General features: G+C 56.5%; 58 protein-coding genes and 2 pseudogenes (2 of these 60 cut by a window edge). 17 read left to right on the top strand and 43 right to left on the bottom strand.

Annotated elements, in window-relative coordinates:
• From U5J94_RS11620 to U5J94_RS11605, 4 genes are all read left to right on the top strand, one after another.
• Positions 1 to 385: the 3' portion of a peroxiredoxin gene (locus tag U5J94_RS11620; protein ID WP_322565794.1), read on the top strand. The gene continues 86 nt to the left of window position 1, outside the view; 385 of the gene's 471 nt are visible here — the last part of the coding sequence; its start codon lies beyond the left edge, outside the window; the stop codon is at positions 383 to 385.
• A gap of 122 nt (positions 386 to 507) precedes the next feature.
• Positions 508 to 978, top strand: coding sequence for a hypothetical protein (locus U5J94_RS11615; RefSeq protein WP_322565793.1), 471 nt, complete (start codon positions 508 to 510; stop codon positions 976 to 978).
• Positions 979 to 1,103: 125 nt separating this feature from the next.
• Positions 1,104 to 2,999 (top strand): copper resistance system multicopper oxidase, encoded by a 1,896-nt coding sequence (locus U5J94_RS11610; protein WP_322565792.1) that lies wholly within the window; start codon positions 1,104 to 1,106, stop codon positions 2,997 to 2,999.
• A 113-nt stretch (positions 3,000 to 3,112) separates the two neighbouring features.
• Positions 3,113 to 3,805, top strand: coding sequence for a copper resistance protein B (locus U5J94_RS11605; RefSeq protein ID WP_322565791.1), 693 nt, complete (start codon positions 3,113 to 3,115; stop codon positions 3,803 to 3,805).
• A gap of 121 nt (positions 3,806 to 3,926) precedes the next feature.
• Here the strand turns inward: U5J94_RS11605 and U5J94_RS11600 are convergent, their stop codons facing one another.
• A complete protein-coding gene (locus U5J94_RS11600; protein ID WP_322565790.1) occupies positions 3,927 to 5,210 on the bottom strand; it encodes a HipA domain-containing protein in 1,284 nt (427 codons plus the stop codon).
• The gene (locus U5J94_RS11595; protein ID WP_322565789.1) at positions 5,200 to 5,538 is read right to left on the bottom strand and encodes a helix-turn-helix transcriptional regulator; all 339 of its coding nucleotides are present in this window, start codon (positions 5,536 to 5,538) and stop codon (positions 5,200 to 5,202) included. The genes U5J94_RS11600 and U5J94_RS11595 overlap by 11 nt, the downstream gene beginning before the upstream one ends.
• Before the next feature lie 103 nt (positions 5,539 to 5,641).
• Between U5J94_RS11595 and msrB the strand changes: the two are divergent.
• Positions 5,642 to 5,959: pseudogene (gene msrB / locus U5J94_RS11590) on the top strand (peptide-methionine (R)-S-oxide reductase MsrB); the annotation flags it as partial.
• Positions 5,960 to 6,084: 125 nt separating this feature from the next.
• Here the strand turns inward: msrB and U5J94_RS11585 are convergent.
• The 8 genes from U5J94_RS11585 to U5J94_RS11555 all read right to left on the bottom strand — a co-directional run bounded on the left by U5J94_RS11585 (position 6,085) and on the right by U5J94_RS11555 (position 13,963).
• Complete coding sequence (locus tag U5J94_RS11585; RefSeq protein ID WP_322565788.1) at positions 6,085 to 6,288, bottom strand: hypothetical protein; 204 nt, start codon at positions 6,286 to 6,288, stop codon at positions 6,085 to 6,087.
• 73 nt (positions 6,289 to 6,361) lie between these two features.
• The gene (locus U5J94_RS11580; protein ID WP_322565787.1) at positions 6,362 to 6,730 is read right to left on the bottom strand and encodes a type II toxin-antitoxin system VapC family toxin; all 369 of its coding nucleotides are present in this window, start codon (positions 6,728 to 6,730) and stop codon (positions 6,362 to 6,364) included.
• Entirely contained in the window at positions 6,727 to 6,924 is a 198-nt protein-coding gene (locus U5J94_RS11575; RefSeq protein ID WP_322565786.1) for a type II toxin-antitoxin system VapB family antitoxin, read from the bottom strand. Before U5J94_RS11575 ends, U5J94_RS11580 begins: the two co-directional genes overlap by 4 nt.
• Before the next feature lie 338 nt (positions 6,925 to 7,262).
• On the bottom strand, positions 7,263 to 8,492 hold the full coding sequence (locus tag U5J94_RS11570) for an IS256 family transposase (RefSeq protein ID WP_322564286.1): 1,230 nt from the start codon (positions 8,490 to 8,492) through the stop codon (positions 7,263 to 7,265).
• Positions 8,493 to 8,633: 141 nt separating this feature from the next.
• Entirely contained in the window at positions 8,634 to 8,894 is a 261-nt protein-coding gene (locus tag U5J94_RS15345; protein ID WP_416224110.1) for a DUF3800 domain-containing protein, read from the bottom strand.
• A gap of 105 nt (positions 8,895 to 8,999) precedes the next feature.
• Complete coding sequence (locus U5J94_RS11565; RefSeq protein WP_322565785.1) at positions 9,000 to 11,351, bottom strand: DUF748 domain-containing protein; 2,352 nt, start codon at positions 11,349 to 11,351, stop codon at positions 9,000 to 9,002.
• A gap of 667 nt (positions 11,352 to 12,018) precedes the next feature.
• Positions 12,019 to 12,741, bottom strand: coding sequence for a zeta toxin family protein (locus U5J94_RS11560; RefSeq protein WP_416224170.1), 723 nt, complete (start codon positions 12,739 to 12,741; stop codon positions 12,019 to 12,021).
• Positions 12,742 to 12,889: 148 nt separating this feature from the next.
• A complete protein-coding gene (locus U5J94_RS11555; RefSeq protein WP_322565784.1) occupies positions 12,890 to 13,963 on the bottom strand; it encodes a Fic family protein in 1,074 nt (357 codons plus the stop codon).
• A gap of 469 nt (positions 13,964 to 14,432) precedes the next feature.
• Here U5J94_RS11555 and U5J94_RS11550 point away from each other — a divergent pair, with 469 nt between their 5' ends.
• Positions 14,433 to 14,720, top strand: a complete 288-nt coding sequence (locus U5J94_RS11550) for a carboxymuconolactone decarboxylase family protein (protein WP_322565783.1) — start codon at positions 14,433 to 14,435, stop codon at positions 14,718 to 14,720.
• A 66-nt stretch (positions 14,721 to 14,786) separates the two neighbouring features.
• Positions 14,787 to 15,350 (top strand): RNA polymerase sigma factor, encoded by a 564-nt coding sequence (locus tag U5J94_RS11545; protein ID WP_322565782.1) that lies wholly within the window; start codon positions 14,787 to 14,789, stop codon positions 15,348 to 15,350.
• Between the two features lie 168 nt (positions 15,351 to 15,518).
• Here U5J94_RS11545 and U5J94_RS11540 read toward each other — a convergent pair whose 3' ends face one another.
• The 16 genes and pseudogenes from U5J94_RS11540 to U5J94_RS11470 all read right to left on the bottom strand — a co-directional run bounded on the left by U5J94_RS11540 (position 15,519) and on the right by U5J94_RS11470 (position 35,886).
• Positions 15,519 to 16,028: a hypothetical protein gene (locus tag U5J94_RS11540; RefSeq protein WP_322565781.1), complete on the bottom strand. Its 510-nt coding sequence runs from the start codon at positions 16,026 to 16,028 to the stop codon at positions 15,519 to 15,521.
• Between the two features lie 7 nt (positions 16,029 to 16,035).
• Positions 16,036 to 16,167: pseudogene (locus U5J94_RS15340) on the bottom strand (type I restriction enzyme endonuclease domain-containing protein); the annotation flags it as partial.
• Positions 16,168 to 16,280: 113 nt separating this feature from the next.
• Positions 16,281 to 17,540: a hypothetical protein gene (locus tag U5J94_RS11535; protein WP_322565780.1), complete on the bottom strand. Its 1,260-nt coding sequence runs from the start codon at positions 17,538 to 17,540 to the stop codon at positions 16,281 to 16,283.
• 194 nt (positions 17,541 to 17,734) lie between these two features.
• Positions 17,735 to 20,236, bottom strand: coding sequence for a S8 family peptidase (locus U5J94_RS11530; RefSeq protein ID WP_322565779.1), 2,502 nt, complete (start codon positions 20,234 to 20,236; stop codon positions 17,735 to 17,737).
• Positions 20,237 to 20,245: 9 nt separating this feature from the next.
• Complete coding sequence (locus U5J94_RS11525; RefSeq protein ID WP_322565778.1) at positions 20,246 to 21,229, bottom strand: ATP-binding protein; 984 nt, start codon at positions 21,227 to 21,229, stop codon at positions 20,246 to 20,248.
• A 128-nt stretch (positions 21,230 to 21,357) separates the two neighbouring features.
• Positions 21,358 to 22,254, bottom strand: a complete 897-nt coding sequence (locus U5J94_RS11520) for a hypothetical protein (protein WP_322565777.1) — start codon at positions 22,252 to 22,254, stop codon at positions 21,358 to 21,360.
• On the bottom strand, positions 22,251 to 23,993 hold the full coding sequence (locus tag U5J94_RS11515; protein ID WP_322565776.1) for a restriction endonuclease subunit S: 1,743 nt from the start codon (positions 23,991 to 23,993) through the stop codon (positions 22,251 to 22,253). Before U5J94_RS11515 ends, U5J94_RS11520 begins: the two co-directional genes overlap by 4 nt.
• A gap of 2 nt (positions 23,994 to 23,995) precedes the next feature.
• Complete coding sequence (locus tag U5J94_RS11510) at positions 23,996 to 25,465, bottom strand: class I SAM-dependent DNA methyltransferase (protein ID WP_322565775.1); 1,470 nt, start codon at positions 25,463 to 25,465, stop codon at positions 23,996 to 23,998.
• A 17-nt stretch (positions 25,466 to 25,482) separates the two neighbouring features.
• The gene (gene hsdR / locus U5J94_RS11505) at positions 25,483 to 27,864 is read right to left on the bottom strand and encodes an EcoAI/FtnUII family type I restriction enzme subunit R (protein ID WP_322565774.1); all 2,382 of its coding nucleotides are present in this window, start codon (positions 27,862 to 27,864) and stop codon (positions 25,483 to 25,485) included.
• Positions 27,865 to 28,305: 441 nt separating this feature from the next.
• Positions 28,306 to 28,671, bottom strand: coding sequence for a hypothetical protein (locus U5J94_RS11500; RefSeq protein ID WP_322565773.1), 366 nt, complete (start codon positions 28,669 to 28,671; stop codon positions 28,306 to 28,308).
• 10 nt (positions 28,672 to 28,681) lie between these two features.
• Positions 28,682 to 29,041: a hypothetical protein gene (locus U5J94_RS11495; RefSeq protein ID WP_322565772.1), complete on the bottom strand. Its 360-nt coding sequence runs from the start codon at positions 29,039 to 29,041 to the stop codon at positions 28,682 to 28,684.
• Between the two features lie 277 nt (positions 29,042 to 29,318).
• Complete coding sequence (locus U5J94_RS11490; RefSeq protein ID WP_322565771.1) at positions 29,319 to 29,657, bottom strand: P-II family nitrogen regulator; 339 nt, start codon at positions 29,655 to 29,657, stop codon at positions 29,319 to 29,321.
• Positions 29,658 to 29,672: 15 nt separating this feature from the next.
• Positions 29,673 to 32,777 carry a CusA/CzcA family heavy metal efflux RND transporter gene (locus tag U5J94_RS11485; protein WP_322565770.1) on the bottom strand — a complete coding sequence of 1,035 codons (3,105 nt, stop codon included), beginning with the start codon at positions 32,775 to 32,777 and terminating at the stop codon, positions 29,673 to 29,675.
• A gap of 12 nt (positions 32,778 to 32,789) precedes the next feature.
• A complete protein-coding gene (locus U5J94_RS11480) occupies positions 32,790 to 34,034 on the bottom strand; it encodes an efflux RND transporter periplasmic adaptor subunit (RefSeq protein ID WP_322565769.1) in 1,245 nt (414 codons plus the stop codon).
• Positions 34,034 to 35,332 carry a TolC family protein gene (locus U5J94_RS11475; protein ID WP_322565768.1) on the bottom strand — a complete coding sequence of 433 codons (1,299 nt, stop codon included), beginning with the start codon at positions 35,330 to 35,332 and terminating at the stop codon, positions 34,034 to 34,036. The genes U5J94_RS11480 and U5J94_RS11475 overlap by 1 nt, the downstream gene beginning before the upstream one ends.
• Positions 35,333 to 35,568: 236 nt before the next feature.
• Positions 35,569 to 35,886: a hypothetical protein gene (locus U5J94_RS11470; RefSeq protein WP_322565767.1), complete on the bottom strand. Its 318-nt coding sequence runs from the start codon at positions 35,884 to 35,886 to the stop codon at positions 35,569 to 35,571.
• A 247-nt stretch (positions 35,887 to 36,133) separates the two neighbouring features.
• On the opposite strand from U5J94_RS11470, the gene U5J94_RS11465 reads away from it, so the two are divergent.
• Positions 36,134 to 36,475, top strand: coding sequence for a YnfA family protein (locus U5J94_RS11465; protein ID WP_322565766.1), 342 nt, complete (start codon positions 36,134 to 36,136; stop codon positions 36,473 to 36,475).
• A gap of 464 nt (positions 36,476 to 36,939) precedes the next feature.
• On the opposite strand, the gene U5J94_RS11460 is transcribed toward U5J94_RS11465, so the two are convergent.
• From U5J94_RS11460 to U5J94_RS11445, 4 genes are all read right to left on the bottom strand, one after another.
• Positions 36,940 to 37,272, bottom strand: a complete 333-nt coding sequence (locus U5J94_RS11460) for a helix-turn-helix domain-containing protein (RefSeq protein WP_322565765.1) — start codon at positions 37,270 to 37,272, stop codon at positions 36,940 to 36,942.
• A gap of 115 nt (positions 37,273 to 37,387) precedes the next feature.
• Positions 37,388 to 37,693, bottom strand: coding sequence for a type II toxin-antitoxin system RelE/ParE family toxin (locus U5J94_RS11455; RefSeq protein ID WP_322566491.1), 306 nt, complete (start codon positions 37,691 to 37,693; stop codon positions 37,388 to 37,390).
• Positions 37,693 to 37,962: a type II toxin-antitoxin system Phd/YefM family antitoxin gene (locus U5J94_RS11450; protein WP_322565764.1), complete on the bottom strand. Its 270-nt coding sequence runs from the start codon at positions 37,960 to 37,962 to the stop codon at positions 37,693 to 37,695. The genes U5J94_RS11455 and U5J94_RS11450 overlap by 1 nt, the downstream gene beginning before the upstream one ends.
• 295 nt (positions 37,963 to 38,257) lie before the next feature.
• Positions 38,258 to 39,436 carry a ketose-bisphosphate aldolase gene (locus tag U5J94_RS11445; RefSeq protein ID WP_322565763.1) on the bottom strand — a complete coding sequence of 393 codons (1,179 nt, stop codon included), beginning with the start codon at positions 39,434 to 39,436 and terminating at the stop codon, positions 38,258 to 38,260.
• A gap of 200 nt (positions 39,437 to 39,636) precedes the next feature.
• On the opposite strand from U5J94_RS11445, the gene U5J94_RS11440 reads away from it, so the two are divergent.
• On the top strand, positions 39,637 to 40,251 hold the full coding sequence (locus tag U5J94_RS11440; protein WP_322565762.1) for a hypothetical protein: 615 nt from the start codon (positions 39,637 to 39,639) through the stop codon (positions 40,249 to 40,251).
• Positions 40,252 to 40,396: 145 nt separating this feature from the next.
• On the opposite strand, the gene U5J94_RS11435 is transcribed toward U5J94_RS11440, so the two are convergent.
• From U5J94_RS11435 to U5J94_RS11415, 5 genes are all read right to left on the bottom strand, one after another.
• A complete protein-coding gene (locus U5J94_RS11435; protein ID WP_322565761.1) occupies positions 40,397 to 42,445 on the bottom strand; it encodes a heavy metal translocating P-type ATPase in 2,049 nt (682 codons plus the stop codon).
• Entirely contained in the window at positions 42,445 to 42,684 is a 240-nt protein-coding gene (locus U5J94_RS11430) for an SHOCT domain-containing protein (RefSeq protein WP_322565760.1), read from the bottom strand. Before U5J94_RS11430 ends, U5J94_RS11435 begins: the two co-directional genes overlap by 1 nt.
• 45 nt (positions 42,685 to 42,729) lie before the next feature.
• Entirely contained in the window at positions 42,730 to 43,719 is a 990-nt protein-coding gene (locus U5J94_RS11425) for a YncE family protein (RefSeq protein WP_322565759.1), read from the bottom strand.
• A gap of 194 nt (positions 43,720 to 43,913) precedes the next feature.
• Positions 43,914 to 44,144 carry a thioredoxin family protein gene (locus U5J94_RS11420; RefSeq protein ID WP_322565758.1) on the bottom strand — a complete coding sequence of 77 codons (231 nt, stop codon included), beginning with the start codon at positions 44,142 to 44,144 and terminating at the stop codon, positions 43,914 to 43,916.
• Between the two features lie 50 nt (positions 44,145 to 44,194).
• Positions 44,195 to 44,665, bottom strand: coding sequence for a hypothetical protein (locus U5J94_RS11415; protein ID WP_322565757.1), 471 nt, complete (start codon positions 44,663 to 44,665; stop codon positions 44,195 to 44,197).
• A gap of 328 nt (positions 44,666 to 44,993) precedes the next feature.
• Here U5J94_RS11415 and U5J94_RS11410 point away from each other — a divergent pair, with 328 nt between their 5' ends.
• The 7 genes from U5J94_RS11410 (at position 44,994) to U5J94_RS11380 (ending at position 48,839) form a co-directional block, all read left to right on the top strand.
• Positions 44,994 to 45,677 carry a heavy metal response regulator transcription factor gene (locus U5J94_RS11410; protein ID WP_322565756.1) on the top strand — a complete coding sequence of 228 codons (684 nt, stop codon included), beginning with the start codon at positions 44,994 to 44,996 and terminating at the stop codon, positions 45,675 to 45,677.
• A gap of 8 nt (positions 45,678 to 45,685) precedes the next feature.
• Entirely contained in the window at positions 45,686 to 47,098 is a 1,413-nt protein-coding gene (locus U5J94_RS11405; RefSeq protein WP_322565755.1) for a heavy metal sensor histidine kinase, read from the top strand.
• A 47-nt stretch (positions 47,099 to 47,145) separates the two neighbouring features.
• Positions 47,146 to 47,568 (top strand): heavy metal-responsive transcriptional regulator, encoded by a 423-nt coding sequence (locus U5J94_RS11400; protein ID WP_322565754.1) that lies wholly within the window; start codon positions 47,146 to 47,148, stop codon positions 47,566 to 47,568.
• Positions 47,565 to 47,930: a hypothetical protein gene (locus U5J94_RS11395; RefSeq protein WP_322565753.1), complete on the top strand. Its 366-nt coding sequence runs from the start codon at positions 47,565 to 47,567 to the stop codon at positions 47,928 to 47,930. Before U5J94_RS11400 ends, U5J94_RS11395 begins: the two co-directional genes overlap by 4 nt.
• Positions 47,927 to 48,196 carry a thioredoxin family protein gene (locus U5J94_RS11390; protein ID WP_322565752.1) on the top strand — a complete coding sequence of 90 codons (270 nt, stop codon included), beginning with the start codon at positions 47,927 to 47,929 and terminating at the stop codon, positions 48,194 to 48,196. Before U5J94_RS11395 ends, U5J94_RS11390 begins: the two co-directional genes overlap by 4 nt.
• An 86-nt stretch (positions 48,197 to 48,282) precedes the next feature.
• Entirely contained in the window at positions 48,283 to 48,510 is a 228-nt protein-coding gene (locus tag U5J94_RS11385; protein ID WP_322565751.1) for a DUF433 domain-containing protein, read from the top strand.
• A complete protein-coding gene (locus tag U5J94_RS11380; RefSeq protein WP_322565750.1) occupies positions 48,507 to 48,839 on the top strand; it encodes a DUF5615 family PIN-like protein in 333 nt (110 codons plus the stop codon). Before U5J94_RS11385 ends, U5J94_RS11380 begins: the two co-directional genes overlap by 4 nt.
• 136 nt (positions 48,840 to 48,975) lie before the next feature.
• Here U5J94_RS11380 and U5J94_RS11375 read toward each other — a convergent pair whose 3' ends face one another.
• From U5J94_RS11375 to U5J94_RS11345, 7 genes are all read right to left on the bottom strand, one after another.
• Positions 48,976 to 49,197 (bottom strand): hypothetical protein, encoded by a 222-nt coding sequence (locus U5J94_RS11375; RefSeq protein ID WP_322565749.1) that lies wholly within the window; start codon positions 49,195 to 49,197, stop codon positions 48,976 to 48,978.
• Positions 49,181 to 49,828 (bottom strand): TIGR04282 family arsenosugar biosynthesis glycosyltransferase, encoded by a 648-nt coding sequence (locus U5J94_RS11370; protein WP_322565748.1) that lies wholly within the window; start codon positions 49,826 to 49,828, stop codon positions 49,181 to 49,183. Before U5J94_RS11370 ends, U5J94_RS11375 begins: the two co-directional genes overlap by 17 nt.
• Positions 49,825 to 50,502, bottom strand: coding sequence for a TIGR04283 family arsenosugar biosynthesis glycosyltransferase (locus U5J94_RS11365; RefSeq protein WP_322565747.1), 678 nt, complete (start codon positions 50,500 to 50,502; stop codon positions 49,825 to 49,827). Before U5J94_RS11365 ends, U5J94_RS11370 begins: the two co-directional genes overlap by 4 nt.
• 306 nt (positions 50,503 to 50,808) lie before the next feature.
• A complete protein-coding gene (arsS, locus tag U5J94_RS11360) occupies positions 50,809 to 51,768 on the bottom strand; it encodes an arsenosugar biosynthesis radical SAM (seleno)protein ArsS (RefSeq protein ID WP_322565746.1) in 960 nt (319 codons plus the stop codon).
• Between the two features lie 15 nt (positions 51,769 to 51,783).
• Positions 51,784 to 52,446, bottom strand: a complete 663-nt coding sequence (locus U5J94_RS11355; RefSeq protein ID WP_322565745.1) for a class I SAM-dependent methyltransferase — start codon at positions 52,444 to 52,446, stop codon at positions 51,784 to 51,786.
• 84 nt (positions 52,447 to 52,530) lie between these two features.
• A complete protein-coding gene (locus U5J94_RS11350) occupies positions 52,531 to 53,940 on the bottom strand; it encodes a dihydrolipoyl dehydrogenase family protein (RefSeq protein ID WP_322565744.1) in 1,410 nt (469 codons plus the stop codon).
• On the bottom strand, positions 53,940 to 54,260 hold the full coding sequence (locus tag U5J94_RS11345) for a DsrE family protein (protein WP_322565743.1): 321 nt from the start codon (positions 54,258 to 54,260) through the stop codon (positions 53,940 to 53,942). Before U5J94_RS11345 ends, U5J94_RS11350 begins: the two co-directional genes overlap by 1 nt.
• A 186-nt stretch (positions 54,261 to 54,446) precedes the next feature.
• Here U5J94_RS11345 and U5J94_RS11340 point away from each other — a divergent pair, with 186 nt between their 5' ends.
• Positions 54,447 to 55,220 carry a sulfite exporter TauE/SafE family protein gene (locus U5J94_RS11340; protein ID WP_322565742.1) on the top strand — a complete coding sequence of 258 codons (774 nt, stop codon included), beginning with the start codon at positions 54,447 to 54,449 and terminating at the stop codon, positions 55,218 to 55,220.
• A gap of 50 nt (positions 55,221 to 55,270) precedes the next feature.
• Here the strand turns inward: U5J94_RS11340 and U5J94_RS11335 are convergent, their stop codons facing one another.
• Positions 55,271 to 55,846 carry the 3' portion of a hypothetical protein gene (locus U5J94_RS11335; protein ID WP_322565741.1) on the bottom strand. Its footprint extends 144 nt past the window's final position, so 576 of the gene's 720 nt are visible here — the last part of the coding sequence; its start codon lies off the right edge, out of view; it ends in the stop codon at positions 55,271 to 55,273.

Below are 55,846 nucleotides of genomic sequence, written 5' to 3'. Positions count from 1 at the left end.
CAAAAACGTGATCCTGTATTTTTATCCCAGGGACGACACACCGGGCTGTACCGTGGAAGCCAACCAGTTCAGCCAGCTGGCAGACGAATTCGCACAACACGACACAGTCGTGCTCGGCGTCAGCCGGGACGACAGTGACAGCCACCAGGCCTTTATCAGCAAATTCGACCTGCGCGTCGATCTGCTGGCTGACACCGACGGCGAGCTGTGCGACAAATACGGCGTCTGGCAGGAAAAGGAAAAAAACGGCGTAAAGAAAATGGGCATCGTGCGTTCCACCTTTGTCATCGACAAAACCGGCAAGCTGGTTCATGTCGAGTACGGCGTCGATCCCGAAGGGCATGCGCAGGCGATGCTGGAGAAGGTCAGGGCGTTGGCGTCTTGATCCCGTGGTGCTGCGGTCCTATGATTATTGTCGGCAGATGAAATAAATGCTAGAGTCATCACGCGGCTGTGGAACCAAGTTCTAACCTCGCAGTCCAAACAGAGTGTGACACCCGGTTTTTTATGCTGATGATTTCCAATCCATTGAAAATGCTGTTTCTTTTCCTCGCCATCGGGATACTCCCGGGACAGGTGACAGCGGCCGATATCAGCACAGGGCCCGCTACGGGCATTGCTCCGACAATGCCCGACATCTCGCCCGGCGCCGTCCAACCGGCAGCAACCCAGCTCATTGCAGCGACACAGCTGGATACAACACAGCTCAACACGACACAACTGAATACAAGACATCAAGGCGTTTCGTCATCGACGGAATCCGCCTGTTGCCAAACCGGGGAAACCGTTAGCGGTTGCGAGCATTGTGCTGACGGAAGCTGCGAAACCGGCAGTTGTAATACCTGTTTTCATTGTATCACGGCGCTGCCGTCGAACTACGCCGGTCAGCACGATGCCTACCCCGCTTATCAGCAACAGCCTGACAAAGCTTTTTCAACGATCTATCAAGTCACCGAACTACGTCCCCCTCGAACCTGAATAGCCCGTCTACAGTGTCCGCCTGTGCGGACATGCAGTATCGTCATTTTTTATTATGATTTTGCCACACTGATGCTGCCTTGCTCAGTTGTGCTATACCTTTATAGAAAAGGGGAGACGTTCAAATGAACAAATATCTCGATCCGAAAGGGTCACATTCGCCCGGACGCCGGCAATTTTTGCAAGGCGCGGCGGCGATGGCCGTTCTCGCCGGGCTGGGCCGACTGGCTCCGGCCTATGCCTGGGAACTGAGCGGTAACCTCGTTGCGGAGAAAACCGTTTCGGGCAACACCGATATCTTTGATCTGACTATCGACCATACGCCGATGAAAATCGGAGCTTATGAGGCCAACCCCATTACCATCAACGGCTCCGTCCCGGGTCCGCTGATCCGGATGCAAGAGGGTCGTGAGGTGATGTTGCGCGTCACGAACAATCTCTCAGAGAGCACCTCGATTCACTGGCATGGCATTTTATTGCCGGAAAACATGGATGGCGTCCCCGGTGTCAGTTTCCCTGGTATCAAGCCCGGTGAAACCTTCGTTTATCGTTATTCCGTCAAACAGAGTGGGACCTATTGGTATCACAGCCATACCGGCCTGCAGGAACAACTTGGCCATTACGGTCCGCTCATTGTCGATCCGGCGGAGCCCGAGCCCTTCGAGTATGATCGTGATTATGTTGTCATGCTCTCGGATTGGACTTTTGACGATCCGCATCATGTCCTGGCCAATCTGAAAAAAGCCGAAGGATATTATAACTACCAGAAACGCACGACCGGCGATTTCTTTGAGGATGTCTCCACCATGGGCTGGGGTCCGGCCATGGACAAATGGCAAATGTGGGGCCAGATGCGAATGAGTTCGCGTGACATCCTGGATGTGACCGGCAGCGTGTATACCTATCTCATTAATGGTTTACCATCAGGTTCAAACTGGACCGGCCTGTTCCGGCGCGGGGAGAAGATCCGCCTGCGGTTCATCAACGGCTCCGCCATGTCGTTCTTCGATGTGCGCATTCCCGGATTGAAAATGACCGTGGTCGCAGCCGACGGGCAGAACGTGGAACCCGTGCCGATCGACGAGTTCCGTATCGGCGTGGCCGAGACCTACGATGTCATCGTCGAACCCGATGGAGATCGGGCCTATACCATCTTTGCCGAGGCCATGGATCGTTCCGGCTATGTCAGCGCAACGCTTGCGCCGCGTGAAGGTATGACCGCGCCGGTACCGGAACCCCGGCCACAACCGGTGGAACGTGGCATGAAATCCATGGGGATGGACCACGGCTCCATGGGCCATGGTGATATGAATATGGATATGTCATCCCAAAACACCATGGACCAGGACAGCATGCAGATGGATATGTCAGCCGACAATAACAGCATGAGCGGTGGCATGGATCACAGCAAAATGAACATGTCGGCGGAGCAGGGCAGTGGCATGCAACACGACATGAATAACATGGGTTCCGGCTCGGACTGGGTGTTGAAGGATCGCAAGATCAGCCACGGCCCGGACAATCACGGCGTCGGAGCGGCCATGGTGTCACCCAATCCGATGAACCGCATGGACGATCCCGGTATCGGCCTGGAAAATGTGGGCCATAAAGTCCTGGTCTACAACGATCTGCGCGGTTTGCATCCCTGGCCCGATCAACGCGAGCCACAACGGGAAATCGAACTGCATTTGACCGGCAACATGGAACGCTACATGTGGTCGTTCGACGGCGAGAAGTTCTCCGAGGTCGACGGCCCCATTCGCTTCCATCATGGCGAACGGCTGCGGCTGATCCTGGTTAATGACACCATGATGGATCACCCGATCCATTTGCACGGGATGTGGATGGAGCTGGAGAACAAGCACGGCAAGTACCGGCCGCGCAAACACACGCTCAGCGTCAAGCCCGGAGAAATGCTCTCGGCCCAAATTACGGCCGACGCCCCCGGTGATTGGGCATTTCATTGTCATCTCCTGTACCACATGAAAGCGGGCATGTTCCGTGTGGTATCAGTGGCTTAACTCAACAGGAGGACATGACAATGAAACTATTAAGAGACAATCTGCTCACTTCGACGCTTGCAGCCTCTGTTGTACTAACCACGCTGATCTCCGTATCCGGCGCACAGGCTGAAATGAAACCCAAAAAACCCGGCTGGCCGATCCCGGTACACGATACGACAACCTACAGCATGTTACTCATCGATCGTCTGGAATATGCCTGGTCTGACGAGGAAGATAGCGTCAACTGGGAAGGCCAGTACTGGTACGGCGGCGACTATAACCGTCTCTACATCGAAGGTGAAGGGGAAGATGTCGTCAGCGGCGGTGAAGGTGGGGAAATCGAAACCCTGGACATCCTCTACAGCCGGATGATTGCACCCTTCTGGGATGTTCAGATGGGTGCCGGTTACCAGCGTGAATACGGCCCGGGTCCCGACACAGAACGTGGCTTCGCCGTGCTCGGAATCCAGGGCCTGGCCCCGTACTGGTTCGAGATCGACGCCAATCTGCGTGTCAGCGACGACGGCGATGCCTCGGCCGATCTGGAGGCTGAATACGACTGGCTGCTGACCCAACGAACCATTCTCCAGGGCCGCTTCGAAACGGCGTATGCCGGCAATGATGTGCCCGAGTTCGGTATCGGCAAGGGGTTCACCAACGCCAAGTTCGGATTACGCCTGCGCTATGAAATCCGGCGCGAGTTCGCGCCTTATATCGGCGTCAGCTGGAACAAGTACTTGAGTGACACCGCTGATTTGAAAGAAGCCGAGGGTGAAGAGACCGACCACACGGCCGTGGTCGCCGGCGTCCGGATGTGGTTCTAAGGCCCTGAATGGCGGGAAATCCCGGGTGACCGGGGCTTTCCCGCCGTCTCCCTGCCATCCCTGTTAGTGCGCATAATGTATATTATGTTAAATTTAAGAGATGACGCTAATCCACTGATATTCAATAACTTCTCCCCTCCTGGATGAAAGCAAACGGGTTCAGGAACTGCCGCCCCCACAGCAGGTCCTTATCGACTGATGTGAGACCCGCTTCATCACACACGGCGTCCCAATGTCTTTTTATCGTGTCGACCTGGCCATCGATCACGGCGCGAGCCTCGTTTTCGGACAAAAGAAACTGGTCCGCCGCGGACAAACAGACATCCAGCCGACTGAAGCGGTTATCGCCCCGTATCAACATCGCCTGAGTGGCTTCGTTACCGGCACGGTGTTGCGGGCAAATGTCATACGCCGGGGTCAGCTGCAATTGCCGCCCATCCCAGAAAGCCGCATGATTGCGGGCGTGGTCATCGGTGTTACCACAGAGAATATTGAACACCAGGCGTGCGAACAGCTCGCGCAACATGTGTTTGGGTTGCGTAAAGCGGTGGCGAATGATCTCCGCCAACTGTTCATAGCTGGCATAACGGGCCATCATCTCATCCAGGCCCAGCAGGGTCAGTGACGACACCATTGCCCTGCGCTGCCAGCCGGCGGTCGTTGCTTGTCGGTCAAAGCGTTCCACCAGCAACACATCCTTGCCCGAGGACTGGACCAGTTTGACCTGGGCGACATCGATACCCGTCAACGCCGCCAGGCGCATGGCAATGAACTCGGTCTTGACCACGCTGTACAGATCGGTGGAGCTGGAGAACTTGGCAATGTATTTACGCTCGCCATCCGTGACCAGGGCCTTGGGTCGCGCGCCGCCGATGGATGTGCCGTGTTGTAATGCCTGCGCCAGTTCCGGCGTCAGCGGCAGCCCCTTTTCCACCCGCTCGGCGGATTCCAGCAATTCTTCCAGCGTCGCCTGTGCCGCCTGCCGTGGCACATACTCGGTGGCCGAATACTGAAAATCCAGGGCGCCGATACGGTCAGAACCCGATTCCAGCAGATAGCTCAGCTCATCCAGTGCGGCGGTGTCGGTATCCCGGCCTTTTACGCCCAGCAGACGATTGATGATCACGCGCCGCCCCCAGGCATCGGGTGAGGCATCGCGCAAACAGCCGGGCATACTCAGCCCCGGCAGCAGCGGCAGGCTGCCGCGCTGCAGGGGCAGCTCCGGGGTAAACAGGGAAATCGCATCGTCCCGCGTCAGGTAACTCTGGCCGTAATTGAACTGCAGGCCCTGGACCGTCGGCGCCAGACGGCCGGCCACCACCGGCTCCACCTGCCCCGGCAGCCAGACCCAGACATAGGCTTCGCCGGGCGTCTGCGTTTTGGAACCATGCAGGCTAGAAGTCATCCTTCACCTCGGCAGCCCGCTTACGCACGGCCCTGGGCAACAGACTCAACTTATCCGCCGTTTCCCGGCTGCGCGCCTGCAGGTCGGTCAATTCGGGCTCGAACAGGGTCACCCCGACAATTGCAGCCACCTCAAGGGACGCGCCCAGCTCGCAGCGCGGATCGCCTTTCTCGATGCGATACAGCATGTCGCGGGAAATCCCGGCCCGGTCCGCCAGCTCCTGGGCTGTCATCTTACGCTCGGTACGGCCGGCACGCACCAGCATTCCCAGCAGGGTCAGGGCCTGACGGGTGTATCGGGAATAGCTGCGGGTGCTTGTCCTGGCCATAGGGTTTCTCAAAAACGTCTTATACACAAGACATATTGTAGCTCATGTCGTATATATATGACAGTTAATTTGTAAAGTCGTCGACCAGGATCATACCGGAGGAGAGGACGGCACCGAACCGGCCTTCTCCAGTCCGCTGGACAAGGAAAAGCGCAAGGGCACCTATGTCTGCGCCGGCTGTGCCCTGCCCCTGTTCACCTCCGAGATGAAATATGACAGCGGCACCGGCTGGCCCAGTTTCACCACCACCCTGCCCGACGCTGTCGAAACCAGTCTCGACTTCAAACTGGTCTGGCCGCGCACCGAATACCATTGCGCACGCTGCGAAGGCCATCAGGGCCACGTATTTAACGACGGTCCGCAACCCACCGGCAAGCGCTGGTGCAACAACGGCCTCGCCCTCAAATTCATCCCGGCGTAGTCACTGGTATTTAGGATTTAGGACTGCAACTATCTTTTATCCGTGGCTCTGCATAGCCTCATGGAATTCGTTCCTGTTTCAATAAGGTTGCAGTGGTGCAGATGCAGACCTCGCTCAGAGCCCGTTTAATCTTCATGCTTTCCGTATTTAGCGGCGTCTTCTTGTACTTGAGCGGCTTGTTTGGGCAGCTCGCCAATAATGACCGGCTTGCCGTCTTGCCAAATCACCGCATACTGGTTAAGCAGCCGCTTGCGTTCAAGCGCCTTGGACACCGCCTTGCGAAGCGATTCCAGTGCTATCAAGCTATCTTGTGAGGGTTGGTAATTCATCTTGACTCCTGTTGCAGAATCGCAAAAAAGGAACACTGCCAACTGCTATCTGCCAACTGCCAACTATCACTATTCAATCCGCACCATACGCCAGGTTCAGTGTCTCGGCCGTCGCCCGCAGGCGCTTGTCCCTTGTCCACAGTTGCGTCGAGCCAGCCAGGGTCACCGCCGCCAGCAAGTGCGCGTCGACATAACCGATGCCCCGGCCCATCAGCATGTGGCGTTCGATAAAAAACAGCACTTCCGCATCGCTGGCGACCGTCGCCTGCGGTAGATCCCCGAGCAGCTGCAGCACCTCGCCGCGATTACGCAGGTTGCCGCAGGCCAGCTCACCAAGCACAAACGGGTGCATCAGCACCCGAGTGTGGTTCAGCAATTCCTCCAGCGTGGCATCACCGACGCGCAGGTGATCCACCCACACCGAGGTGTCGACCAGGATCATGCCGGATCGGACTGCCGGCGGGGCACGACCTCTAACTGCGGCTCACTGCCACCCAGCCGCGCCAGACGCCGGGCGCTCTCGCGCTCGATCAGCGCGCGCAGCCCCTCCCGCACCAGGGCGGCTTTTTCGGTCATGCCGGTGATACGCTGCGCTTCATCCAGCAGCTGGTCATCGATGTTCAGGGTCGTACGCATAGGAAACACCTCATTCGGTTGCACTACATCAAAGAATACATCATTTGATGCTGTTTGTCGTGCCGTAGGGAAATGGCATTCCAGGGGATTCGGCCCCTGATGAACTTTAAAGCGACAATTTTTGCCTGAAAAAGGGCCTTTTAAGGCCTGTTAGGGTCGGGTTTTAGGGATTTTTTATTTCAATGGGTTGCAGTGGTGCGGGACCCCGGTTCGCGTCAGAATCTATAACATTAATCCGACTTGATTTTCTGCATGAGAAATACGATATTACAAGGCAGACGGGTAAATCCTACTACGTGCCTCGCAGAGACTGTAAATAATTCTGTGTAACTGCCCGGTTAGAACTGCTCCGGCATTCTATCCGGAAACTCAATCATAAAACGATTCAAGGCGTCCTTCCAATGGTGAATGGGCATGGTCCATTTCTTGGAGGCCGCCTGCATGGCCAGATAGACGACCTTGAGTGCCGCGTCGTCATTCGGAAAGACCTTACGGTTGTTGACGGCCTTACGGATAACGCTATTGAGGGATTCGATAGCGTTGGTGGTGTAAATTACTTTACGAATATCATCCGGGTAGTTAAACAGGGTGATGAGATTCGGCCAGTGTTTGCGCCAGGCCGTGCTGATGGACGGAAACTTCTCATCCCAGCGCTCGGCAAAGGCGGCCAGCTCTCGCTCGGCCTCCTCGACAGTGAGGGAGGCGTAGATCTTTTTCAGGTCAGCGGCAACGGTCTTGCGTTCTTTCCAGGAGACGAATTTGAGCGAGTTGCGCACCATATGCACGATGCATAGCTGGATCTGGGTCTTCGGGTAAACGGTGTTAATGGCTTCCGGGAAGCCTGTCAGCCCATCCACCGAGGCGATGAAAATGTCCTTCAGGCCCCGTTGTTGCAGTTCGGTGAGCACGGACAGCCAGAACTTGGCACCCTCGTTTTCCGCGAGCCACAGCCCCAGCAGTTCTTTCTGGCCGTCCAGGTTGATGCCCAGCGCCAGGTAAATGGCTTTGTTGATGACGCGTTTGTCCTGACGGATCTTCACCCGGATGCAGTCGAGATAGACGATGGGATAGACCTCATCCAGGGGTCGGGATTGCCATTGCTGGACCTGTTCCAGCACCTGCTCGGTGACCCGTGAAATCAGCGTAGGAGAGACCTCAACGCCGTACAGTTCCAACAAGGTGGAAGCTATGTCCCGCGTGCTCATGCCCTTGCTGTAGAGCATGATGATCTTGTCGTTGAAAATCGGTAGCCGGGTCTGGTTTTTGGAGATAATGAGCGGCTCAAATTCCCCGTTGCGGTCCCGGGGAATGGCAATTGGCAGCTCGCCAAGCTCGCCCTTCAAGGTTTTACTGCTGTAACCGTTACGGCTGTTGCCGCTATGCTGACCGGCTTTGTCATGCTTGGGATAGCCAAGGTGGTCATCCATCTCGCCTTCGAGCATAGCTTCAAAGGTTTTTTGGCGCAGCAAGCGGGTGAGGTCCTCGAGTTCCTCCGGTGTTTTGATACTGTTCACCAGGGCTTCAAGCTGCGGGTCGATATCGGTTTTGGTTTTTGTTCTTCTGCTCATGTGTCTTTTCCTTTATTATCAAGGGTATGGGACTTTGAGCAGTTACACAATTTAATTTACAGTCTCGCCTCGCATGTTCCCTTCCATCGGTTGGCAAGAGTGCTTGGAATATTGGCGTAGCAGGGGCCGTCTTTTTTTTGCCTATCCGTTTCCCAAATATTCCGTTTCAAAACGAATTCTCGCACGATAATCTCTATACCACACCGGGTCGTCACCGTGCTCATACTTCCTATAGATACCCCAACAAAATAAATCTACTGCCTGTAATCCTGCATTAGCTTTAGAATCCTCGTGATATATATTCAACGGGACGTTCAGCGGCAACCTTGCTTCAAGTTGATTGCCTAAATATTGATTGAAATCCGCAATTTCCTCCTTATTCTTGCACTTGTCTACAATCAACGTGACAGCAGGATTTGCAGATCTCAAATCAACTTTCCCATGAGAAATTATTTAACCGCACCGAGATCATTTCAAGCAACCCTCTCCTCTGCCGACTGCTATCTGCTAACTGCCAACTGTCTTTAATCCGACCTCCATCGTAACCTGCTCGTCGTCTTCCGATTCGATCACCATGGGCTGCGCCAGAAGGACCCGATCGGGTTCGACGGCGGTGTCCTCCAGCAGGCGGTCGCGCACGGCCGCGGCACGCGCCTGCGCCAGCGCCGCGAGATCGGCATCGGTGACAGGCTGCGCGGCGATCACGCGCGTGGCGATATGGGCCCGGTAGGCGATCGCGTCGAAGCGCGCACCGCCCTCCGCCGCCTCGTTTGCCGCGCGGGTGAACCGCTCGCGGAGCGCATCCAGATTGGCATCGGGGTAGGCGCGGGCGAACAGCGCTTCCATCGCGTCCTGTGTCGAGGCCGCGGTCAGATCGGGCGACGACACCTCGCGTCCCTGCTCGCGCAACCGCGCGGCCAGCGCCTCGACTGCGCGCCGACGCTTGAGCACCGGGCCGTCCACCTCCGGATCGAAAGGTCCGGCCAGCTCCAGCGCGAGCGCCGGACGCTTCGCAAGCGCCTTGCGCAGCAGCACGACGCGCTCGAGCTGTGGCGGCGTCAGGTCGCTGCGGCCCGCCGGGAACAGGATCCGTTGCAGATCCTCGTCGCCGGCCCCGACCAAACCCGCCAAGAAGCGAAACGGCGAGCTGACGACCTTGATGATCGCGTCCATCACCGCCTGGCGGATCGCGCCGCCCAGCTTGAACTGTGGATCGCCGACCTCGCCCGTGACCGGGATAGCCATCTCGATGATGCCCTCGCTGTTCTTGAGCAGCGCGACGGCGAGCCCAAGCGGCAAATCCATCGCCTCGGGGCTTTCGACCTTCTCGCCCAGCCGCAGATCGTGCAACGCTATCGCGTTGGCGCCTTCCAGTCGGCCGTCGGCGAGGCGGTAAACGAGATCGAGGTCCATCCGGCCGCCCGCGATCCGGCGTCCGGCGAAGGCGGCCGTGTACGGCGAATACGCCGGCACCTGCAGGTTACGGAATGTGAGCGTGACGTTTGTGTCCCGCATCGGCTGCCAGGCATGGATCGCGCCTTCGATGCGCGCCAGGCCGTGCTCGCCCACCTGCCCTTCGAGCCGGACGTCGGCCGGCGCCTGCGTGTCCGAGGCCAGCGAGGAGATCTCGCCGTTCAGCTCATGGATGCGCGTCGAAAACGGCAGCGGCAGCGAGCGGTCCGCGAAGCGCAGACCGCCGTCGGTCAGAACGATGCCGGCAACGCTGATACGAAACGGGGCGGCGGACTCGCTGTCAGCCTCCCCGGACGGGGCTGCCTCGCCCCCGGCGCGCGCCACCCGCAGTTGGCCGATATTCGTGCTTCGATCCTCGCGGATGATCACCCGACCGGAGACTCCCTCGATGGAGACGCTCGAGGCTTCGACGCTGCGCTGTGCGAGACTCAGATCGAGGCGCTCGATCCGCAGCGCCTGCCAGCCCGCCACCGGCGTGTCGTCAGTCAGGGGCACAAGACTGAGCTGTTCCACATCGACACGGCCGCGATAGGCCAGCGGCTCGTCGCCGCTGACGGACAGCTGCCCGCCGAGGTTCACGCGCCCGCTTTCGATCCCTATCCGGGCGAACTGCTGCAGGTAAGGCGCCGCCGGACTCAGGGCCAGCGCATCCACGCGCAGATCGCCGTTAACCTCGAAGGGCGGCGACACCCGCAGCGCACCGTCGAACGAGAAGGCGCCGCCCGCGTCGAGCCGCCCGGCAAGATGGACCGGAAACGGAGTGCTCTCGTGCAGGGTGGCATCATCCAGCGACAGCTCGAGCTCGCGTAGCGCAATGCTGGCGCTCGAGCCTGAGGAGTCGGAATCCGCGCTCAGGCGATCCACAAAAGTGATCGCCCCCGCCACAACGTTCAGATCGCGGATCACCACCGCCGGCATGCCGCCCTCCTCGCCCTTGCCGGAATCCGCCGGCGCGCCCGCCGCGTCCTCCATCAGCCGGGTGAAGCGCGTCGCCCCCGAGGCGAAGCGCTCCTCCTGAACCACCGGCTCTTCGAGGCGCACCGCCTGGAACGTCCAGGCCCGATCGACCAGGCTGAGCAGCGTGAAATTGACGAACAGCCGCTCGAAGCGGACGAGCTCGTGGCCGTCGGTATCCGCCAGCGCAAAGTCGTTTACCGTCAGCGTGAAGGTGTAGGGATTGAAGTCGACGTTGCCGATGCGCAGCTCGCGGTCAAGATCCTCCCGCACCGTGTCCACCGCGATCGTCTCGGCAAGCCACGGCACCAGAAAAAAGCCGGCAAGCGTATATAACGCGACGGCCAAAACCGCCCAGAAGCGCACCCGGCGAATGTTAAACCAGCGGCGGCGCAGATACCCCCGGATCGGCGAAGGGGATTGATCATGCATAGCGATGCGCTCCTGTGATGCAACTTGCCGTGAGGGGCGCGTCAACGGCCCGACAGATCCGCCCCGCGTGCGCGCCGTAAAGCGCAAACTTCAAGTGTAGAAACAAAAACAGGGATATGCTGCGCATCGCATAGTCAGCCAGGGTACGCCGTCCTGCGCACCGTCATCTCAATGCCAGGCTAACTGGCACCTGCCCGAAAAACCCTCTGCCGACTGCAAATTGCCAACTGCTAACTATCCCTTCTAATATGATGATTTCAATGAGTTGTGTTGGCCCGAGAGCCCGCTTTAGCCCCGGCACTGACTTTTAAACTGCGATTTTTGCCTGAAAACGGCCTTTAAGGCCTGTGTGAGCCGGAATTTTGGGCTTTTTGATTGTTATTTCAACAAATCGCAGTGGTCCGAGCCTGGGCAGGCGGGCGGAGGCTGGAAAAATCGTGTTTAAGGAGCTAGTGAATCAGGAAGGGCAAACAAAATAATCTTTCTAAAAGAAAGGTTATTTTGCAGCGTGGGCCTTGCGGATAACCCCGAGCTGTCTGTCAGAGGCTTTTTTCAGCACGTCGGAATACACGCGCTTCTTTTCACCGGATGAAGCGTGACGAATAAATTCCGAAAATGGTGTGGACTTTTTCGATTTTGACTTGAAAATCAAAAACATAGCGACTCTCTAGTTTAGACCCAGTAGTTCTCTAAGGTCTGTCGAAGTATATTTTTCCGGTATATGGTTGTCAATCCGGTCCACGCCCGCCTTGTACAGTCTATGTGTGTTATCGGTATTCTTGAGCAATAAATCAACCTTTAAATCTGAACCAAATTTTTTCTTGAGCTGGTTTACAACCTTCCGCGCGGCAAAATACTGCTCGATAAAATGTTCCGGATTAATCCGACGACCTTCGACCGTCTCCCGGCTGGTAACAAACTCCCACGCGAGCATAGGGTCCTGGTAGACATACAGAATTTGAACCACTCGCCCTTTTTTCAGGGAGCGAGCGATATTCTGCTCGGCCTTTTCATAGTTACTTAGCGTTCCGTCCAGCAAAAAACTTTGCTTTTGTTTGAGCGCCATGTCATGAATTTTCTCGACCAGGACGGATACCGCTTTTTGAAACAACCAGGAATTTCCCCCTTCATAATCAGGGAACTCATAGCGAAGATCATCAGGGTCAATCCGCAGGATTTCCGCACCATCCGCCTCGACCGCAGCGAGCAGCTCGATAGAGGCTTCGGTCTTGCCGGCGCCTGGTGATCCGGCCATAAACACGGAGACAGGATCGTCTTCAGGGATAAAACGGTTTGGATCGGTCAGCCTCTGAGCAATCAGTTTTTTGTGCTCTCGTGCAAAGGCCAGGGCCTCTTCTTCTATTTTTTTCTCCTCCTGTGTCAGCACCAAAGCAATCACCCCGTTACACGTTGATACATCATATTTTCAAGTGCGCTGGCACTATTTCGCTTCTCTGCCGACTGCTGACTGCGAACTGCCAACTATTTTTAATTTCACCCCGGAAAAAGGCCTTTTTCAGCACGCCGGAATATCCGGCTCACTGGCTCAACAACGCGAACAGTGGCTCATTGATATAAAAATTGGTTCGCCCCAGTTTGGTCTTGCGCACGAAGCCGGCTGACTCCAGCGCGCCGAGGTATTTCATCGCCGTGGGCCGGGAGACGCCCAGATCCCGTTCGACAAAGTCGATTTTGGTGTAGGGGTGGCGAAACAGATTATTCAGCAGCTCCTGCCGATACAGTTTGGGCAGCTCATCCCGCAGGCGTTGCTTGGTCGCCTGCATCAGCTCGCGAATGGCTCGCACCTTGTCCAGGGTCTCGTGCGCGGTCTCCTCCACCGCGCGCAGCATGTACTGCAACCACGGCTCCCAGGCCCCCTGTTCGCGCACGGCTTGCAGTCCCTGATAGTAATCGGCCTTGTGGCGCACGATGTAACGGCTCAGATACAGCACCGGCGTATCCAGCAACCCGTGTAACACCAGATACAATAAATTCAGAATCCGCCCGGTGCGCCCGTTGCCATCGTAAAAAGGATGAATGCTCTCAAACTGGAAATGGAGGATCGCCATCCGCACCAGCGGATCGGGATCATCGGAATCGTCGCGATGAAAATATTCCAGAAAGTTACCCAGCAGCCGCTCGATCTCCGCCGGCGATTGGGGCGGTTCGTAGACCACCTCGCCCGCCCGCGGGTTGTGCAACACCGTACCGGGCAGCTTGCGCAGGCCGGCGTGGTTTTCTTCCAGCACGGCCTGGATCGCCAGCACGTCCTCCAGCCGCAAAAAGCCCCGCTCGCGCACCCGCGCCAGGCCCAGCTTGAGGGCCGTGGCGTAATGGTGCACCTCCCTGGCCGCCGCGCTGGGGTAATGACCGGCCTCCTCGTCCCCCTGGAACAGCTGATCATGGGTGATGACGATATCCTCGATCTCGGAGGAATCCTTGGCCTCCTGCAGGGCCAGGGTATCGATCAGGATCGACTCATTGGGAATCACCGCCACCGAGCCCTTCAGCTCCGCCAGCGCGCGGTGCGCACGTGCCGCCAGCCGCAGCACGGCGCGGCTTTCCAGCTCGGCGGAATGGATCAGCGGCAATGGGGCCAGGGCGGTAGACATGTCAAAAATCGGCGAATAATTTGCTGTTTTAGTCTGATATGTAAAGAATATAGCAGTTTTCTTTACATATTTCAGTCATGGGTAAAGAAAATCGGCCTGATCTCCTTCCCGCGTTACACCGCGCTGTACATTTCCCATAGCAATTTGCTACGTTTACGTCAGTTCTCTGCCAGCCCCTTTTTCCATCACCATGACGTACCTCATCGGCGGCAAACTCAGCCAGCTGCCAGCGTCACCCTACAACACAACATCTAGTGTGGCGGCGTGAGCGGCGCTACCCACACAGATCGCGAAAGGGCCACCTTGAGTCTAAGCACCCTTCGGGCGCTCCAGGGTTTGCGGCCCACGCTGGCGTTGGGCGTTGGCCTGCGATTGATGCAGGTGTATCCATTTAACCGGGAGACCCGTCTAAGTGGGTAGGCGAAGACGATCGCCTGTTACCATCACTCGGAATCTAAAGGAGAATACTATGAGCGATCTAACCACCCGCGAAAGCGAACTCGTTGCCCTTGGAGCCGCTTTGGGAAGCAATTGTGTGCCGTGCATCGAATACCACATTCCACAGGCGCGCAAAGTCGGTCTCACCGATCAGGAGATTCACTCTGCAATACAGCTTGCTGACAAGGTCAGGCAGGTTCCGGCCAATAAAGTGCTCGAGGCAGCGCGTAGCCTACTGCCCCCTGCGACAGACAATCAGAATGCTTCATCGAACGAATCGGAGGCACCCGACGCGAGTGGCGGCTGCGGGTGTTCCTGATACTGGTCTCATCCCGCTCCGTGTCGACAGGTTCGGCATGGAGCATGCCTTTGAGAGGAAACCAAGTTGAACGGATCTTCAAGACAATCGGCGTTCGACACCGCCGCTCGCGAATTGGCATCGCCGATCCTGCACTTTATCGAACGGAGTGTGGGAAACCGGGCGGTGGCAGAGGAACTGCAGCAGGAGACTCTGTTACGCATGTACAAGGGTTTATCATCGTTCGCCGGGCGATCATCGGTCAAGACCTGGGCATTTTCCATTGCCCGCCGCGTCGTGGCCGATTACCTGCGGCATCCCGATCGGGAAAGGAGCATCGTCGCGCTGGACGAAACCGAGGAACCCATCGATCCCGAACGCGAGATTGACCAGCGTTTGGTCGAGAGCGAGATGAACGAATGCATACGCGCCGTCATCGAAACCCTGCCGGAGTCATACCGCTCCGCCCTGCTCCTTCATGATCTCGAAGGGCTCTCGGCCGTCCAGACAGCCGATGTATGCGAATGTTCGGTGGCGACTGCGAAGATCAGGATTCACCGTGCACGTCATAAGCTCAAGGATGCGCTGGCAAAGCAGTGCGATTTTTATCACGACAAGGAAAGCGTCTTTCGGTGCGATCGCAAGGCGTGACATGCGTAAGGGATCGGATGTCTTGATAAGAGTTATAGTGATTTCTGGTGTATGGAAGCAGGTTAAGGAGATGGCGTATCCTGTTGGTCAAATCAAGGGGTCAGATCACTTGATTGTTTACTACATCATAGGCTGGTGGTTGGCTCAAGTGTTCTGACCCCTTGATTCCTAAAATGACGAAATTGCATTCTCTAAAGGTTCAATTAAATTTTCGCCAAAAGGAATATCCTTGGAACCTGTATTCAATTTCCCCGGAATAGGACATTTTCTGCTTGTTAGTTTTTCTCTTTCCCCGAATATCTCAGCATCCTCTATTATCCAAAATCCGATTGGATAGAGTTCTTTATTTAAATACAATAAGTAGAGAACATCCCAACCTTTATGTATCGGTGAAATTGTTCGTGTCTTGGAAAATTGCGATACTGTCTTAACTTGTATTCTAGTCTTGCTTATGCCATTGGTTAGCTCTATATCCCACCCTTTTTCAGAATGAGTTCCGTATTTCAGTTCCGCATCTGGATAGCTATATAATAAATAAATATATGCATAATATTCGCCGATGCATCCTGTTTTCTGATCACCACCAGGTATTGCGGGATGTGAATCTTGCCAATCCTGAAACTCTGAATACGCCTTGGCGTACTTTTTTATTACTTCTTGTATTTCACTGTGTGACATGGCTATATTACACGGCCCAACTCTGTGACAAAACTTCAGCTTGTTTTAAAACCAGATCGATTGCCTCATCCGCGTTATCCGGTGGGTATTTGTAGCGACGGAGAAGGACGCGGACCTTGTTACGCAGCTTTGCCCGTACCTATCAAAGGGTCAGAGCGCTTGAAATATCAGATTGTCAGACTTCAAGTGTTCTGACCCCTTGACCCCTCCCGGTAAGCTCTCCACAGAATAGGTGTGCTGTCATCGTACAGTTCAGTATTCGCCTTTAACCATTATATCGATTAATGGCTTACACGCGATCCATGTGGCTTCGACATAATCGAGTATTTCAGGTGTCGCTGTTTTTGCACATGATCTATATGGGAATATCGCACCCACAGCTACTTGGAGATTTGATTTTTTATTTGATAAGGCGTCATAGGTTGCCATTAACCATTCAGGTTGAGTTTTAACGGGGTGCTTTGTATTTCCAGGAAATGCCGTTCTTAGATCATATTCTACTCGTGCATCGACTATTGCAGCAGAACGCTGGGAAGGATAACGTCTTTGTACAACATCAACCCATGGTGCAGAACCTTTTGCCTTCCTTAATGATTTAACAAGATTTTTATTGACAAGCCTCATTAAATCTTCAAAGCCATCAAACTCAAGGTCAATAATATTTCTTCTGAATTCTGTTCTTATGCCATGCGGTACAGTAACAATTGCCAAGACTCTGTCTCGACCAATCCCCATAGTCAAGTGAGGGTATTTAGTAAATGCTTCTTCGTTACTTGAACCTTTTAGCCGTAAAAAGTCCCAGACTGCCCCGCCATCTTTGCCTGTAATGGCCCCACGTCCAATGCCTTTTGGATTCATCCCGAGTTGTTTTATCAGGGACTTCCTGCCACGCAGCTCATCCATGGCCAACTTTATTAGCCTTTTAGCCTCAGGATAGTTATAAGGGTTATCGTTTGAAAAAGGAATTCCAGAAAACACAGTGAGTGTCCCCTCTTTTAAGTAGCCATCATTAACCATTTTAGACTCTGCGACCTCCATGTATCTAGTCGCTTCGGCAGCCCAGGTTGACAGACTGGCATGTTTGTATAACCAGGTATATATTTCAGACCATGTTTTGAATAGCACATAATCCGGTAACTTCCGGGTTGGTTTAGTTACGTCAATAGCCAAGACTAATATTTCTTGATACCCGCGTTTTATTGCCGCGTTGTAATGACGCCTTAACTGGTCATTATTCAGCGGTGATGAAATCTTGCTCTCAACCAGCAACGACCAGTACTCATCGTCGAATATCCACGCATCGGGCAAACCTCGCCTCTCTGACTCCTCTTCAGAAATTTGTGGCTCACCTGGTAATTGCTGTTCGATGATTGATAGAGATTTGGGAGGTGTTTTAAGCGTTACCCAACGAACGAACTGTTTCAACAACGTCCTGTCGTGATCCAATACAGAGACCAAAGCATGAGTAAGCCGGTTTTCTGGTTGACTATATTGGTCGAAGATATTTCTCATGTATTTTCCAAGTAATTTGGATCAAATCACTATTTTCTCTAATATTAGTAGATACTATGCACTGACCCTGATTTCTCGAGTATTTATCCGGTAGTTCAATAGCTTGCGGTGGTCCGACCCCGCTTATCTTTATTTCAACGAGTTGCGTTGGTGCGGACCCCACTAGTAGTAGATGGCGTGTTGTATTGGCAAAATTAAACTCCTTCGACAAGAATTTGCTCAGCCGTGACCAAAGCAGATATCGCACTATAGATATCAACATCGACATCCGGAACGGAAATGGTGACTACCAACGCGTAGCGAGCCTCTTTGTCATACCGGCCGAGCCCTGCTCTTGTCCGCCACCAGCCCATGGCAGGGTAGACGGCAATCTGTCCTCGCTCCGCAAGATCCACCGCCTTCCCCTTCCAGACATCTTTATGAATAGAACCTTTGTGCCTAAACTGCGAACCAAGCAACCAATCCGGATCGGCCGGTGCTTTTGTCGTGCCTTCCTCTTCATCCCGCGCCTGTCTGTTAATGCGTTTTCTGAAGTCATAGACTGACTCAAGCTGTCGCTTTACATCAAAGCGCAGCCCATGACTTTGGTAACTATATTTGCCGCTGACAATACGGCTTGATGGGTTCGGTTCAATGAAATATGAAAGCGTGACGGTCATTTCAACCGCAGTCTCGCCCAGGTCCTGCAGTGCGTCTTTCGGCCAGGGAAGATCATGCAGATGCATATCACGCGTTTTAATCTTGCCATCAAACTTACCGAAAGGCTGCAATTTGTCTTCGACGATTAATGCCAACGAATTATTGGCGCTCCACAGTGCACGCTCTAAATAAGGTACCCCATAACCAACAGAACGAACCCTGTGTTGTGCGCGTTGCCTATCGGTGGTCCCTTGGGAGAATTGCGCCACCATGGTGCCCGTCCATTCTGCGGAATGAACCATCAACGCTCTGACGGTTTCCGGCCATAGAGTTGGATACTGCGCATAGATATTAGCCGCAAAGCGGCTTGCCAATGCCGTCGCCGCACTGGTCGCGTGAAATGTGGAAAACAAGCGCTGCACAGGCTGATGATGCGTCGTCAATAAACTCAAGCTGGGAATTGACGCGCAGCTAATCGTATCCTTGCCGACGTTACCAGCTTCAAACACAACTTCCGGTTTGATCGGTGTCGAGTTGTGCCAGGTAACCGAGGTGGTGCTAAAAGGTGATAATCCACCCGCAGGCGCGAGTGGTGTATAGGCAACGCAGTCCGATTCGACAATGTTGTCCTTCTCCGTATACCCCCCCACAGTCAATGCATTCCACGCCTGTCCAGGATCATGAATATCCCGTAGCAGGTTGTAATCCGGATATCCGGCCATCGCCATCAGATCATCACCCGAATTACCTGCCGAGATCGTAAATAGCCTGGGCGTCTGATTCTCACCCAAGTAATCCACCGCCAGACTGTCCAGTGCGGCCGACCATGCAGAAGGCCTGCCACGGTCGCGGGTATCAGTGGCCGAAAGCGCCATAGAAAATACGCGGGTACGAAGCGGGTTTTGTATCTCCGGCGTCGCTACGCCATCAGCCGTCACAACCCCCAGGTGCTTGCCTTCATTATCATGGGGATAACGCAAGACCTTTACCGATTCCAGTCGGTGCTTGATCTCGACTGCCGCCATATCCTCAAGTGGTTGGGTCAGATCACCCCAGGCAGCAAGCCCTGCCATACCGGTGCCATGTCCGTGATCATCTGCACCCGTCCAATCGGCATCAATCGTCAACTGATCGGCCGAGTCGTTGAAGGGTTCCAGCAGGGGGTGCCCAATATTTGTACCGGTATCCAATAGGCAAACGTAGGGAGCAAGCTCGGCATCCAGCGGCTGAACCAAGCGACCGCGTAAATCCGCCGCCCATTCCTGCTGTTCCTCTGGCGATAACTCGTCGAAGAAGGCCGCCGTTTCCTTTGCCCTGCGCAGTTCGGAAATACTGTTCAGCAACAAACCGCTACGGGAGAACTGGTGCCTATTACCCTTGGCCAGCAGGACGGAGCGTTCGGGAAATTCCAGAACCTGTTCCGAAACAGTGATTTTCGCCGCTTTGGCCAAGCGTTGAAAATCATGCAGCACGGCATTCCGATCACGGCGCACGGGTAACCACACCTCCCACCAGAACGTCTCTTCAGGATTATCAGGTAGCTGATCCCGATCGTCTGTCCACAGCGCTTCCAGCGCCGCCGTGCGAAATGACTGTATCGCATCAATCAGCTTGCGATTGTCACGTGGACGCCCCGCGGCGTCTCTCTTCTCTTCCAGATAGGCCCGCAACTTTGCCTCAATGGACGATAGCTTGCCTTCGGGCACAAAGATGGTGGCGAATATTTTGTTGTCCCGGGGGATGACATTCAGCAACTCGATTTTCTGCCGGGCATCGGCAAGACTCTCCACGGCAAGTTCAATCCCTGGAAAACTCTCGAACTCAACCTGGATGCCTATAACAGATTCCAGCTCGTACTGATCCGCTTCTTGACGGAGGCCGGCCTGCTGTTGTTCAACCGTGCGCAACTGGCCAATGAGTTCGCTGCCATGCTGTTGACGATTGCGTGGCGGGATATCCGGTTTGGCGCCGCCACCTGTCGACGGCGAAGTGAAAGGTTCTGGCTTGCCGGTGGAGCCTAAATAGATATGGGGTTTTACATCCTTTTTTTCAGACACGGTACTTCCCTATTTGTGTCTTTCGTGGCTCATTCCGCGCCGGTCTTGAATGGCGCACTCAACCGTCGCCTCAGTTATCCGCTCATGTTCGTGAATAAGAAGCTCTTTGATCGCATCCTCTGCCACGAGTGTGACCTCGGCACTGCTCAAACCCTTCGACTTCTCAGACAGTTCCGTCCAGGGGAATCCTTTTGCCACATAAGGCGAGAGCCGGCGCTTGAGCAAGCTGATAATCTCGTCCTTACCAGGAAGATGGTACTGAATTACATCATCAAAACGCCGGAACAAGGCGTAATCCAGTATGTGCGGATGATTGGTCGCACAAACAATCACGCTATTGGAATCATCCTGCTCGATCATCTGCAGAAAGCTGTTAAGGATGCGACGCGCTTCGCCGACATCATTCGGTGTAGCCCGTTGCGTACCCAGTGCGTCAAACTCGTCAAAGAAATATACGCCTCGCACCTCGCGAATAGCATCGAAGACCTGTCGCAATTTCGCTGATGACTCGCCCATGAATTTAGTGATAACCGCATCTAGACGCACCTGAAACAGAGGGTAACCCAGCTCACCGGCCATTACCGAAGCGGTGAATGTCTTGCCAGTGCCAGGCGGGCCAACCAATAACAGCTTGCGGCGTGGCGCGAGCCCATGACTCTTGAGCTTACCCAGGTGGCGTTGCTCACGAATAACGCGCTTTAGCTTTGCCAGCACCACGTCGGTCGTAACCAGATCAGTGAGTCGCACCTGCGGCGTAGTCGCATAAAGCAGCCCAGAGGCATCTTTGAGACCTTTGGCGATAGACACAGGCACCGTGGATTTTTTGGCTTGTTGCTTCGCCTTCTCAACAATATCCCGCAACTCCAGCGCGAGCTTGCCATGCCCGATTCGGGCCTCATGGGCAGCCACCTGCATGGCGATGGACAAAAAGCGTTCATCGTCCCCCGCCATGTGGGAGAGCAGTAATGCTTTCAATTGTTCTGAGCTAGCCATTTTATATCAGTAATCAATGAGTTACGTATTTAGAGGCATTTCACATCATATTTCGCGCTAGTATGTAATATTTTTCGGGTAATGCACAGGAGAGAGATAACTAATCTACTCTGTCGGGTAGCTCGGATCTACCATCTTGCCCAACCCAGATCGCACAGGATTGTACCCACCGCCTGGACCGCAAATTCCGCGTCCTGCTCGGTGATGGGTCGGATTGGCCTCTGCTCTTGTTCGGCGTGTTTGCCACGCGCGTGGAGGCGGGCGATGACCCTGGCCGCATTGGCGACGATTTCGAACCCGCTCTCCGCCGCCGCATTTGCGAGCCGACCAATATCCTTGCCCGGCTTTGCGACCTCATTGATTTGCAGAAACTTCGACAAGATGGCCGTTGCGGCTTCGCGGGTGCGATCAATGATCGATTCCGGGCCTGCGCGGTAGAGTTCCTCTTCAAGCTTTTCGATCAGCTCAATCGCTGCGCGACCATCTGCATCCAGGATTTTTCTGGTGTTCAAATGTGGTAGAGCTCCAATACTCTTCCTGGCTCGGAGAACTACCAATTCCTCACCTGTTGCGCTTGTTTCTGTATTTACGAGCGTCCAGATGGTAAAGTTATCTTCTGCACCAAGAATAAAAACCGGTCTATGAATTTTCTCCTGTTTCAGATAGGGATTCAGTCGGAATGAGGAAAAAGCAAATATTTGTTTCGCTAATGTTCCACGCTTATGTATAGCAGCGTTTGTCTCATATGGAAGAGCCGGATGCGGATATACGTACCATTGCACTGGCTGTCCATTCCCTGCCTTATATAGCCGACCACGACGAACCCGACTGGACGAATTGTAGGTTTCCTCTCTGAAGATAATTGTATTGGGACCCAAATCTCTATGTTTTGCTGCTGTATATTCCTTGTCCTCTTCTGAGGCGATTACGACTTGTAGCATGACCGGAGATGGCCATATAGGATGACCATACTGGCTACTGGCCTCATAGATTAACTTTGTATCATCTTCAATGCCAATATTCATGCTATAGCCTGTTCAACAATGGCGTCGGCGAGGTGGATTTGGGTGGTCTGGGCATCGGTGAGGCGCGCTTTGAGGGCGTTGCACAGGGCTATGAGTTCGTCGATCTTGGCGACAATGCGGTGTTGTTCATTTACTGGTGGAATAGCCAACAAAAATGCTGCAATTTTTCTTAATACGAGATTCTTATTCCCGACGCCCTCTGTACCCTCTACTGATTGCGCTTTTACTATAGGTGAACTTACTAACCATGATAAATACTTCCCAACAAGTTTATCTTGCGGGAATTTTATTAATGCAACACTAACGAAAATGCTGAATTCTTCATTTGTATCTACGAGCACAGGGATACCAGTGGTGCCTACTTTCGTTAGAAGCAAATCACCTTTCTTTGGATAACAGCGCCTAATCAGATCTTCATGTTGCACCCGAGATATGAGGCGAGTATCGGTAAAGTCGAGCTTACCAGTGCTCATATCCTTTACTGACAAAAATGGGACGCCTTCATTTACATAAGTTGGTGTATGATGGGCGCCATCAGTTATTTGATAAGTAATGTCTCCAAATCTCTTCCACTCCCAAGATTTCGGGAGGGCAAACGGCTTTTCTTTTTTAGCTATTGCAGGTAGTGGTTTTTGTTTCTTAATTTTTCGATCTTTAATCAACCGCGCTTTTTCTTTGGCGATTTTTTCCAGCAACACACTCGCCGGTTCGTCGTTGGGGTCTTGTGGGACGAGTTTTCCCATGACGGCGAGTTGAAGGATGGTTTGTTTGAGTTGGTCTATGCTGTGTTCGGTGGTGAAGAGGATGCCGAAGTGGTCGGCGATGAGGGTCCAGGCTTCGGCGAATCCTTCTGCAGACTCGACGTTAGTCAGCGTGCCGAGCAGGGTTTCGACCAGGGTCTGGTGGGCTTCGAGACTGTGGGTTTGTTGTTGCTCCAGTTGGTCGCAGAGAGCCATGAGTTCGTCGACTTTGGCGACGATGCGGTGTTGTTCGGCTTCTGGCGGCAGTGGTACAACAATTGATGCAAGCGCCTTACCTGACATATTGGAAATACCAACACCTTTCCTATAATTCTCAATTTTTCCTGTTGCACTTAAATACTCAAAATATCGATATGCGTAATATGAATTCACACAACAATAAAACCTTGCTCGATGGATGTGATTCTGGAAACAAACTTCGTAGTCTTCATCCCATACAGCTGCTCTGCCCGCTTCGCCACCCTCGCAAATCAATAAGTCGCCTTGTCGAGCTGTGCATCTATCAAGCTCATCCTCGCGGATAAGCATCTGCCGAACATCGGAAAGATCGAATTCTCCCCAGTACAAATTAGATGTCGTTATGTAATCTCTCGGCGCTCCATTGTTTCGTCCACGATCGAGTGTTTTCCCTGCATTATGTTGTGCAATTTCAGCGAATCGTACCCATTTCCAATTTTCCGGTATCTCAAAAAATTCTTCTTTGACATAAATATCTAGTTGTGGTTTTTGTTTCCTTATTTTTCCTTCTTTAACCAACCGCGCTTTTTCTTTGGCAATCTTTTTCAGCAACACACTAGCCGGCTCATCCTTGGGGTCTTGCGGAACCAGCTTGCCACGCACGGCCAGCTCCAGGATCAGCTCGCGCAGTTTCTTGATGCCGTAGGCTTGCTCCTTGCCGTTGCTGCCGCGACCGGCGCCGGATTTGGTGAGGATGGCCGAGGTCCAGAGATCGAGGTTGTTGGTGATGACGTCGGACATGATCACGCCTCATCCCGATGTAATGCTTCCTGCAGGATTTCCTTGAGCTGGTTGCGCAGGTCGCTGATCTCGTTTTGCTGCTTTGCATATTGCTGCAACAGTTCGTTGGGGTCGTGGCTGACCTGTTCGCCGACGTGGGGGTTTTTGATGTCGAGGTTGTAGTTATTGGCAACGATGTCTTTGATATCGACACACCAGGCTTGCTCAGACTCTTCCCGTTTTTTCCGCGTTTTTCCGCCCCACCATTTTTTGACAACTTCAAATTCTTCAACACGCATGGGTCTTGTTTTGTTGTAGGCTTTGTAGCCTTCAGGGAGCCGGTGTTCGTAGTACCAGATGTCTTTGGTGGGCTTGCCTTTTTCAAAAAACAGCAGGTTCGTCTTGATGCTGGTGTAGGGCGCGAATACCGAGTTAGGCAAGCGCACGATCGTGTGCAGGTTGCATTCTTCCAGCAGTTTCTCTTTGACGCGAGTTTTTATGCCTTCGCCAAATAGAAAGCCATCAGGTAAGACGATGGCGGCGCGGCCATGGTCTTTAAGTAGGCGCATGATAAGCACCAGGAACAGATCGGCAGTTTCCCGGGTGCGGAAACTGGAGGGGAAGTTTTGTTCGATACCGTCTTCTTCCATGCCACCAAAGGGCGGGTTGGTTATGATCACATCGACACGATCCTGGGGGCCGTAGTCCTTGAGTGGCCTGCCCAGGGCATTATCGTGGCGGATTTGCTCTGGGACTTCGATACCGTGGAGAAGCATGTTGGTGGTGCAGAGCATGTGCGGCAGTTGCTTCTTTTCGATGCCGTGAAATGAGCTTTGCAGGGTATCGCGATCTTCGACGTTTCTGACGTATTTGCTCCGCTTGTGCTCGATAGCACAGGTCAAAAAGCCACCGGTGCCACAGGCGGGGTCGAGGACGTGTTCATTGAGTTTGGGATCGACCATGTCGACCATAAACTGCGTGACGGCACGGGGTGTGTAGAATTCGCCGGCGTTGCCCGCACTTTGCAGATCTTTGAGCAGTTTCTCGTAGATGTCGTTGAAGGTATGGCGGTCCGAGGAGCGATTGAAGTCGATCTCGTTGAGCTTGTTGACCACCTGCCGTACCAGGGTGCCGTTTTTCATGTAGTTGAATGCATCCTCGAAGACGCGCTGCACCACCAGACCGCGCGGGCTTTTCCCGCCCTTTTTGGTTGAGAGCTCTTTCAGGGTCGGAAACAGGTCCTCGTTGATGAACTTCTGGAGTTTTTCACCGGTGATGCCCTCCGGATCGGCAGCCCAGTTTCGCCAACGAAGTTTCTCGGGGATGGGTGATTTGTAGCCATCTTGGGTGACTTCCAGCTCTTGTTCCTGATCATCGAAGATTTTGAGAAACAGCATCCACCCGAGTTGCCCGATGCGCTGCGCGTCGCCGTCGACACCGGCGTCTTTACGCATGATGTCCTGGATGGATTTGATTACGGTTGTAACTGACATAGGTTCCTGCTTAGTGTTTATGCGGCGTTGTATATCTGTTGTTCAAGTTCCTGGATGGCAGTCAGGTACTTGTCCTTGCCGCCGAATAGTTTAACGATTTCTACGGGTGTGCCATACTGGCTGATGGGTGGCACATTGAGGACACTCAGGTCCTCGATATTCTCGATGCCAGAATCTGCATATTTTTCCAGCAAGGCATCGAGCACGACCCTCGCCTGCTCCCCGTATTTGGTGAAATAGTCCCGCTTACGCACGTTTTGCGCGCGCTCATGGCGTGTTAGCGGCCTCTGGTCATAGGCCACATGGCAGATGAGGTCGAAGGCGTCATAGTCTTTACCGATCTCATCTTCCAGCGCCTCGAAGAATACGCCGTGTTTTTCCAGCTCTTCGATAATGATTTTTTTCTGGCCAATGTCTGTCCAGGTCTTGAGAAACTGGTCCAGGGAAGCGTACTCCTTGTTCACCGCTTTTTTGGTGTAATCCTTTAATGATTCGGTAATCAGTCTACCGTTAGCGTCCATGTACTGAACGCGTTCCGATATAACCTGAACCGGCACATTGTCCACTACATATGTAATCCGGCCTTCGGTGGATTGTGTTGGCTCGAAATCCCGGTCCTCCGGTAGAACATATTCTGTCGGTAAATCACCTTCATGATCGACTTCATCCGGGGGAACAACCGTGTCGTCAGCGCGCGGGATGTATATTTGCACAGGTTCACCATCAAAATCCGGGTCGGCAAAGTTGTCCGTTGCCTTCTTGAAGTCCATGATCGTGAAATAATATTTTCCATAGGCTTCATTGATACGTGTGCCACGGCCAACAATTTGCTTGAACTCGGTCATTGAATTGATGGTTTGATCGAGCACGATCAGCTTACAGGTTTGCGCGTCGACACCTGTGCTCATCAGTTTTGAGGTTGTCGCGATAACCGGATAAGTGATTTCCGGATCGATAAAGTTATCCAGTTCGGCTTTACCTTCCTGCTCATCACCCGTGATTCGCATAATGTATTTGCGGTTCTCGGCCACCATATCGGCATTTTCGTTGACCAGGGCACGGCGCATCCGCTCGGCATGGTCGATATTTTCGCAAAATACAATGGTTTTGCTGAAACGGTCGGTTGCCTTGAGATATTCGGTAATCTTTTGCGCGATAATCTGGGTGCGGGATTCGATAACCAGAAACTTGTCCATGTCTTTCTGGTTGTAAATACGGTCTTCAATCTCATTGCCGTACTTGTCTTTCATTCCTTTGGGTGGACGCCAGCCGAAAACATCTTTGTCCAGATCGAGGCGCACCACCTTGTAAGGTGCAAGAAAACCATCTTCGATACCCTGTTTGAGGGTATAGGTGTATACCGGCTCACCAAAGTAATGGATATTGGACACATCCTCTGTTTCTTTTGGTGTCGCCGTCATACCGATATGGGTTGCCGATGAGAAATAATCCAGGATTTCATGCCAGGCTGAGGCCTCGCGGGCACTACCCCGATGGCACTCGTCCACGACGACCAGATCGAAAAAATCGGGTGAGAACTGCTTGTAGATATTTTTCTCTTCTTCGTTGCCGCTGACGGCCTGGTAGAGCGACAGATAAATCTCGTAGGACTTCTCTGCCTGGCGATTCTGTATCTTGGTGAGAGCATTGCCAAAGGGCTTGAAGTCATTGGTTCTAGTCTGGTCGATGAGGATATTGCGGTCGGCCAGATAGAGAATGCGTTTCTTCGCGCCGGATTTCCATAAACGCCAGATAATCTGAAAGGCGGTATAGGTTTTGCCCGTGCCCGTGGCCATAACGAGCAGAATGCGTTGCTGACCCTTGGCAATGGCTTCTATAGTGCGGTTGATGGCGTTGAGTTGGTAATAGCGCGGCGATTTTCCGCTGTTGTCGTAAAAATAGTCCTGTTCCACTATGGGCTTGCGCGATTCCTCAATGCCCTTCCATGCACAATAGCGCTGCCAGAGCTCCTCGGGCGATGGGAAATCGTCCATCGGAATCTCGCGCTCGACTGCCCTGTCCGTTATGGTGCGGTCATGAAATAAGAAGCCGTCGCCATTGGAACTGAAAACAAAGGGTAACGACTCCTGCGCATCAGCACGCCCCAGCATGTCGCTGTAGTGCAATGCCTGCTGCATCCCATCCCCTATTGAGTGGTGATTATCCTTGGCCTCGATGACCGCAATCGGGATATTTGGCTTATAGAACAGGATGTAATCTGCAAATTTACGCTCACCCCGTTTGTGCTTCTGGCCCCGAACAAGAATCTTTCCGTCTGTAAGAGCGACCTCCTCACGAATTTGCGTATCAGCATCCCACCCCGCCTTGAACAAGGCGGGTGTAATGCATTTGCTGCAAATATCTCGTTCCGAGAGCTCTTTTTTATTTAATTTATCCACGAAATCCCCAAATTTCGCCACACAGCTTCTCTAAGACTAACTGAGGCGCATTATTAATAGTATCAGGGATATCCCCTAGCCGAAATCCGCCATTGCCCTTTGGGCAGGCACTAGGGACGAGTTACGAGGGACGAGGAGAAATATAGTTAGCAGCTGGCAGTTGGCAGATGGCAGCCGGCAGAGAGGCGCCGGATCAAGTGAAATTCGCGCCCGTGGGGCGCTCCCACAGGCCCCGGCCCTTCGGGCAATGACGAGGGACGAGTTACGAGTAGAGAGATAGTTGGCAGATGGCAGTCGGCAGATAAAGCCAGGGTATTTGTGGGAGGCGCTTCCAGCGGCGACCTGCTTGCTGCTTGCCACTTGTCCTGTCGCGCCCGGCCCTGCGGGCAGGGATGAGGGTTGGGCCGGGAACGGAAAACCGATTAACTTGTTGATTTGTGATTAATTTATTCCCGACATTTGTCTGAATTCGGTGCATAATTGCTTGAATTTTAAGCAAAAGATGCGATCATAGAGAGTAGACGGGTCAATCCTGCTGCGTGCTTGTCTGTGTGTCTGCGGTGCTTCCTTCCAGCGGTTGGCTGTGAGCCCCGGGAATCCAGGCGCTTCGGGGGCCGTCTCCTGACTTTGAAGGCGCTGCGCATGACAAAGAAATCCCTGTTCAAGTCCAATCCTCATCTGCGGGATCCCCGGAAATACCGGGATGCCCTGATCACCAGTGTTTCCAGCTCCACTGCTATCGAAACCGGGGAAAGTGTTGCGGTAATACGCCGACAAATCACTGATGTTACCGATGGTGATTTTCAACCTGCCCCGTCTAAGCCCGAATCGAATTCTCGATAATTTCCGCGAACAGGTCCTCCATTGGCCGATAGTTGCGATCCATGCCGGCTTGAACCGCGGCGAAATAATCCGCTTTTTTCATTTTACTTAACAAGCTGAAGTCCAATACCGGCAGTCCGGCCTGCAGCGCCATGATACTTGCGAGCAGGCGTGCGCAACGACCGTTGCCCTCCCGAAAGGGATGAACCAGGACCAGTTCCACCGAATCAGAGACATCGTAGCGGTCTTTGTTTGTCATCAGGCGTCGCTTCGTAGTTTTACCACAATATGCCGGATCAAGAATGCTGGCGCCGAACTCATCGGCAAGAGCATCAGAGTTATCTTTTACCGGCAAGCTGTCAATAACTCGGGGGTAACCGGTAGGCCGAACCAGGCAGAGCGGATCCGGCGCATAGAAAGAATCGCGCCCGCGGGGCGCTCCCACAGGCCCGAGGAAGGTGGATCCGCCTGCGGCTTGATCCACCCTGCTTTTGTGACCCGGTAGGCCGGATCAAGCGCAGCGGATCCGGCTTATTCGAAATCGCGCCCGCGGGGTGCTCCCACAGGCCCGGGGAAGGTGGATCCGCCTGTGGCTTGATCCACCCTGCTTTCGTGTGATCCGGCAGGCCGGATCACACGAAGCGGACGAGGATCCCTTCGCCCCGCTGCCCGTCCGCGATGCGCACGGCTTCGTCCAGGCTCTGGACGTAGACCTTGCCGTCGCCGGGGTGGCCCTCGCCGGTGCGCGCATGACGCGTAATACAGTCGATGACGGCTTCCACCTCATACGCCGGTACGTCGATCTCCAGTTTGCTCATGGAGACGCGCACGGTGGTATCCCCGTTGTCATGGACATGACCGAAACCGTTGACCGGCACCACGGCCACGCCGGGAATGTCCGGCATGGCCGCCAGGGCATCGATCACGGCATCGACCATGTTGTTGCGGATATAGGCTTTGATCTCTTTCATAATGGATTCCTCTTGTCAGATTTTGGCTTCACGGCGCGGCACGGCGAACCAGCGATAGACACTCGGCAGCACCAGCAGGGTCAGCAGGGTCGAGGTGACCAGGCCACCTATCACAACGGCGGCCAGCGGTCGCTGCACGTTGGCACCGATACCACTGGCCAGCAGCAGCGGGATCAACCCGAGGATGGCCACCGAGGCGGTCATCAATACCGGACGCAGGCGACGTTCAGCACCGACTCGTACGGCCTCCAGCGTCTCCATACCCTGTTCTCGCAACTGGTTAATGTACGAGACCATCACCACGCCGTTGAGCACGGCCACCCCGAACACGGCGATGAAGCCCACGGCACCCGGCACTGACAGATACAGTCCGGATATCCACAGGGCAATGATGCCACCGGTGATGGCAAACGGCACATTCAAAAAGATCAGCACCGCGTAGCGCAGGCTGCCGAAAGCCGAGAACAGCATCAAAAAGATCAGCGCCAGGGTGATGGGCACCACGATGTACAGGGTTTGCATGGCGCGGCGCTGGTTCTCGAACTGGCCGCCGTATTCGACGTAATAACCGGCCGGCAGATCGATTTCACTGTTGACCCGCTTCTCGATATCAGACACCACGCTGCCCATGTCGCGCCCGCGCACATTGAGCTGCACGAACACCCGGCGGCTGGCCTTGGCCCGCGAGATCTTCTTGGGCCCGACGAACACCTCCACGTCCGCCACGCGCGACAGCGGGATCAGCGCACCCTCGGCGGTGCGCAGGGGCAGGTTGCGGATCTGATCGATCCGCTCCCGGCTCTGCGCGGCCAGGCGCACGAAGATGTCGAAACGGCGAATGCCTTCGAACACCTGCCCCGCCGTGGCGCCGCCGATGCCGGTCTCCACCGCGTTCAGCACCTCATCCAGGGCGATGCCGTAACGGGCCAGTTCCCCGCGATCGGGGCGCACCACCACCTGCGGCTTGCCGCCCTGTTGCTGCATGCGCACGTCGACCGCGCCGTCCACCCCTCTGGCGATGTGCTGGATCTTCTCCCCGTATTCGGCCAGCTCATCCAGGTCCTCGCCATACAGGCTGATCACCACCTGGGCCATGATCCCCGACAGCAGTTCGTCGGTGCGCAGGGCGATGGGCTGGGAGAAGTTGTTGGCCAGTCCCGGCAGTTCGGCCTGCAGCCGCTCGGCCATCACACTTTGCAGTTGTTCATAACTGCGCCCGCTGTCCCACTTGTCGAGTGGCTTGAGGGCGACCAGCGAGGCCACCACGTTCACCGGCTCGGGATCGCCGCCGACCTCGGCGCGGCCGACGCGGGCGTAGGTGCCCTTGACCTCCGGGAACTCGTCGAAGATCGCCTGGATATGGCTGGAGTATTCGATGGATTTATCCAGGTTGGTGCCGGGGGGCAGCGTCGAGCGCACCAGGAAGGTGCCCTCGCGCAGGGTCGGCACAAATTCCGTACCCAGAAACGGAAACAGGGTCAAACTCGCGGCAAACACGGCCACCGCCGTCCCGAACACCGCCTTCGGACGTTGCACCACGGTCCGGATGACCGGGCGGTAGACCTGTTTGAGCCAGCCCACCAGCCGGGGCTCACCGTGGGCGCTGCCTTTGGAGAACACCAGGCTGGCCAGCACCGGCACCAGGGTCAGCGCCATGAGCAACGCACCTGCCAGGGCAAAGGAGATGGTATAGGCCATGGGCGAGAACATCTTGCCCTCCACCCCCTGCAGGGTGAACAGCGGCAGGAACACGATGATGATGATGCCGATAGCGAACACGACCGGCCGGGCCACCTCGCGGGCGGCCTCGCCCACCAGTCGGACCATGCTGATCTTCTCGTTCTGTCTTTCCTCCATGTGACGGAAGATGTTCTCCACCACCACCACGGCGCCGTCGACCATCATGCCGATGCCGATGGCCAGGCCGCCCAGACTCATCAGGTTGGCGGACATACCCACGTAGTCCATGGCGATGAAGGCTGCCAGCACCGCCAGCGGCAGACTGGCGATCACGATCAGCGTCGAGCGTACATTGCCCAGGAACAGGTACAGCAGCACCAGCACCAGTACGGCGCCTTCCAGCAGCGCCTTCTCCACCGTGCCGACGGCCTTGGAGACCAGATCGCCCTGGGAGTAGTAGTCATTGAGCACCATCCCATCGGGCAGGGCCTGGTTGATGGCCTCCGCCTTCTTTTCGATGGCGCCGAGCAGTTCCTGGGTGTTGGTATAGATCAGCTTGAGCACGAAGCCGCCTACCGCTTCTTCCCCGTTGGCGACCAGAGCACCACGGCGGATGGCGGGACCGTAGCTCACCTCGGCCACGTCGCCCAGATAGACCGGGGTGCCGCCCTTCTCGCGGATCAGGATGTTGCGCAGATCCTCCAGGCCCTTGTCGCCGGGCTGCACCCAGCCGTAGCCACGGATGATGTACTCCTCGCCACCGCGATTGATGAACGAGGCGCCCACATTACGGTTGTTGGCGACAATGGCGCGGCGTACATCGGCGATGCCCAGGTCCCGCGCCACCAGCGCATCCTGATCCAGTTTCACCTGGTACTGTTTCTCATCGCCGCCGATGGAGAGCACGCCGGTCACCCCGGGGACGGTGCGCAGCATGGGTTTGGCGATCCAGTCCTGGGCGGTGCGCAGTGCCATTGGTGAGTGGTTGGCGCCCTCCGCATTCTCGATGGTGTACATGAACACCCGACCCAGACCGCTGGTGATGGGCCCCAGTTCCGGCTCGCCCAGCCCCTTGGGGATCGCCTCGCGGGCCTTGGCCAGGCGCTCCATCACCAGCCGGCGGGCGAAGTAGATGTCGGTGCCGTCCTCGAAATAGATGTTCACCCTTGAGAGCCCGAAGATGGAGGTGCTCTGCACCCGTTTCAGGCCGGGCAGGCCGTACATGGAGATCTCCACCGGATAGGAGATCAGCGTCTCCACGTCCACCGGCGAGAGGCCGGGGCTGGCGGTGAAGACCTGGACCATGGACGGCGTGACATCGGGAAACGAATCGATGGGCACCCGCTGCAGGGAATAGACACCGGCACCGGCCAGGCCGAGCACCAGCACCAGGGTCAGCAGGCGGTTGGCGAGCGCCGCGCGTATCAGTTTGTCGATCATACGGCTCTCCCCTTAGTGGTTGTGGGCGGCGCTGCGGCCACCGGCGGTCATGACGGATTTCAGATCGAAGGCACCGGCAACCACCAGTGCCTCTCCGGGATGCAGGCCGGCGATCACCTCCACCTGGCCGCCGGACTCTTCGCCCAGTACCACCGGGACGGCGCGATACGCCCCCGGCTCGTCGCCGGGCACGAATACCATGGGCTTGTCCTCGATGCGCTGCACCGCGTCCACGGGCACCAGGGCGGTCTCCCCACCCTCGGCCACATGGATGGAGGCGGTGCCGAACATGCCGGCGCGCAGCAGATGGTCGCGGTTGTCGACCGTGGCGCGAAGATCGAGCGTGCGCGAGTCGCGATCCAGCGCCCGCGAGATCCAGTCGACCCGCCCCTCGAAGGTCTCATCGGGCAGGGCGCGCAGGCGCAGATGCACCTGCTGGCCGTCTGCCAGGGCCGGGATATGGCGTTCATAGGCCTGGATCATGACCCACATGCGGCTGTCATCGACCACATGAATCGGAGTCGCTTCCGGGCCAACGGTCTGTCCCGGTGCCACATCACGCTGCTGGACGACTCCGTCGATGGGACTGGTCAGGACATAACGCGACAGGGGTGTCTTGCCGCCGGCCTCGATAGCCTTGACGGCTTCACGCGAGAGACCATACAGGCGCAGTTCCTCGGCCGCGGCCTCCAGTTCGGCCCGGGCCTGGCGATAGCGCGCCCGGGCTTCCAGCAATGCCGCCTCGCTGGCGATCTCCTGGGCGGCCAGTTCCCGCTCGCGGTTATAGTTGGCCTGTTCCGTGTTGAATCGCGCGCGGGCGGTCAGATACTGGGCCTTGGCCTTGCCCAGGGCCACGCTGTCCATGATCAGCACCGGCTCGCCGGCCCGTACCGGCGCGCCCAGATCCTTGACCACTTCGACGACCTTGGCGCGCAGCCGCGGGCCGATCCGGGCGATGCGATCGGCGTCGAAGTCCAGTGTGGCCGGCAGGCGGACAACCGCCTCGGCGCTGCCGCGCTCGGCTTTCTCCACCTTGAGGTTCAGCCGTTTGTGCTGGGCCTCGCTCAGATGGACCGCGTTTTCCTTGTGCTTTTCCTCGCCGTCCGCTTCCTTGTGAGCGCCTTCTTCGACATGCCGTTCATGCTCGCCCGCCGGTTCGGCGGCGTGGTCTTCTTCGGCGGCCAGCGGCGCGCCGATGGGCAGGGCCAGGCCGCCCAGCATTAACAGTATATAAAGGTGTGTCTGTCGGATAGTCATTATGATTTCTCCCGGGAATCGGTTTTAGGTACGCCCTGCCCCATGTGAATCAGGCCACCCGTGGCCCGCTCCAGCGCCGTGGCGGCGCTGATCAATTCGTCAAGGGCATCCAGATAGGTGCGGCGCACGTTGAGCAGGTTGTCCTGGGCAGTGGTGATCGCCGGCGCGCCGACCTTGCCCTCGCTGAACGCGACGCGGGTCAGACGCAGGTTCTGTTCGGCGGCCGCGAGCATATCGTCGTTCAGTAGATCCACACGACGGCGGGCCGCGCGATAGTCGGCGATCCCCTGTAATGTTTCGCGACGCACCTGCAACATCAGCGCATCACGCTCCACCTGGGCCAGTTGCAATCGTTCACCGGCGGCCGCCTGCTCCCCGCTGTAATAATGAAACAGGGGAATCGGCACGGAGACGCCCAGACCGGTGATCTCCGCGGACTCTTCCTCTTTATAGAACCCCATGATGGTGAGATTGGGGATGATCTCCCGGTTGGCCAGGCGCAACTCCTTGCGGGCCGCCAGCACCGCCTGGGCCGAGCCGGCCAGATCGCGCCGCCGATCCAATGCGCGGCGTACCAGCGTATTGGTATTGGGCAGATTCAGGGCCACCGGTTGCAGTTCACCTTGCGGCTCCAGGGGGCGCGAGGGATCGATGTTGAGTATTTCGGCCAGGGTGAGCCGGGCGCGAGTCAGGTCCCGTTCGGCCCTGACCCGCTCGGCGCGGGCCCGGCCCAGCCCGATTACCGCCACGTTGACCTCCATCCGGGTCGCCTCCCCGGCCTGTTTGCGGCGCCGGGCATAACGCTGAAGACGCTCGGCCAGCTCCACCACCCGTTCGGCGGTGCGCACCGCCTCGCGGGCCAGCAGAACCCGCATGAAGGCGCGGCGCGTGCGCGCGGCGACGCTGGTGCGCAGAAAATCCAGTTCGTTGCGGGCCGCTTTGGTACGCAGGTTCGCGGCCTCCTCGCGCAGGTCACCCTTGTTGCCCATCCAGATTTCCTGCTTGAGGGTAATGCCCAGATCCGTGGTACTGCTGCCATCGGGTGCTTCGCGGTCCGCCCTTTCCAGTTCCAGCTCCGGGTTGGAGGGAAACAAACGCCCGGCATGTTCGGCCTCGCCGGCGCGGATACCCACGCGCCGTTGTGCCGCCTGAATGGCATAGTTGTATTCCATGGCGCGGCTTAACGCGGCATCCAGGCTGAGTCGGGCCGGTGTCGGATCAGGCGACGCCACAGACTGGCTAATTGCCGCCAGCAAGCACAGGCCGACCACGGTTAAATATCGAAGGGATGAATACACGATGTCATCTCCTGTTGTGTTTCAATTGTCGGGATACGGACGGTCAGGCCGTCGAATCTTGAACCGCTGCACGGGTGAACAGAGATGATCTGTGATCCATCGAACGTTCATCGGCGGCAAAACATCATGCCGGTTATACATACGTCGACGGTCAACATGTGAGACGCTCATGCGCCACCATGTACCATGGAAATCATGGACGGATCAGTCCGGCAGTCGGACCAGTAACCAGATGATCAGCTGAGGGAGATCGGGGGTGGAGTTGGCGGCGCGTGGCCGGGATGTTCGGGACGAATCGTTGACAGAATTGCCCAGTCGTGGCCGGTGGCGATCAGGCCATTAAATCGGGATTCCGTGGGAACAGAAAGGAAATGGGCCTGACCGTGGCAACAGTGGTGAGAGGCGGCCTGTGTCGTCTTATCGGGATGCTTGTTATCAGGGGTCGACTCGGGATGATGTTGCCCGTTCAGCGCTTCGGCATGCAGATCGACGGCGATGGCCGTATTGCCGACCAGCAATAAAAACGACAGAAACAGGATAGCTATCCCACGCATGGTTTTTATCCTAACGTAAAGTGCCAACCAAAACAAACCCTTTAAAACCACACAAGAGACGATGACATAAAAGTGAAATAAACAACGGTCGCCATGCCGCCTGGCATCAATTGTTACCGGGCGTATCCTTTCCTAGAGGGATGGCGGTTATTTTTTGTAGTCATCTTGGTGCGATACCCTTGTGTGCCGAAGTAAGCTGTAAACATATTAATTATGAAAGAATACGCTTGATGAAAGAAGCAGACAAATGAATCTGTTCGCGGCCTGGTTCTGGTATGTGGCGGCGGCAGTTTTTGAAATTGCCGGTTGTTATACGCTATGGATGTGGTTGCGCCTTGATCGCAGCGCGCTTTGGCTATTGCCAGGCATCATCGCGCTTTTTCTGTTCGCCGCTATTTTGACCCGTGTCGATCTGAGCCTGGCCGGACGCACCTATGCCGCGTACGGCGGGATTTACATTATTGCCTCGTTGGTCTGGGTCGTGATTGTAGAACAGAGTCGTCCCCTACCCAGTGATATTCTTGGTGCGGCAATCATTTTGCTGGGTTCAGCGGTGATCCTGATGGGCGGAAGATTGTCAGGCTCATGATGCCAACCTCGGGGACACCCTGGTCATGGTACCCCTGCTTGATGCGTTGTAGATCGGCCAGCGCTGGTTCTGCAAAATAGCGCCGTTTAAATGAGCCTGCCACTGGCCTGGCCCTTCGGGCAGGGACGAGGGTTGGGCCGGGAACGTAAAACCGATTAACTTATTGATTGCAGGTAATTTATCCCCGGCATATTGAGGGATTGACCATCCACTATAACTAGATAATAATTATTTTTAACGGACTGGGAATGCTCGGTCGGCGATTGGCCTCGGTGAATACCGGGGCCTTTTGCATTTCAGGGGAAGCACTTTAGCCCCCACCCCTCTATTTTCCCGCTGTCGCTTGCATAGAATTTCTTCTTGATGATGTTGTAGGCGCGATTTTCCTGCTCTGGATTTAACACTGCCCGACCGATAGGTCGAGTATGCGCCCTGTGGGGCATAAACTTCGCGGATCCGGCGCTCTAGGCGGCGTCGTTGTGCAATGAATGCAGTTTTTCGAGGGTGTTCGGGTATCTTCGCACCATCAGGATCAGTGCCGCGGCCTGGGCATTCGGTTTGGCCCGGCCCTGCTCCCAGTTTTCCAGGGTTCGGGTCGACACACGCAAATGGCGGGCGAACACGGCACGCGACACGTTCAGTTTTTCGCGTGTTTCGCGAATGGTCGCGGCGGCGATTTCCAGGGGTGGTAAGTCATCGACTTCATGGGAACGCAAGGTGATCTTGCCTTCACGCGCCTGGCGCATGGCATCGACACCCTCCATCAATTCGTCAAACAGTTTGCGTTTTTTGGTCATCGTTTGTGTCTCCTGGCGTCCAGCTCGTTGTGAATCGCCTGATACTACGAATATACGTAAATTGCGTACAGATTCAAGGTCGAATGCACCAGTTCCTCTCACCGCTTCGCCATGTTTATTCTTCTCCAGGCAGTTCTAACAAGCGTTCGCTACGCCACACCCGGACCACTTTGATCTGCCCGGCATCACGCCGATAGACAATACGAAATGGTGGATGAATGAGCTCTCGCAGGAACGACAGGTCGAATTCCTGAACGATACGACCCATTTCAGGGTGACTGGCAAGATGCTGCGTCTTGTCGATGATATCCGTGACAAAGCGGATCCCGATCTCGGGGACCCCCTCGTCCTGATACCACTGTCTTATAGCTTGCAAATCGGCCAGCGCCGATTCTGCAAAACTGACGCTTGTCGATTTGATTATTTCAGTCCCAGTTGTGATTTAACCTCATCGAGTGAATATTCGCGTCCTGCCTCCAAATCAGCGAGGCCTGCCACTACGGCGCGCATGAAGGCCCGCTCTTCCTCGGCTTTTTCGTAATCGGCGACAGACTGCACCACGGCGACCCCGCGGCCGCGGTTGGTCAGTAACACCGGTCGATGGGCCTCGGTGGTCTGTTTGACGACCCGCGCGGGATTAATTTTCAGTTCGGTCAGGGGAACCAGATCTTCGGAGAATTTGATGGCCATCGCTATTATCACCAGGTCATTAAACTGGTCTGATAATAGCACCGCTTAAATGAGCCTGCCACTGGCCTGGCCCTTCGGGCAGGGACGAGGGCCGGAGGGACGAGAAGTGATAGTTGGCAAAGGGAAAGTTGGCGGTTAGCAGTTGGCAGTCGTCAGCCAGGAGCCGGATCAAGTGAAAATCGCGCCCGGGCCCTTTGGGCAGGGACGAGGGGCGGAGGGACGAGTTACGAGGGTCTGCTATGGCGTATAACCAACATTAAATAACAAATCTATATTATTGTTTTTACTATATTATTTAATCCGCATCCTCGTAATCGATGCTGATTCGGTCCCCGGCGACCGGGCGGAAGTGGGTGTCGGCGTAGGCGACGTGATCCGGGTGGGTTTTGTAGCTGGCGACCACGTCGCGGTGGGCGAAGCGGATGACCCAGCAGTGCTGGTAGCCGGCCTCCTCCTGCAGGGCGTTGCCGGTGAAGACGCGGCGCACGCCGGGGATGGTGCTCAGGGTCTCGCGGCCGATCTGCATCAGCTCGTCGACCTGTTCCGGGGTGGTGCCTTCGGTGTTGTAGACGATGACGTGTTCGACCTCTTCCCACGGTTCCGCCTCGGCCAGAATGGCGGCGGCCCGGCCCGCACTGCCCCACTGGCGGATGCGCTTTTCGCATTCACTCTGGATGGCGCCGATGACGCCTTTGACCAGGCCGGTGTAGCCGCAACCGCTATCGGCTTCGGCGTTGGCCCGGATCTGTTGGCTGGCGGCGTCGGCCAGCGCGGTGTAGTAGTTGATCTTGGTGACGCCGTTGGCGATCAGGTCCTGGAACTGTTGGTCCGTTAATCCCGTGCCGCCGTGAATCACCAGCGGAATGCCCAGCGCGTCGTTAATGGCGCCCAGGCGTTCGATATCCAGGTTGGGCTCGCCTTTCATGCGCCCGTGCACGGTGCCGATGGACACGGCCAGAAAATCCACCCCGGTGCGCTCGACGTACTCTTTGGCCTCGCCGACTTCGGTATAGCGGACTTCGCCGGGATGGCGCTCGGCGTCCTCGCCTTCCACTCCGGCCACGTAGCCCAGCTCGCCTTCCACCGGTACGCCGCAGTTGTGGGCCATCTCGACGATCCGGCGGGTGTAGTCCACGTTGCCTTCAAAGGGCTGGGTGGAGGCGTCGACCATCACCCCGGTGCAGCCCAGGTTGATGCCCTGCACCGCGCTCTCGTAAGTGGCACCGTGATCCAGATGAATCGCCACCGGGACGTTGGCGCGGCGCGCGGCGGAGACCACCGCCGGCATGATGGTGGGAAAGTCGAAGTAATCGAAATGGGATTCGGCCAGACTCAGGATCACCGGCGCCTCGCAGGCCTCGGCGGCGTTGAGAATCCCGTGCAGAAAATCGAGACTGACCAGATCGAAGGCGGCAATGGCGTATTGTTCGCGATGGGCGTGTTGCAGCATGTCGCGCATGTTGACCAGTGGCATCGGACAACTCCTGAAATCATAGGACCAGAGGGATTGCTAGTTTGCCCTGAAATGTTAATCAGTAAAAATAAATGATTGTGAAATTATTCATTGGTTTTGTTTATGCATTACATAGACGATCATATTGGGGTATGGTCAGCTTTAACTCACTCTGTCGTTTGCCCTTTTGTCTCTCTCAAAACTGAGCGGATATTTCTCTGATGCATGACTCGATGATGCCCGATTGGGAGATGGGGGCACCGGAATGGTTTGAACTGGCGGGCTTTGTACTCCTGCTGCTGGTGGTCGCCGGCCTGCTGGTCCAGTACCTGAGTCGCGAGCCGGCGGCTGTGACCCGGGCTCAACCCGCATCCGGCATGACCGGCTGGCACCACTGGCCGGAAGTGCGTCTGGTCACGATCGCCCTGCCCCTGGAACTGCTCTGGGAGATCGCCCAGTTCCCGCTGTACGATGTCTGGCATCAGAACGACTGGGGTTACATCCTCTACGGCCTGGCCCATTGCACCCTGGGCGATCTGCTTATCCTGCTGGTCATCTACGAACTTGTCGCGCTGCTCAGCCGCAATCGTGCCTGGTATGCCGCCACGGGGATCCTGCCGCGGGGATTACTGTTCACCCTGCTGGGGGTCGGCTACACGATCTTCAGCGAGATCATGAACGTGCGCCTCACAGGCACCTGGGGGTATACCGAACTGATGCCGATCGTCCCGGTGGTGGAGATCGGCGCCACGCCCTTTTTGCAGTGGCTGTTGATCCCGCCGGTGTTGCTCTGGCTGATGCGCGGTACGACACCCTCGCCTCAGGGCAGCCACTGATTGGCGCACGACTCTAACCCGTAAAACCTGGATCCGTCGCTTTGCTCCTTGATCCAGGCTACGCGGTATTCTCTCCTTTGATTAACCATGTGAGTGGGTATAAACAATAATATGCCGAAGTGTTGGGAACGTAACGTGCATGAACTCACCCCCTGGGTTGTTTGCGATTCAGCAGTTTGGCGTTAATGGCGACGATCACGGTACTCAGCGACATCAGCGCTGCCCCGAATGCCGGTGACAGGACGATGCCCGCCCCATAGGCGACCCCGGCGGCCAGCGGGATGGCCACCACGTTATAGCCGGTGGCCCACAACAGATTCTGGATCATCTTGTTATAGGTGGCCCGGGACAGCGCCATGATGGCCGCCACGTCGCGGGGATCGCTGCGCACCAGGACCACGTCCGCCGATTCGATGGCCACGTCGGTCCCGGCGCCGATGGCGATCCCCAGATCCGATTCCACCAGGGCGGGCGCGTCGTTGACGCCGTCGCCGACCATGGCCACACGCAGGCCACGCGCGCGGACCTCGCGGATCTTGTCGGCCTTCTCGTGCGGCAGCACTTCGGCGAAATAATCATCCAGCTGCAGTTCCTCCGCGACCGCGCGGGCTACCGCTTCACCATCGCCGGTCAACATCATGCACTGGATACCCAGTGCTTTGAGCTGCTGGATGGCGGCGTGCGATTCCTCGCGCACGATATCGGCCAGCGCCAGGGCACCGGTGACCTGGCCGTCGATCACCAGGTAGACCACGGTCTTGCCCTGTTCGGTCACCTTCTGAACCGGTGTCTCATCAAATTCGATCTGATTGGCGCGCAAATAGCCACGACTGACAACCCGGATTTCCCGGTCATCCACCCGCGCCTGGATGCCCTGCCCGGTAATGTTCTGCACATCAGAGGCCCGGGCGTCCATCACGTCCTGTTCCTGCGCCGAGGCCACCACCCCACGGGCGATGGGGTGTTCCGAGCTGGCTTCCAGCGCCGCCGCCAGGCGCAGCACTTCGCGCTCGCTGTAATCGGCCAGGGGAATAATGTCGGTCACGCCGAAGCGGCCTTCGGTGAGGGTGCCGGTCTTGTCGAAGACGATCGCCTCCAGTTCCCGCGCCCGCTCGAAACTGGCCCGATCCCGAATCAACAGCCCGTGGCCGGCGGCCATGCTGGTGCTGACCGCCACCACCAGCGGTACGGCCAGCCCCAGCGCATGCGGACAGGTAATCACCATGACCGTGACCATGCGCTCCAGCGAGAATTCAAAATCCTGGCCGAGGACCAGCCAGATCACGAGGGTCAGGGTGCCCGCCGACAGCGCGATGTAGGTCAGCCACTGGGCAGCGCGGTTGGCCAGGTCCTGGGTCCGTGAACGCGACCCCTGAGCCTGGCGGACCATCTCGATGACCTGCGAGAGATAGGTCTCCTCGCCGGTTTTGCGGATCTCGATGGTAATGGCGCCCTCGCCGTTGATGGCGCCGCCGATCACTTCCTCGCCCTCGCCCCGGCTCACCGGTTTGGATTCGCCGGTCAGCATGGCTTCATTGAGACTGCTGCGCCCGTCGATGATGATCCCGTCGGTGGGGACCTTTTCCCCCGGTTTGACCCGGACCCGGTCGCCCTGCTTGAGTTCCGTGACGGGGATGTCTTCCAGATCACCGCCGTCAGTCACCCGATGGGCCTCGGTCGGCATGAGTTTGACCAGCGCCTCGAGCGCGCCGGAGGCCCCCATCACCGATTTCATTTCGATCCAGTGGCCCAGCAGCATGACGTCGATCAGGGTGGCCAGCTCCCAGAAAAACACCTTGCCGGAGAGGCCGAACACCACCGCCGAGGAATACAGATAGGCCACGACGATGGCCAGCCCGATCAGGGTCATCATGCCGGGCGCGCGCTTGCCTACTTCGGATAGTGCACCGGATAAAAAAGGCCAGCCGCCGTAAAAAAAGACCCCGCTGGCCAGGGCAAACAACAGATAACTGTCGCCGGTAAACGCCAGTGTCTCCCGCAGACCGAGAAAGCCCTGAATCATCGGCGACAAACCGAGGATCGGGATAGTCAGAATCAGCGAAACCAGGAAGCGGCGTTTAAAATCCGCGACCATGGCGGCATGATCATGACCGCCATGCTGCCCCTGATGTGTCTGATTGTGCTGGTGAGCGGAACCGTGACCGGTATGATCGTGTGAATGCGGTTGAGCCATCAATCATCCTGCTGGCGAATATCACGCCGTTTTTGTTCATACTCTTGCTGGTCGATCTCGCCCCGGGCGTAGCGTTCGTCGAGGATCTCCAGCGCGCTCTTGCCCCCCGTCCGGTTGCCGGAACCGCTTCCCGCTACCCGGCTTACCGCCAGAACAACCAGGGCAATCAGAATGATCCAGAACAGGATGCCGAAAAAACCGCCCGCGCCGTGCGTGAACCCGACTCCGCCGTCCATCATAAATTAGCTCCTTAAAACCGTGTTTGATTTGATCAGTATGGGTGTTTATTTCACGATTGCCATCTGATGACCTTCGCCGCCCGGCAAGTCAATTGTCTTGATCACGTTCAATGATTGTTGATCGATGACCCAGATCACCGGTTTGTTACGACTGCTCACATAGACAGTACCCGTTCCCGCGATGGTATTCAGATGATAGGGCGCCGGTGCCAGCGGTACAGAACGGATAGTTCCGCTTTCGATGTTCACCGCCGAGAGGGTCTCGGCCTTTTTGCTGCTGACGAACAGGGTTTTCCCGTCGTCGCCGATATCCAGCCCGTGGGTATCCGGACCGATGTCATAGGTGTGGGAAATTTTTCCGTTGTCGACCGAAACAGCGGCAACCTTGCCGACGCGGGGGTTGGTGACATAAATAGTCTGCTCATCAACGGAAAAGACCATGTGCTCCGGCGAGGCGCCGCCTTCGAGCGTGCGTAATGGTTTCCAGCTGTCGAGAGCGATCTCGGTGATCGTCCCGTCGCCACTGTTGCTGACATAGGCACGCTGGCCGTCGCGGGTCACCAGGGTATAGTTCGGTGCCGGTCCGGTCGGGATACGGTGCACGATCTGGTTGGTGGTCATATCCAGCACACTGACATCACCCCGGGTGGCATGCGTGGAGATCACATAGCGTCCATCCGGCGTGATTGCCTGATGATGACTCCATCCCGCCACGGGAATGGTCTGCATGACATGACCGTGAGCCGGATGAATCAGATAGAGGTTGCTGGTGGGCGCATCGGGTGCGGCATCGGCCGGCGGCGCGGTTTCCGACAGGCTGCCGGCAACCAGGTATTCGCCGTCCGGCGTGGCCACCAGGCCATGCGGGTTTTTCACATTCGAATACCGCGCGGTGATAGTGTGCGTTTCGGCATCGACGGCGATCACCTGATTGGCCGACCCCAGGGGGATATAAACTGTCGGCGCGGCCCCTGCCGCCGAGGTCCAGGCCAGGCTGAGCAGGACAAACAGTGCACTGTGGATGGATTGAAACATGACATTCTCCCGAAGTTAAAAACGGATAGCGAAAACCCCGACACTGGCGATTAATTGCTGTTTTGCAAAAACACCAGAATGTGTATTGCATTCGTGGCGCATCCGCCCCGCAGAACACGTCAGGTCTGGAATCAATCCGTCGTTTCCAGACCCATCACAGACAGGGGTTAACACCCGTTAAAGAAACCCGCTGGTCAGGTGCCATGACTGAAATAGTCGCGCAACACCTGTTCCGTCGGCTGACCGCGAAACGCAATCTGATCGTCCACGACCAGATTGGGTGAATGACGGATCTGATGACGGACAACCAGGTCGGGATTGTCCTCGGCAAACAGTAATTCGTACGCAACGCCCAGATCATTCAGCTCATGTTCCAGGTTGACCCGATGGGTACACTGCCGGGTTGCGATAATTTGGACTTTCATATCCATTTCGCCTGACAGGCTGAATATACGACGTTATCGCAATATCGAACTCAACGATGTTGCATGCGCTCGTATTCCTGCTGATGCTCCATCATTTGATCCATCATCATTTGCATCATATCCATGCGCTGCTGCATCATTTGCATCCGCTGTTGCATGTCGTCTGACGACATGCCTTTAGCGGTGCCAGAGCCGTCCCGGCCCATCATACCGCCGCCCATCATGCCGCCCCGGCCTTCTTCGTTCATCATCATGCCGTCATCCATCTGCTGCATCATTCGCTGTCGGCCGCCCATCATTTCGTTCATCTGTCCCATGCTCTCGCGCATCTCCTTCATGTGCTGCTGCATCAGTTCGATGTGTTTATTACGATCTCCGGTCTTTTCGGCCTGTTTCAGGGTCCGGTCCATGTTTTGCATGCGATCCTGCATGTTCATCATGTCGCCGCCATGTTGTGCGGCTGATACCACCATGCTGGTCATCAAAAGGGTGCTGAACAGTAGAATTCTGGATTTCATCATTATTTCTCCCATGTTTTTTGTACCACTTCAATTTTTGATTGGCTTGCTCTTTCTGAGTTTGCCAGTCGTCGTTACAACGCCTTCATCGGATAATTTGGGCAACTTCAAACCGAAAAGGCAGACGGGTCCCTGGCTTGCACCGTTACGTTCCTTACCCGGTCACAGCTTGCACGCGCGGGCTATTCCTCTGCGACGATAACCAAATGAGCCTGTCCTTGAGGTGACATAGTGATTACAATGATGTAATCATTCTGTCATCTTTGAGACAGTGGCGCGGAGCTAGACTTGGGTAATCTCCCTATCCAGAACAAACTATTTGGTTAACCTGATGAAAATCCTGATTGTCGAGGACGAAGCCAAGATCAGCGAGTACCTGCGCCAGGGCCTCGCCGAGGCGGGATTCGTTGTGGACCAGGCCCACAACGGGCTCGACGGCCACCATCTTGCCATGACCGGAACGTATGACCTGATGATTCTGGATATCCTGTTGCCGGATGTTGATGGCTGGCGAATCCTGCAATCACTGCGCGAGTCGGACAACAAGGTGCCGGTGCTGTTTCTTACCGCGCGCGACAGCGTGGACGACCGGGTCAGGGGGCTGGAGCTCGGTGCCGATGATTATCTGGTCAAACCGTTCGCTTTCGCCGAATTACTGGCAAGGGTGCGCACTTTATTACGGCGCGGAACGGCTGCCGCCGGCGAGACAATGCTCAGCGTGGCCGATCTCGAACTCGATTTGATGCGCCGGCGTGTCACCCGTGGGGGTCGGCGCATCCCGCTCACCGCCAAGGAGTTCGCGTTACTGGAACTGTTCATCCGTCACCGGGACGAGGTGCTGCCCCGCTCCCTGATCGCCTCCCAGGTCTGGGACATGAACTTTGACAGCGATACCAATGTCATCGACGTCGCCATCCGTCGCCTGCGGGCCAAGATCGATGACGCCTTCGACCGCAAACTCATTCACACGGTACGTGGCATGGGCTACATGCTGGATGCCTCGGGCGAGGCCTGAGTATTCCGATGTATTTTAAACGCCGTCCGCTTTCTCTCGCGCTGCGCCTGACCCTGTTGTTCGGTGTGGCCGCGGCGATGGTTTTTCTTGTATTTGGCTGGATCATCAGTCACTCGATGGAACGTCATTTCATGGCGCAGGATACCGACGAACTCAAGGTCATTGCTCGTGCCGTACAAGATGCGCTCGACGGTATCCATACCACGGAAAAGCTCGCCCCGCTTGAACAACGCTTCGACGATATCCTGGTGGGCCATCACAACGCCTCCCTGTGTGTCGTCGATCAAAACGGCCGGATGCTTTACGCCAGCCCGGTACCGGATCTCGCCACTGTCGCAAAAGCCGCCAGTGAAGAAACGGAAACGGACCTGGGGTACAGCTGGCACCACGACGGTGTCCGGTATACTGTCCTGACGCGGATGATGGAAGAGATCGGCCCCGTTGCCGGCCGACCCTACGCCGTGGTGATCGCGGTACCCTTCACGGAACATCAGCGCTTTCTGGCGGTTTTTTACCGCAATTTGTGGCTGATGGTCGGTGGCAGTATTCTCGTCATGGCCGTGATGGGCTGGATCGTGGTGCGCCAGGGCCATGCGCCGTTGCGGGATATCGTCAGCCGGATTCACCGGATCAGCGCCAATGAACTGAACAACCGCCTGCCACGTGACGAGGTGCCTGCCGAACTCGGTGAGCTGGTGGACTCCTTCAATGCCATGCTCCGACGCCTGGATGAATCCTTTCATCAACTCTGCGACTTCAATGCCGATATTGCCCATGAATTGCGTACCCCCATCACCAACCTGATGACCCAGACCCAGGTTGCCCTCTCTCAGAGTCGCGACATCGATGCGTATCGGGAAATTCTCTATTCAAACATGGAGGAATACGAGCGCATGGCGCAGATGGTCGGTGACATGCTCTTCCTGGCGCAGATAGACAACCGCGCGCCCTTTAAGAATATCGGCGAACTGGATCTGGCTACGGAAGTCCAGGCGTTATTCGACTTTTATGAAGGCTGGGCCGAGGAGCGCGGTGTTGCCCTGGCGCGGGAAGGCCATGCACGCATTGCGGGCGACCGCAGCATGTTGCGACGGGCGTTGAGCAACCTGCTTTCCAACGCCATTCGTTACACGCCGGCCGGCGGGGCCGTGCGAGTGACAATTCGCGCACGGGACGATGGTGGCGCCGCCCTCGCCATCGAGAACCCCGGCACGCCGATCCCGCCCGAACATCTGCCCCGGTTGTTTGACCGCTTTTATCGCGTCGATCCCTCCCGACAACGCGGTGGCGATGGCGCCGGCCTGGGGCTCGCCATCGTCAAATCGATCATCACCGCCCACGGAGGAACCGTGGAGGTTACCTCGACTACTGAATCCACACGATTCCAGATAATCCTGCCCGAACGACCGCCTCACCCTTGACCCTGAAGTATACTTCAGGGTTTAGAATTGCCTGCAATGGAGGTCGAATGATGGACAACCTGAGTATCGGTCAACTGGCCCGCGCGGCCGGGGTGACGGTGGAGACCCTGCGCTTTTATGAAAAGCAGGGGTTGCTGGTGGCGCCGCAGCGTACCGACAGCGGTTACCGGCAATATCCGCCCGATTCGATAAAACGGGTGCGGTTTATCCAGCACGCCAAGCAGGTGGGTTTCACCCTCGGCGATATCGGCGAGCTGCTGGCGCTGCGCCAGGATCAGACGACTTCCTGTGCCGACATCAAGGCCCGTGCGACGCACAAGATCGATCAGGTCGAGCGAAAGATCAAAGAGCTTGAACGGATCCGCGATGCCCTGAGTCGCATGGCGCAAAAATGCAGTGGCTCGGGATCGTTGAGTGACTGTCCAATCCTGGAGGAGCTGGAACTGGACGAGCCGGAGGAAAACGGATGAGCGTGGAACTGGTGTATGAAAAGACCTGCCCGAATATCGCCGCGGCCCGCGAGCAGTTACTGCGCGCGTTCGCCGAGGCCGGGCTGACGCCGCGCTGGCGGGAGTGGGAGATCCACGATCCCGCCGCCCCGGGGCACGTACACGGCTACGGCTCCCCCACCATCCTGGTGGATGACGAAGATGTCAGCGACGCCGGTATGACAGGCGATGATCTTTGCTGTCGGCTCTATGCCGACAACGAGGCAGGTCACCGGGGTGTGCCGGCCCTGAACGAGATTGTTCACGCTCTGCGCAGCCGGGGCAAGAAATCAGCGTCGTCTTCCGACGGATGGAAGCTGAACAATACAGGAGATGAATCATGAGCGAGAAACGCCACATCGAAATTTTCAGTGCCGGCTGCCCCGTGTGCCGGGAAACTATCGATCGGGTCAATCAACTGGCCTGCTCATCCTGCGAGATCAGCGTGCTGGATATGAACGACAGCGAGAATGCCGCGCGGGCCCAATCCCTGGGCGTGCGTTCCGTGCCGGCCGTCGCGGTCAATGGCGAGCTGGTCGCCTGTTGCCGGGATCGCGGCGTGGACGAAGCGTCGCTGAAAGCCGCCGGGATTGGGCAGCCGCTGGGCTGACCGCAACCCGCCGCCCGGCTTGCTGACGGAAAAACATTATATATTTGGGCGTTGCCTGGGCAGCGGTTGTTATCTAAACTTGCTTTATGAGTTACCATGATCGCATTACCATCGAGCCCGGCAAACGCAGCGGCAAACCCTGCATCCGTTCCATGCGGATCACCGTCTATGACGTGCTGGGATGGCTGGCTTCGGGGATGACCGAGGCCGAAATCCTGGGGGATTTCCCTGAACTCACCGCCGAGGATATCAAGGCCTGTCTTGAATTTGCGGCCGACAGGGAAAGGCACCTGACCGTCATTCCCGCCGCTTGAAATTACTACTGGATCAAAATCTCTCGCGCCGTCTGGTTGAACGGCTCCAGTCACTTTATCCCGACACGACCCAGGTCAGCCTCGTTGGCCTGGAACATGCCGACGATGTAACGATTTGGCAATACGCCAAAACGCATGCTTATGCCATTGTGACGAAGGACTCCGACTTTCACGAATATGCCCTCCTGCATGGATCTCCACCTAAAATCATCTGGCTCAAATGCGGCAACTCCTCAACACGTCATACCTTGCATGTACTAATCGAAAATCGCGACAGTATCGAAGCTTTTTTGCTTGACCTCGATGCCTATTGTCTGGAGCTTTACTGACTTCAACGGTAGGGGTTAATTCTTAAATCGGAAATATCGCAGCGTTTTGTTATCTGTAGGGTGCGTTCCACGCACCGTTATCCTGCTATCGAGAGGGTGGTGCGTAGGACGCACCCTATCCGGCCAGGTCTGGGGGTTAATTCTTAAACCGGAAATATCGCACCGTTTTGATTACCAGCAACACCAGCGGCCCGCCGTGCAGTAGCAGATCGAAAATATCGATCGGCTTGCTTAATGTACCGTCAAACAGCATCTGCAACTTCTCGACCAGATGCGGCTGCGGGGAAAAGGGCGCCAGCCCCAGCAGAATGGCGATGATAATCAGGGTGGGAAACGGGATTTTATCCAGCCATTTCATTAGAGACTCCGGTTAATAAATGTTCGGGACAATGGATCAGATCGTCGGGACGATCAATGTCATGTCTGGGCTCAAACGCGCTCCAGCGCAGGCCGGCCGCATCGAGTTGCGCGGTGGTCTGCTGGAATACCCGTTCGGTGCTCCAGTCTATATCGGTGAATATCCGCGGCGAGAAGCGCCTCAGCCCCAGCAGAACATAGCCGCCGTCATGGACCGGGGTGAGCACGGCATCCTGTTCGTCCAGTGCCGCAAACGCGGCGTGAAGATCCGCCGCGCTTAATGACGGACAGTCACAACCGATCACCAGAACCTTTTGATAATGCGCCAGGCTGTCGACAAAGGCATTGGCCATGCGCTCGCCCAGATCGGCGCCCTGCTGGGGATGCAGGCTCAGCGCAGAATGATCGGCATACCGGCGAAACAGGGGGTGTTGCGTGTCAGGCTGGCAATACAGGCGAATCGCCGTATCTGGAAGCTGGCTTACCGTATTCAGCGTGTGTTGCAGCATGGCGGCATGCAGATCGGCCGCCCCCGCCTCGCCCAGCACCGGGATCAAACGGGTCTTGACCTGACCGGGGATCGGCGCCCGGGCAAAGACCATGACGGCGGTGGTTGGTGTGGTGGGTTTCATCGGTACAGCTTTGCCAGTTTATGGGGATCGCCGCCCAGTGCATAGCGCAGTCGCAGGCGCCACATCAAAAAGACCGTGCGCCAGATGCCACGGGTCTCCCAGCGACGGCTGGAGGTGATCAGTTTCTGTTCAAGACAGATCGGCCGGGCATGGCGTTTGAGTCGCCGGCTGATCTCGATATCTTCCATCAACGGCTGTTCAATGAACCCGTTGATCGTTTCAAACAGCGCACGGGTGACGAATATCCCCTGATCGCCGGTGGCGATGCCGGTCAACCGCGAACGCCGGTTCATCATAAACGCAATGAGTCGCAAACGCACATCCTTGCCACTGAGGCGCACATCAAACCGGCCCCAGGCCAGTTTACGTCCATCAATGGCATGATCGATGATCTGATCGGTCAGTACGGGGATCAGGGTATCGGCATGCAAAAACCAGAAGATGTCGCCCCTGGCCTGCGAAGCGCCCACATTCATCTGGCGTGCCCGCCCCGGTTCACTATTTAGGATGCGATCCACCAGCGGGCGGGCAATGTCGATCGTTTTATCCATGCTGCCGCCATCGACCAGAATTACCTCATGCCCGCGCGAGCGCAGCGGCTGAAGCCGCTCCAGCGTCGCCGGAAGGCTGTCAGCTTCATTTAGCGTCGGGATAATGATGGACAGTCGTTGCACGTGTTATTGCCTTGTTAAACCCTCTTCATCACTGAGAAAGCGAGAAGTTTTTGATATTGTTGTGGGAGGGGCTTTTAGCCGCGACCCGTCCTTACCGCCAGGATATAGTCGCCGATGTGTCGCTCGCGGCATCCGTGCCTTCCGCGACATTAGTACTTCCATGTACGTCAATCGCCTCCTACAAAATTGCGATAGATGTCATGCAGGCTATCGCCAGCGTGACCTACATGGCTGATGTTTCTCACAACAAATTTTTCTCTGCGTTCCTCTGCGTCTTTGCGCCTCTGCGTCAGTCTCTTTATCTGATCAGGCAAGTGCTCCACCGCAGCTACTGCCCTGCCCGGCGGTGCAGCCGTAGCAGTGGTCGGCGATGGCGATGGGCAGGCCCTGTAATGCCTGCGCGGTCAAGTCGCGAATATGCGGACGGCCCTTGTTCGGCAGCGGTAACGGCAGGTTCAGCATCTGATTGAAGTCGCAGTCATAGGCATAGCCCTGCCAGTCGATGCTGATCAGCGAGCGGCACATGACATTATCCAGGTTGGCACCCAGGTGGGCGCTTTTGAGCAGTTGCATGTACTCGTCGAACTGGCCCTTTGAGATCAGCGTGCTGCCGAAGCGCTGGATGGGCAGGTTGGTCAATGTATATAACTGGTTGAAGGTCACGCCCTGTTTGGCCAGTTCCCGTTTGTAGTCGGCTTCCAGTTGCGCCTGTGGTGGCGGCAGAAACGGACCGGTCGGATTGTAAACCAGGTTCAATAACAGGCCGCAATTCTCGTCAGCATAGCCACGCGCGTTGAGTTGTTGCAGGGCGTCGATGCTGCGGGCATAGACGCCGTCGCCGCGCTGGCCGTTGACGTTCGCTTCCTGATAGCAGGGCAAGGAGGCGACGATTTCCACTTTGTGCTGTGCCAGAAAGTCGGCCAGATCCCCCTGCCCGGCTTCCTGCAGGATGGTCAGGTTGCAGCGGTCGATGACATGCAGGCCCAGTGCACGCGCCTGTTCGACCAGGTAACGAAAATGGGGATTGAGTTCCGGTGCGCCACCGGTGATGTCCAGGGTTGCGAGTTTATTGTGACGCAGGAAGTCGACGATCTGCTCGACGGTCTCGCGTGACATCACCTCTTTGCGGGTCGGGCCGGCGTTAACGTGGCAATGCAGACAGGCCTGATTGCAGCGATAGCCGAGATTGACCTGCAGGGTTGTTAATGTGTTGCGGCGAATCGCCGGAAAGTCACTTTCTTGCAGCAGGGGTAAGGTGGCATGCATGGTGATCGCGTCTCATCAAGTTACATTGGTGTCCGGAGCTGTTTTGCGGAGTATGACGGCAAGAAAACCGCCCCACAGCAGCGAACCGGGTAAAGCCTTTTCCATCAGTCGGGCTAACCGCCCGCCACGGGGGAAAAAGATCGCGCTTTTCATCTGATAATGGACAGCACCCATGCCGGCCCGGTTCAGCCAGTTTATCACATCGGGGCGGCTGTCCCAGCGCGCGCCGGCATAGGCGCCGCGGCCGGCCTTTTGCCGGTGCAGCAGGCTGTGCCGGTTTAATAAACCCAGCACGATACCGTGTTTGCTGACTCGCCCCATTTCCTGCAAGGCTTTGACCGGATCGGCAATGAAACAGAGACTGGTGACGGCGGCGCAATAATCAAACTGTTGATCGGCAAACGGTAACGCTTCGGCGTGACCTTCCCGATACGCGATATCTCCCGCCTGTTGCCGCGCGTAATCGAGCATCGCCGGGTCGGGATCCAGGCCGGTCACCTTCAATTTCGCCTGGGCGAACCGTCGGCTGAAGTGGCCGGTACCGCAACCGACATCCAGTAAACGGGCCCCGGGGGTCGGGTTTAACAAGCGCATCAACAAATCAAATTCCCGTGTGCTGATCCACCGCCCACGAGGGGTGTGATACCAGTTGTCATACTGTTCGGGTGTAATATCCATAATGTTATCGAATGCGAAATAAGTGTTCCCAAACGGGGTGTAGAATGCGCCCTTCCTTTTTGCAGGTGACATCTTTTGCCTGACTCAACCCGGTAACTTTTGCAGCCAGCACACCAGTCGCCGGGTGAAGGGGCTGAACAGTTTTGGCGCATAGGCCGTATTCACGGTACGCCGGTGTACCTGTGCCAACGTGGGATAGGCATGAATGGTGGCGGAGATATCGCCGATCGTCGCTCCGCTTTGCATGGCCAGTGCGATCTCGTGGATCAGTTCCCCGGCCTGTGGGCCCAGGATGCTGGCGCCGAGAATTTTCCCTTTGCGGGTGACCAGTTTGACCCGGCCGGTTGTTTCCCGTTCGGTGATGGCACGATCGACTTCCTTGAAGTCAAAGCGCAATACCGTATGTTTGATCCCCTGCTCGATGGCCTGCTGTTCGGTGAGTCCCACCCGGGCCAGTTCCGGATCGGTGAAGGTCACCCAGGGCAGCACGCGGTAATCGGTTTTTTTGGGGAAACGAAACAGCGCATTGCTGATGATAATACCGGCCTGGTATTCGGCCAGGTGGGTGAAGGCATAAGGCCCACAGACATCGCCGCAGGCGTAGATGTGTTTTTGCGCGGTGCGCAGACGCCGGTCCACCTCGATACCGCGTGACGTGGATTTTACGCCGGCCGCCTCGAGATTGAGTTGTTCGATATTGGGTTGCCGCCCGGTGGCAACCAGGATCTGATCAACCTGAAACCGGGTATCGTCCTGACAGGTGATATCAAAAACCCCGTTATGGTTGTCGACGTGGGCGATTTCGCGCCCGGTCCGGATCTGCAGGCCTTCGTCGATCAGTTGCGCTTGCAACAGATCCGTCAGTTCCGGATCTTCCTGGGGCAGGATTGTCGGGGCCCGTTGCAGCAACGTCACCTGGCTGCCGAGGCGTTGCATGGCCTGCCCCAGCTCCAGGCCGATGGGCCCGCCGCCGATCACGGCCAGTCGTGACGGCGTGTTTTGCAAGTTGAATAAGCTTTCGTTGGTCAGAATCCCGGCGGGATCGATGCCGGGCAGTTCCGGTACGAAAGGGCGTGAGCCGGTGGCGATGACAAAACGGCGGCCTTCGATGATCCGATCGCCGACCTGCACGGCATGCGGGGAGATAAACGTCGCCGCTTCGCCCAGCAACACCTCGCAGCCGTAGGAACGAAACCGGTCGGGATCATCGTGCTGCTGGATCTGATCGATGATCGCCTGTACCCGCGCATTCACCGCGCCGAGATCAATCGGCGGGTCGCTGACCGGCAGGCCGAATGCGTCGGCATGCCGCAGCCAGTGCGCCACCTTCGCCGCCTTGATCAGGCTTTTGCTCGGCACACAGCCGTGATGCAGACAGTCACCGCCAAGCGCGGCGGTTTTTTCGATCAGGGTGACCCTGAGCCCCAGTTGCCCCGCAACGCTGGCGGTAATGAGCCCGCCGACGCCGCCGCCAATGATGACGATGTCCCGCATTAAAACGTCAGCACCTTGTCGGATTCGTTAACAATCTGATGCAGATCGGCCATGGTCGAAACCGGACACAGCGCGCTGGATTCACTCTGGCGAATTTCAAGACAGGTTCCGCAGGCCAATATTTCCCCGCCCTGTTCGACAAACGACTTCATCTGCTCCACCACGTTGAATTTCGCATCCTGCAGGGTTTCACTTTCCACGCCCTGCCCGAGCAAAAAGATTTTGACCGTATCACCCTGCTGACAGGCATGAACGCCCAGTCGAAAGGCATTCCAGACCGTTTCCGCAATATTGCAGGCGATGACTATGCCGAGTTTCATAATGGTGCCCTCCTTGCCCGGGTAATTTCCCGGCTGCCGCGATAACAACTTTCGGGAGATGATCCTTGCAATTTGTTAGTCGCGTGAAGCCCGACTTTCTTACCAAGAAATTTCCTTGAATCTCTTGATCCTGTCAAGTATTCTACTGATCTATTGAATAATAGTAAATACTGACAGGAGCCTGTTATGACCCTCAGTGCCATTCTCGCCGGCCTCGCCACCGGCATCATGCTCGGCATCTTCGGCAGTGGCGGCTCCATTATCACCACCCCCGCGCTGCTCTATCTCCTTGATATCGCGCCAAAATCGGCCATCGCCATGAGCCTGGGGATCGTCGCGGTCACCGCCACCCTGACGGCGCTGCAGCACTGGCGGGCCGGGAATGTGAACGGTAAGGTCACACTGATATTCGGGATATTTGGCATCCTTGGCACCTATGCCGGGGCGCGTCTGGGGGTGATCACCCCGGTGGTGCTGCAGCTGAGTATCTTTGCGCTGGTCATGTACGCCGCCGCCTGGAAGATGCTGCGCCCCGCCCAACCGCCCCGCTCGGCCGGGGCGGCCGCGGTGGAAGCGGCCGAGGGCTGTACCTCCAGACACTGCCTGAGCCATGTGGCGATGCACGGCATCGTGGTCGGCGCCCTGACCGGCCTGGTGGGGGTCGGCGGCGGCTTTTTGATCGTCCCGGCACTGGTGATCCTCTCCCGCCTGCCCATGAAACAGGCCATTGGTACCTCGCTGGCCATTGTCGCGGTCAAGTCCTATGCCGGTTTTGCCGGTTATGTCGGTGATGTGCCGATCGACTATGCCCTGATGGCGGTGTTCGCCGCGGTAGCGGTCGTCGGCAGTGTCATCGGTACCCGCCTGGCGCGATGCGTCTCGGGTGACGTGTTGAAAAAAGGCTTCGCGATTTTCCTGATGCTGGTGGCCACCTACATTCTGGCGAATCAGATAACCTGATCCGGTCTGCCGTTCATTTTTGCGGCGCGATTTTTGTATCCGGGTTCTGATCATGGCATGCCGCGTCCCGGACGAATATGGCGCAGGTTGTCCACCTGTCCGAGAGCCTCGGCGTCGGGGTAATCGGGCGGGGCGCTGACATGCGTCACGCCGAAGCGCGCCATATCCGCGACGGACAGGGTGTAGTAATCGGGGACCGCATGGGGTGGCAGCTTGCCAAACCAGCACAGGCGATCATCCACCCCGATCCGCTCGAAGAAAGCCTGTTCCAGCGAGACCAGCTGTTCGGTGAATTCGCGCGCGCGTACCAGCGCGGTCGCCCGGTCCTCGCCCCGCTTTTGCATGCGCGCCGCGGCATCCTCACGCCACAGACCGGTCTCCAGCAGGTGACGATAATTGCCGTGCCAGGCCACGAGCGCACCGGGAAGCAGACGTTTGCGTGGCGCGGCGGGAAAGACATAATTGGCGCAGGATGACAGACAATAGTCCTCGACTATCAGGGTCAGGCCATGCTCGTGCACCCAGCGCCCCAGCGCAATGCCGGCTTTCACCTCGCCGCCGCCCGAGGTGATGCGCAGTCGTTCCGGGGCCATCGCCTGCGCCCGGGCGAACAGGCTGGCATTGCG

Source organism: Thiohalophilus sp. (assembly GCF_034522235.1).
Taxonomy (GTDB): Bacteria; Pseudomonadota; Gammaproteobacteria; order UBA6429; family Thiohalophilaceae; genus Thiohalophilus.
This window is presented reverse-complemented; position numbering and strand designations above follow the sequence as displayed.

Excerpts from the sequence above, each read along its gene's own strand:
- U5J94_RS11615 (WP_322565793.1), top strand. The coding sequence starts at position 508 with ATGCTGATGATTTCCAATCCATTGAAAATGCTGTTTCTTTTCCTCGCC.
- U5J94_RS11610 (WP_322565792.1), top strand. The coding sequence starts at position 1,104 with ATGAACAAATATCTCGATCCGAAAGGGTCACATTCGCCCGGACGCCGG.
- U5J94_RS11605 (WP_322565791.1), top strand. The coding sequence starts at position 3,113 with ATGAAACCCAAAAAACCCGGCTGGCCGATCCCGGTACACGATACGACA.
- U5J94_RS11600 (WP_322565790.1), bottom strand. The coding sequence starts at position 5,210 with ATGACTTCTAGCCTGCATGGTTCCAAAACGCAGACGCCCGGCGAAGCC.
- U5J94_RS11595 (WP_322565789.1), bottom strand. The coding sequence starts at position 5,538 with ATGGCCAGGACAAGCACCCGCAGCTATTCCCGATACACCCGTCAGGCC.
- U5J94_RS11585 (WP_322565788.1), bottom strand. The coding sequence starts at position 6,288 with ATGAATTACCAACCCTCACAAGATAGCTTGATAGCACTGGAATCGCTT.
- U5J94_RS11580 (WP_322565787.1), bottom strand. The coding sequence starts at position 6,730 with ATGATCCTGGTCGACACCTCGGTGTGGGTGGATCACCTGCGCGTCGGT.
- U5J94_RS11575 (WP_322565786.1), bottom strand. The coding sequence starts at position 6,924 with ATGCGTACGACCCTGAACATCGATGACCAGCTGCTGGATGAAGCGCAG.
- U5J94_RS11570 (WP_322564286.1), bottom strand. The coding sequence starts at position 8,492 with ATGAGCAGAAGAACAAAAACCAAAACCGATATCGACCCGCAGCTTGAA.
- U5J94_RS11565 (WP_322565785.1), bottom strand. The coding sequence starts at position 11,351 with ATGCATGATCAATCCCCTTCGCCGATCCGGGGGTATCTGCGCCGCCGC.
- U5J94_RS11555 (WP_322565784.1), bottom strand. The coding sequence starts at position 13,963 with ATGTCTACCGCCCTGGCCCCATTGCCGCTGATCCATTCCGCCGAGCTG.
- U5J94_RS11550 (WP_322565783.1), top strand. The coding sequence starts at position 14,433 with ATGAGCGATCTAACCACCCGCGAAAGCGAACTCGTTGCCCTTGGAGCC.
- U5J94_RS11540 (WP_322565781.1), bottom strand. The coding sequence starts at position 16,028 with ATGTCACACAGTGAAATACAAGAAGTAATAAAAAAGTACGCCAAGGCG.
- U5J94_RS11535 (WP_322565780.1), bottom strand. The coding sequence starts at position 17,540 with ATGAGAAATATCTTCGACCAATATAGTCAACCAGAAAACCGGCTTACT.
- U5J94_RS11525 (WP_322565778.1), bottom strand. The coding sequence starts at position 21,229 with ATGGCTAGCTCAGAACAATTGAAAGCATTACTGCTCTCCCACATGGCG.
- U5J94_RS11520 (WP_322565777.1), bottom strand. The coding sequence starts at position 22,254 with ATGAATATTGGCATTGAAGATGATACAAAGTTAATCTATGAGGCCAGT.
- U5J94_RS11515 (WP_322565776.1), bottom strand. The coding sequence starts at position 23,993 with ATGTCCGACGTCATCACCAACAACCTCGATCTCTGGACCTCGGCCATC.
- U5J94_RS11510 (WP_322565775.1), bottom strand. The coding sequence starts at position 25,465 with ATGTCAGTTACAACCGTAATCAAATCCATCCAGGACATCATGCGTAAA.
- U5J94_RS11490 (WP_322565771.1), bottom strand. The coding sequence starts at position 29,657 with ATGAAAGAGATCAAAGCCTATATCCGCAACAACATGGTCGATGCCGTG.
- U5J94_RS11485 (WP_322565770.1), bottom strand. The coding sequence starts at position 32,777 with ATGATCGACAAACTGATACGCGCGGCGCTCGCCAACCGCCTGCTGACC.
- U5J94_RS11480 (WP_322565769.1), bottom strand. The coding sequence starts at position 34,034 with ATGACTATCCGACAGACACACCTTTATATACTGTTAATGCTGGGCGGC.
- U5J94_RS11470 (WP_322565767.1), bottom strand. The coding sequence starts at position 35,886 with ATGCGTGGGATAGCTATCCTGTTTCTGTCGTTTTTATTGCTGGTCGGC.
- U5J94_RS11465 (WP_322565766.1), top strand. The coding sequence starts at position 36,134 with ATGAATCTGTTCGCGGCCTGGTTCTGGTATGTGGCGGCGGCAGTTTTT.
- U5J94_RS11460 (WP_322565765.1), bottom strand. The coding sequence starts at position 37,272 with ATGACCAAAAAACGCAAACTGTTTGACGAATTGATGGAGGGTGTCGAT.
- U5J94_RS11450 (WP_322565764.1), bottom strand. The coding sequence starts at position 37,962 with ATGGCCATCAAATTCTCCGAAGATCTGGTTCCCCTGACCGAACTGAAA.
- U5J94_RS11445 (WP_322565763.1), bottom strand. The coding sequence starts at position 39,436 with ATGCCACTGGTCAACATGCGCGACATGCTGCAACACGCCCATCGCGAA.
- U5J94_RS11440 (WP_322565762.1), top strand. The coding sequence starts at position 39,637 with ATGCATGACTCGATGATGCCCGATTGGGAGATGGGGGCACCGGAATGG.
- U5J94_RS11435 (WP_322565761.1), bottom strand. The coding sequence starts at position 42,445 with ATGGCTCAACCGCATTCACACGATCATACCGGTCACGGTTCCGCTCAC.
- U5J94_RS11430 (WP_322565760.1), bottom strand. The coding sequence starts at position 42,684 with ATGATGGACGGCGGAGTCGGGTTCACGCACGGCGCGGGCGGTTTTTTC.
- U5J94_RS11425 (WP_322565759.1), bottom strand. The coding sequence starts at position 43,719 with ATGTTTCAATCCATCCACAGTGCACTGTTTGTCCTGCTCAGCCTGGCC.
- U5J94_RS11420 (WP_322565758.1), bottom strand. The coding sequence starts at position 44,144 with ATGAAAGTCCAAATTATCGCAACCCGGCAGTGTACCCATCGGGTCAAC.
- U5J94_RS11415 (WP_322565757.1), bottom strand. The coding sequence starts at position 44,665 with ATGATGAAATCCAGAATTCTACTGTTCAGCACCCTTTTGATGACCAGC.
- U5J94_RS11410 (WP_322565756.1), top strand. The coding sequence starts at position 44,994 with ATGAAAATCCTGATTGTCGAGGACGAAGCCAAGATCAGCGAGTACCTG.
- U5J94_RS11405 (WP_322565755.1), top strand. The coding sequence starts at position 45,686 with ATGTATTTTAAACGCCGTCCGCTTTCTCTCGCGCTGCGCCTGACCCTG.
- U5J94_RS11400 (WP_322565754.1), top strand. The coding sequence starts at position 47,146 with ATGATGGACAACCTGAGTATCGGTCAACTGGCCCGCGCGGCCGGGGTG.
- U5J94_RS11395 (WP_322565753.1), top strand. The coding sequence starts at position 47,565 with ATGAGCGTGGAACTGGTGTATGAAAAGACCTGCCCGAATATCGCCGCG.
- U5J94_RS11390 (WP_322565752.1), top strand. The coding sequence starts at position 47,927 with ATGAGCGAGAAACGCCACATCGAAATTTTCAGTGCCGGCTGCCCCGTG.
- U5J94_RS11385 (WP_322565751.1), top strand. The coding sequence starts at position 48,283 with ATGAGTTACCATGATCGCATTACCATCGAGCCCGGCAAACGCAGCGGC.
- U5J94_RS11375 (WP_322565749.1), bottom strand. The coding sequence starts at position 49,197 with ATGAAATGGCTGGATAAAATCCCGTTTCCCACCCTGATTATCATCGCC.
- U5J94_RS11370 (WP_322565748.1), bottom strand. The coding sequence starts at position 49,828 with ATGAAACCCACCACACCAACCACCGCCGTCATGGTCTTTGCCCGGGCG.
- arsS (WP_322565746.1), bottom strand. The coding sequence starts at position 51,768 with ATGCATGCCACCTTACCCCTGCTGCAAGAAAGTGACTTTCCGGCGATT.
- U5J94_RS11355 (WP_322565745.1), bottom strand. The coding sequence starts at position 52,446 with ATGGATATTACACCCGAACAGTATGACAACTGGTATCACACCCCTCGT.
- U5J94_RS11350 (WP_322565744.1), bottom strand. The coding sequence starts at position 53,940 with ATGCGGGACATCGTCATCATTGGCGGCGGCGTCGGCGGGCTCATTACC.
- U5J94_RS11345 (WP_322565743.1), bottom strand. The coding sequence starts at position 54,260 with ATGAAACTCGGCATAGTCATCGCCTGCAATATTGCGGAAACGGTCTGG.
- U5J94_RS11340 (WP_322565742.1), top strand. The coding sequence starts at position 54,447 with ATGACCCTCAGTGCCATTCTCGCCGGCCTCGCCACCGGCATCATGCTC.